Raw genomic sequence first — 57,671 nt, forward strand, 5'->3', positions numbered from 1 at the left:
CCTTTTATATAGTAGCCTACTAATCTTACATTTTAATAAATTACCTTCCTCTTTTTCTATAAGGATATCACTGTTTAAATTTGAACAGATGCATGAGGATCCTGCTTAGATAATTATGGCAAAGGGAAACCTTCCAGACGTTAATAAACTAAGCTTAAGAACCACCAAGGGCGTGCCTCTTGCTGAAATCAACAACAAAGTATTACAGAAACGTCTATAAGTATGTATACATGCATATTAATTGAGCTAGTAATAATGAACATAAGATAATTCTCAAGAATTACCCATGAAAATATAAAAAACATAGAAAAATAATTGACTGAAAGCGTTTTTAGTATTAAGATAGAGTCAGACATAACCAAAAGATAACCAAAATATAATAATCTATAAATAATGACATAAGGTTATCGCTAGATTTACAGGCGGCAATAGGACCTTCACTCATGCTCTTCTCTAGTACAAATTTAATAAAGGAAAACTATTTCAAATTAATCGAAGCAGTAGGAGTGAACTGCATGCTCCACAGAAAACGAGCAGCACCAATGTGAAGGTTGACTTTACTGCTTGCCACAACTACTTAAATAGCAACAATGTTATAAAAATGGCCCTACTTTAGGGGAAATCGCTAAGGAGGAAGTTGAAATGTCTGAAGTAATCACGAGGGTTAAAAAGCTAAAAAACTTTATAAATGGTGATTGGGTAGAAAGTAAAACGACTCAATATGAAGATGTTTACAATCCTGCTACAAATGAAATAATTGCTCAAGTGCCTATTTCAACAAAAGAAGAAGTTGATTATGCGGTAGAAGTTGCTGCAAAGGCATTTAAGGAATGGCGAAATGTTCCAGTTCAAAAACGGGCTAGAATTTTATTTAACTTCCAACAGCTTTTACAAAATAATAAAAAGGAGCTAGCTCGTATTATTACACTTGAAAATGGTAAAAACCTTACGGAAGCATTGGGTGAGGTTGGACGTGGAATTGAGAATGTAGAATTTGCAGCAGGAGCACCAACTCTCATGATGGGGGATTCCTTAACTACAATTGCAACAGATGTTGAGATTACGAATTACCGTTATCCAATCGGAGTTGTTGGGGGTATTACACCTTTTAACTTTCCGATGATGGTACCTTGCTGGATGTTCCCAATGGCGATTGCGGTAGGAAATACATTTGTTCTTAAGCCATCTGAAAGAACTCCTTTGCTAGCTGAAAAATTAGCAGAGCTACTAGAAGAAGCTGGTCTTCCAAAAGGCGTATTCAATATGGTACATGGTGCACATGATGTTGTAAATGGTCTATTGGATCATCCAGAGGTGAAGGCGATTTCATTTGTAGGCTCACAGCCTGTTGGTGAGTATGTATATAAACGAGGAAGTGCAAATTTAAAACGCGTTCAAGCGTTAACTGGGGCAAAGAATCACTCAATTGTTTTACAGGATGCTGATTTAGAGCATGCAACGACAAATGTGATTGCTTCAGCATTTGGTTCAGCTGGTGAGCGCTGTATGGCATGCTCTGTTGTAGCTGTTGAAGATGATATTGCAGATGCGTTTTTACAAAAATTAATAGAGAAAACAAAAGAAGTGCAAATTGGGAATGGGCTTGATGAAGGTGTATTTTTAGGTCCTGTTATACGCGAGCAAAATAAACAACGAACTTTAGAATATATTCAAAAAGGAGCTAATGAAGGTGCTAAATTAGTATGTGATGGCCGTCAGTCTGTACCAGAAGAAGGGTATTTTGTTGGACCAACAATTTTTGATGAGGTAACAACGGATATGAGCATTTGGAAGGACGAAATTTTTGCACCAGTTTTATCAATTATACGTGTGAAAAATTTAAAAGAGGCGGTTGAAATAACAAATAAATCAGAATTCGCAAATGGTGCTTGTATTTATACATCAAATGCTTCTTCCATCCGTTACTTCCGTGAAAATATTGATGCAGGTATGTTGGGAGTTAACTTAGGTGTACCGGCACCAATGGCATTCTTCCCATTCTCTGGCTGGAAATCGTCCTTCTATGGTACTTTACATGCAAATGGTAAGGATAGTGTTGATTTCTATACGCGTAAAAAGGTAGTAACAGCTAATTATAAAGCACCAACTTTTGAATGAAATGAAAACCCTCCGCTATTATCTCTATAGGAGTTTTATAGGATAATAGCAATTCTCATTTTAACTTAAACAAAAGGAGCGCACATACAATGAGTAAATTACTCCGAAAACCAAAAGCAGTTGAAATATCGCCAGGTGTAACACTCATACATGATGTCATGACAGATAGTTCATTATTGGAGTTCGTTGGAATGAAGGTCATTGATTTGAATCCTGGTGCTACATATACAGAAGATTTAGACAAGGTAGAATGTTGTATTGTTGCTTTAACTGGTAAAATTACTGTTTCTGATCAACAAGTAACGTTTGAAAATATCGGGAAAAGAGAGTGTGTATTTGAGAAGAAGCCAACTGATAGTGTGTATGTTTCAAATAATCAGCAATTTCAAATTGAAGCGAATAGTCAGGCAAGAGTAGTTCTCTGTTATTCTCCATCACACCAGCAATTGCCGACAAAGCTAATTAAAGCAGAAGATAATCAAATTGAATATCGCGGAAAATATAGCAATAAACGATTAGTTCATAATATTTTACCTGATTCAAATCCTGCTGCTAATAGCTTGCTCGTTGTTGAAGTATTCACTGATAGTGGCAATTGGTCTAGCTATCCACCACATAAACATGATCAGAATAACCTGCCATATGAATCTTTCTTAGAAGAGACGTATTATCATGAGATGAATCCAAAGCAAGGCTTTGTCTTTCAGCGCGTTTATACAGATGATCGCACATTAGATGAAACAATGGCAGTGGAAAACGGAGATGTTGTCATAGTGCCGAAAGGATATCATCCAGTTGCTGTTCCTGACGGCTATGATTCTTATTACTTAAATATTATGGCCGGTCCTAAACGTATTTGGAAATTCCATAACGAACGTGCGCATGAATGGATCTTAGAGAGAAAATAAAAAGGTAAGGGAGATGTTCATTTTGAAATTGGAGTTTAATCCTAAAGCTGAGTTCGATATGATTGCAATCGGTAGAGCATGTATCGATTTAAATGCAGTGGAGTATAACAGACCGATGGAAGAAACGATGACGTTCAAAAAATATGTTGGCGGTTCTCCGGCAAATATCGCAATTGGTGCATCAAAATTAGGCTTGAAGACAGGATTTATTGGGAAGCTAGCAGATGATCAGCACGGCCGATTTATAAAAAATTACATGGCGGAAGTCGGTGTTGATACATCACAAATGCCTATAGATAATGATGGACATAAAACAGGCTTAGCTTTCACGGAAATTAAAAGCCCTGAGGAATGCAGCATTTTAATGTATCGAGATGAAGTGGCAGATCTTTATTTAAATCCCTCTGAAGTAAGTGAGGAGTATATAAGAAAGGCAAAGGTGCTTCTTGTATCAGGCACAGCCTTAGCGAAAAGTCCTTCTCGTGAGGCTGTACTGAAGGCTGTTCATCTTGCAAAGAAGAATGATGTTCAAGTATTTTTTGAATTGGACTATCGCGGTTATACGTGGGAATCTCAATTAGAAACTTCTATCTATTATACACTTGTTGCTCAGCAATCAGATGTTGTAATTGGTACTCGAGACGAATTTGATGTGCTGGAAAATCGCGAAAATGGAAGTAATGAAGCAACAATTCATGAGTTATTTAAGCATTCTCCAAAGCTAATTGTGATCAAACATGGTGTTGAGGGGTCTTATGCATATGCGAAAACAGGAGAAATATTCAAAGGTAAAGCATATTTAACTAAGGTATTAAAAACATTTGGTGCGGGTGACTCATATGCCTCTGCTTTTCTATATGCACTGATAAATGGAATGGATATTGATACTGCATTGAAATATGGCAGTGCTTCTGCTGCAATTGTCGTTAGTAAGCATAGCTCATCTGAGGCGATGCCTACAGTGAAAGAAATTGAACAGCTAATAGCAGAGAGAGAAGCGGTTTACCAAAATAAGTAAGAGGTGAAAGGGTATGGGGAAAATTAGATTAACCACATCACAAGCTTTAATCAAATTTTTAAATCAGCAGTATATTAATGTAGATGGAGAGGAATTCCCTTTTGTTGAAGGTGTTTTTAATGTGTTTGGCCATGGAAATGTATTAGGGATTGGGCAAGCGCTTGAACAAGATGCAGGTCATTTAAAAGTCATTCAAGGTAAAAATGAACAAGGAATGGCACATGCAGCAATTGCTTATAGTAAACAAATGCTTCGACAAAAAATCTATGCTGTTACAACCTCTGTTGGACCAGGCTCAGCAAATATAGCTGCAGCCGCAGGAACAGCATTAGCTAATAATATACCAGTTTTGCTTTTACCTGGAGATACGTTTGCCACAAGACAGCCAGATCCAGTATTACAGCAAGTAGAGCATGAATATAGTTTAGCTGTCACAACAAATGATGCATTAAAGCCGGTTTCTCGCTACTGGGATCGTATTACTCGCCCCGAGCAGTTAATGTCAAGCTTAATTCGCGCCTTTGAAGTAATGACAGATCCGGGGAAGGCAGGTCCAGCGACCATCTGTATTGCTCAGGATGTTGAAGGAGAGGCATTTGATTATGATGAAAGGTTCTTTGAAAAAAGGGTGCATTATTTAGACCGTAAAGAACCTGTTAAACGTGAGTTAGAAGGGGCAGCAAAATTAATTAAGGACAGTAAAAGACCTGTTATTCTTGTTGGGGGAGGAGCTAAATATTCACAGGCTCGTGATATATTAGTCTCTTTATCTGAAAAACATCACATCCCATTAGTTGAAACACAAGCTGGTAAAGCAACGGTCGAAAGTACGTTTAAAAATAATCTAGGTGGTTTGGGAATTACTGGTACGTTAGCAGCAAATAAGGCTGCCCGTCAAGCTGATTTAATTATTGGAATTGGAACAAGATATACAGATTTTGCAACCTCTTCTAAAACGGCCTTTAATTTTGACAATGCGAAATTTTTAAATATAAACGTTAGCCGTCTTCATGCCTATAAGCTGGATGCGTTCCAAGTAGTTGCAGATGCCAAGGTGACCTTGGAACAATTGGCACCATTATTAGAGGGGTATGTAAGTGAATTCGGGTCAACCATTTTTGAATTGAAAGAAGAGTGGACAGCTGAAAGAGAGCGTCTAAGCAACATTCAATTTAAACGTGAAGGGTTTGAGCCTGAGGTAAAAAATCACTTTTCACAAGAAATATTGAATGAATATGCAGATCAGTTAAATACTGAATTGGCGCAAACGACTGCATTAATCACAGTTAATGATGTCATTGCACCAGACAGTACAATCATTACCGCAGCAGGATCGCTACCTGGTGATGTTCAACGTATTTGGAATCCGACTGTTCCTAATACGTATAATGTTGAGTATGGATATTCCTGTATGGGATATGAGGTATCGGGTGCACTAGGAATTAAATTGGCGGAGCCTGATAAAGAGGTATATTCACTTGTTGGTGATGGAAGCTTTCTCATGCTGCACTCTGAGCTAATAACTGCTATTCAATATAACTACAAAATTAATGTAGTCCTTTTTGATAATTCAGGGTTCGGATGTATTAATAATCTCCAAATGGATCACGGTGGTGGAAGCTACTTCTGTGAATTTAGAACACATGACAATAAAATAATGAATATTGATTATGCAAAGGTTGCAGAAGGGTATGGTGCAAAAACTTATAAGGTTCATACAGTTCAAGAATTGAAGGCAGCCCTTGAGGATGCTAAAAAGCAAAGTGTATCAACATTAATTGATATTAAAGTGCTACCAAAAACAATGACTGACGGCTATGAAAGCTGGTGGAATGTTGGGGTTGCAGAAGTTTCTCAAAAGGAAAGCATTCAAAAGGCGAATGATAGTAGAAAGAAAATGCTACAAACTGCAAAGCAATATTAAATGAGAAAAGCGAGGTGATGAATTTACATGTTAACAACATCTACGAAGCTAGTATCAATGAAAAAGATGCTCACTAAAGCAAGAGAAGGAAAGTATGCGATCGGTCAATTTAATATGAATAGCTTCCAATGGGTGGAGGCTATATTAGAAGCGGCACAGGAAGAGCAGGCACCTGTTATTGTTGCATCATCTGATAGACTTGTAGACTATTTAGGTGGATTTCATCTTATTTCTACCGTTGTTCGTCAACTTGTAGAGAATAAAGGGATTACAGTTCCAGTTGCCTTGCATCTGGATCATGGTACAAGTGTAGAAAGATGTAAGGAAGCAATTGATGCTGGTTATACATCTGTTATGATTGATGGCTCGCACTTTTCAATAGAAGAAAATATTGCTATGACAAAGGAAGTCGTTGAATATGCAAGACCTCGTGGAGTATCTGTTGAAGCAGAGGTTGGCACAGTTGGCGGAAATGAGGATGGAATGATCGGTGGAATTCAATATGCTGATCCGGTTCATTGTAGCCGGATTGTTGAAGAAACAGGAATAGACGCGTTAGCAGCGGCGCTTGGATCCGTCCATGGACCATACCAAGGTGAACCAAAATTAGGCTTTGCAGAAATGAAGGAAATAGCTGATTTAATCAATATACCTTTAGTACTGCACGGTGGATCGGGAATTCCTCTTTACCAAATCCAAAAAACAATCGAGCTTGGTCATGCCAAAATAAATGTAAATACAGAATGCTTACAGGCGTGGACTGCGGCTATACGAAATGTTTTAGAAAATGATCAAGACATATATGATGCTCGTTCAATTATGATACCTGGAAAAGAAGCAGTAAAGGAAACGGTTAAAGCTAAGATTAGGGAATTTGGATCAAATCATAAAGCATAAACTAGATGAGGGTGTTAGCGATTAAGGCATTCACTCTCTTTTTTTGTATGCATCTTGATTGGAAGTGATGACAGGTTGGAAAGAAAACAATCGACTAAATACTTATTTATCATCATCTCTTTTTTATTATGGTTTCCTCATTTTATTTATGTTCCTATTTTATCACCTTATATGGAATCAATTGGAGGGCAATATTCCTTTATTGGAATCGTACTAAGCAGCTATGGATTATTACAACTTTTGTGCAGACTGCCGATTGGAATCATATCAGACCTTGTGAAATATAGAAAGCCTTTTATTATTTTTGGAATGTTTTCGAGCTTTCTTAGTTGTCTAATTTATCTTCTTACTGAAAATCTTTGGATGATCTTTTTAGCGCGTTCTTTAGCAGGATTATCAGCTTCCTCTTGGGTAGTGTTTACCTTCTTATTTCCAACCTTTTATGACGATAAACACGTTCATAAAGCGATGGGGACGATTTCATTTATAGTTGTGCTCGCTCAATTATTAGGAATGAGCTTTAGTGGATATCTTGTAGATGAATGGGGCTGGAGGGCGCCTTTTATAATTGGTAGCATATTTAGTTTAGTCGGTATGATACTTTCCTTTTTCATTACAGAACATAAAAATGCCATAACTATGGAAGCATTCAGTTTAAAGGATGCTATTGCTATTATTAAAGAGCCTTCTTTGTTGAAAGTTTCAGTGCTTTCAATATTGGCACATAGTATGATTTTTTCTACAGTGTTTGGATTTACTTCTAATTATGCGTTGTCAATTGGATTTAGTACAAGTGAAATAACCTGGAATGTCATCGTATTTATGATTCCACATGCTATTGCCACGCTTTTTATGGGGAGAATTCTTATTCCTCGGATAGGAGAATGGCGGGCATTACAGCTGGCATTTCTTTATGCAGCACCTACAACGTTCATCATCCCGTTTATCGAATCGAAGGGGATATTTCTAGTTGTTCAGGGGGTAAATGGATTTTTCCTTGGAATTATTTTTCCGCTATTACTAGGGCTAGCAATTGAAAAAATTGCGAAAGAAAAGAGAGCTACCGCAATGGGTGCTTATCAGGCAATATATGCAATTGGTATTTGTTTAGGGCCGTTATGTACTGGAATTTTCAATTCGCTATTTAGTATGAAAGTAGGGTTTTACTTTGTCGGATGTTTAGGCTTGATCGCCACGTATTTAGTTTGGCAATGGAGTCCAAGCAAGCGGATGGTCTATTCAAAAGAGTTCATATCCTCACGAACAGAATCAAAAAGCTGATGGAATATAACTATTCTCTGAACGTGGAGAATAGTTTTTTGTTTTACATGCAAGAAATAATCTAGTTTGATGAAGATTTGAGAATTGCAATGGTGCTTGTTGAGTAAAAGTTGAGTAATTTTTTTGAACGAATTTCAAAAAAACAATTGACTGAAAGCGTTTTTAATATTATTATTTACACATAGATAACCAATAGTTAACCAACAACTAATAAAATGTTAACTATATTAAACTAAAAATAGGAATGGAGGTATTGAAAAAAATAACGAAAGGAAAAATAGATTAAAAGCTTATTACATAAGATGCTACTTATCTTAAACTTTGAAAAAAATAATTCCACAATTTGAAAGCGCTTATACTAAATCGAAGGGGGAGGTTGCATTGAGTAAACAGAGGATTACATGGGGAATTGCTCCAATTGGCTGGAGAAATGATGATATCCCAGAAATCGGTGCAGGAAATACACTTTCACATTTATTGAGTGACATTGTAGTTGCAGGTTTTGAAGGAACAGAAGTTGGGGGTTTTTTTCCTGAACCTAAAGTTCTTAACAAGGAATTAAAGCTTCGTAACTTAAAAATTGCCGGGAAATGGTTTAGTAGTTTTATTATTCGAGACGGTTTAGTAAGTGTGTCTCAATTGTTCCATGAGCATTGTCAGTATTTAAAAGAGGTTCATGCAAATGTTGCGGTTGTATCAGAGCAAACATACAGTGTTCAAGGGACAGAGCAGAATGTGTTTGCCAACAAGCCTTGTTTTACTGATGAAGAATGGGAACGTCTATGTGAGGGCTTAAATGAATTAGGGAAAATTGCAAATCAGTATGATTTAAAATTAGTTTATCACCATCATATGGGAACAGGAATCCAGACAAAAGAAGAGGTTGATAGACTAATGGAAAATACCGATTCACAGTATGTGCATTTATTGTATGATACTGGTCATATTTTTGTATCTGATGGTGATTATTTAGCAATACTTGATAAGCATATTACACGGATCAAGCACGTCCATTTCAAAGATGTTCGTCAAAATGTAAAAGAACAATGTGAAAAAATTGGGAAGTCATTTCAACAATCCTTTTTGGCTGGAATGTTTACTGTACCTGGAGATGGATGTATTGATTTTACAAAGGTATATAAAAAGCTAATAAATTCAAATTATCATGGCTGGATTGTCGTTGAAGCTGAACAAGACCCACAGATCGCACATCCTTTAGAGTATGCTTTAATGGCCCGGGGATATATTGATGAAAAGTTAATGAGCATCGAGAACAATGCATTAATGAGTAATTAATAAAGTGCTCCTTGGGGGGATAAAGGAATGAATAATCAAATCGGAGTTAATAAAGGAGAACAAAAAAGGGCATTACGTAAAATAACGATTATATCAACATTCGGAGGATTACTTTTTGGATATGATACAGGTGTAATTAATGGTGCATTACCTTTTATGGCACGGCCAGATGAACTGAATCTTACACCTGTAATAGAAGGACTTGTTACAAGTTCATTGCTTTTTGGAGCAGCATTTGGAGCAGTTTTTGGTGGAAGATTATCAGATAGATTTGGTCGCCGTAAAATGATTCTTAATCTTGCGTTACTATTTTTCTTCGCTACGATAGGCTGTGCAATTTCACCTACAGCAACAGTAATGATTATATGCCGCTTTTTACTAGGGTTAGCTGTTGGAGCGGCGTCAGTTATGGTCCCAGCCTTTTTAGCGGAAATGTCACCAGCTGAGAATCGGGGGAGAATGGTTACCCAAAATGAGCTAATGATTGTTACCGGTCAATTGTTAGCATTTACGTTTAATGCGATTCTTGGTAATACAATTGGTCAAGAATCTGCTAATGTTTGGCGTTGGATGCTTGTAATTGCTTCATTACCTGCTGTTTTATTATGGTTTGGAATGAGAATTGTTCCAGAAAGTCCCCGTTGGCTCGCATCAAAGGGGAAAATTGGTGAGGCACTTCGCGTTCTTCAACAAATTCGTCAGGCGGATAAGGCGGAATCTGAGCTTAAAGAAATTCAAGATAATCTTGCACAGGAATCAAATATTTCTCAAGCAACCTTTAAAGATTTAAATATATCGTGGGTCCGAAGAATTTTGTTGATTGGTATCGGAATTGCGATTGTTCAGCAAATAACTGGTGTTAACTCGATAATGTATTACGGTACGCAAATTTTACAAGAGTCAGGTTTTTCAACAGATGCTGCCTTAATAGCGAATATTGCAAATGGGGTCATTTCAGTTTTAGCTACTTTTGTTGGTATTTGGTTACTAGGCAAGGTTGGAAGGCGTCCAATGCTTATTGTAGGCTTGATTGGGACTACTATAGCATTAACACTTATAGGAGTATTCTCATTTGTATTAAATGGTTCGGCAATACTTCCTATTGTCGTATTAAGCTTGACCGTTACATTCCTTACATTTCAACAAGGAGCAATCTCACCTGTTACATGGCTAATGTTATCTGAAATTTTCCCATTAAGGTTAAGAGGGATAGGAATGGGAGTTACGGTTTTCTGTCTTTGGATTACAAACTTTCTCGTGGGGTTTTCATTTCCTATCCTACTTAATGCAGTTGGTCTTTCCACAACATTCTTTATTTTTGCAGTATTTGGTATTGGTGCTATTACTTTTGTATTTAAATGTTTACCAGAGACAAAAGGAAAATCGCTTGAACAGCTCGAACAATACTTTAGAACTTACAAATCGAATAAGCTTAAACCAGCTGTTAATGAACAGGTGGAAAATCCTAACTTATAATAGTAAGCGCTTTATATATTAGGTGATTACAAACATTTGAAATTTAACTTATTAATAGAATTGGAGGAACTTAAGATGACATTACGTTTTGGAGTTGTCGGGACAGGAGCAATTGGGAAAGAGCATATTAATAGAATTACAAATAAATTATCAGGCGGTAAAGTTATTGCAGTAACAGATGTTAATCAGGAATCTGCAAAGCAAGCAGTTGAAGCTTATCAATTAGATGCAGTTATTTATCCTGATGATAAAGCGCTTATCGCAGACCCAAATGTCGATGTTGTGCTTGTCTCAAGTTGGGGACCTGCACATGAAGAAACGGTTGTCGCAGCAGTAGAAGCCGGGAAATATGTATTTTGTGAAAAACCATTAGCAACTACGGCAGCAGGGTGCCTCAGAATTGTAGAAGCTGAAATGAAGCAAGGGAGGAAGCTTGTTCAGGTTGGTTTCATGCGTCGTTATGATAGCGGCTATATACAATTAAAGCAAGCAATTGAAGGCAATGAAATTGGTGAGCCATTAATGATTCGTGCCGCACACCGTAATCCACAAGTTGGTGAGAGCTATACGACAGATATGGCAGTAACAGATACATTAATTCATGAAATTGATGTACTACATTGGTTAATTGATGATGACTATAAATCAGTTCAGGTTCATTTTCCAAGGAAAACAAAATATTCACATGCAAATCTTCAGGACCCTCAATTGTTTACAATAACAACAAACCGTGGAATTGTTATAAGTGTAGAAGTATTTGTTAATTGTCAGTACGGTTATGATATTCAATGTGAAGTAATTGGGGATGAAGGGATTGTGAAGCTACCTGAATTTCAAAGTGTCGTTCTACGGAAAAATCAAAAATTAAGCTCAACGATTTTAAACGATTGGAAATATCGGTTTATGGATGCGTATAATGTGGAAATTCAAGACTTTATTGATTCCATTACAAAGGATGGGAAACCAAATGGACCAACCTCTTGGGATGGTTACATTGCAGCGGTAACGTCAGATGCATGTGTAAAAGCTCAGCAAACAGGTGAAGAAGAGCTCATTCACCTACAGGAAAGACCGGCATTTTATAGTGAAAAAGGACTTCAAATCATCTGATAAATGAGGTTTAAAAAACGGAAATTAGTTTTGAGAAAAAATGGAATTGGGGATGATTGAGATGAAATTATGCTTTAATCAAGCGACTACTTTAGAAAATTCCAACCTTATAAAAGACCTAGAATATTGCGAAAAACATGGATACGATTTTATTGAAATTCGCTCAATGGATAAATTACCTGAATATTTAGAGGAGCATTCTATTGAAGAGCTAGTAACTTACTTTCAAACCCATCACATAAAGCCATTAGCGCTTAATGCCCTTGTATTTTTTAATAATCGCGATGAAGAGGGATATAAGGAAATTATTTCACAATTTACTGAGATGTTGGAATTAGGTAAGAAAATAGGTATTAAATATATAGTTGCGGTTCCACTAGTTACCGAAGAGAAAATTCTTAAAGAGGATATAAAAACCAGTTGTCTAGAGGTTCTTACTGAATTATCAAGCTTAGCAGAGCCGTATGGAATTAAAATTGCTTTAGAATTTGTCGGACACCCAAAATGTACAGTTAATACATTCGCTCAAGCATATGACATCGTAGAAGCGGTAAATCGCGATAACGTAGGTCTTGTTCTTGATTGCTTCCATTTCCATGCAATGGGTTCAAATATAGAGGATTTAAAAAAGGCAGATTCCTCGAAAATCTTTATTTTGCATATTGATGATACGGAAGATTTCCCTATCGGTTTTTTAACAGATGAGGATCGTTTATGGCCAGGGCAAGGTGCTATCGATTTAGATGGCATATTATCAACATTGAAAGAAATAGGCTTTTCAGATGTTGTATCAATCGAATTATTCCGTCCTGAATATTATCAATTAGAAGCTGAAGAAACGATTAAAAAAGCAAAAGAAACAACCCTTAATGTCGTTTCAAAATATTTTGAGATTGGATCAGTTGGAATAAGCCGATAAATACTAAAAGTATGGGTAACTCAAAAAGAGTTTTCCTTTATATTCTTCTTGGTCATTCTATTGTTTAGCTCGTATTAATAATATTTAAAATCTATTAAACTACTTTTCTAATTAGATTTTTCAGAAAATATTGACTGTAAGCGTTTTTGATATTATGATTGAGGTATACATATCACCAAAAGTTAATCAACACATTACATTTTGTTTATAAGAATATATGAAACTATATTTATTAAGAAGGAAGTGAAAATCTAATGCGATTAGCGTACGATCCATCACATTATCGTGATAATACGAATTTAAAAGATACGATTGATGCAGTTGCTCGATTAGGATATGAATGGGTAGAATTATCACCACGAAAAGATTTTATTTGGTTTTATGAATATCCTAAAGTTGATAAACAGCTTATCAAAGATTTAAAAAGATATTGTGCAGATGCTGGTGTTAAGATTTCTTCAGTGCTCCCTGTTCAGCAATGGTCCTCGCCAGATGAAACCGAACGCCAAGCAGCCGTGAAAAATTGGAAACGCTGTATTGAAATTACTTCTGAGTTAGAAGTAGACTTAATGAATACTGAGTTCAGTGGAGACAAAAGCCGTCCAGTCGAAAGTGAAGCTGCCTTCTTAAAATCAATGGATGAGCTTTTGCCGGTTTTTGAAAAGGAAGGGATTAAGCTAAATATTCAATCACATCCAAATGATTTTATTGAATTGAATATCGAAGCAATTAGGATGATTCGTGCGCTTGACAAAGATTGGATTAAGCTCGTCTATTCCGTACCACATGCCTTTTTCTATGATGATGGGATTGGTGATGTAGCAAAGCATATAGATGAAGCAGGTGATTTGCTAGCACATGTTTTAATTGCTGATACGATGAATCATAAAGCTGCATTTGGATTGCGTTATATCGTTAATCCACCAGGAGCTAATGTAACGATCCACCAACATTTAAATCCTGGTGAAGGTGAAATCAATTTTGATGCTTTGTATAGCAAGCTAAGAGAAATCAAGTTTGATGGAATTGTCACTAATGCTGTTTTCGCTTATCCAGATAAACCTGAGTGGTCAAATGAAATAACTTTGAAATCGATAAAAGAAGGACTTCGACTATAACAAACAAAGTTAACTAATTGGGAAGAGCAGTTTATGCTGCCTTCCCTATTTGTGTTAGAGCATGAGGAATAAAGAAGGAATTTTTGTTATAAAGCTTTAGGCGAATGTCTAAAATGACATTCGCCCTTTAATATGGATAAAAAATTAATCTGGGATAATAAGCTTAATGTTATGATTTCTAAGATAATCTAAGTAAATTTGCTCCGGCTTTGCATCTGTAATAAGAAAATTAATTTTATCCAAAGTACAGTAAGTCATAAGCCCATATTTATCAAATTTGTCATGATCAATTAACAAATATGTTTCCAAGCTTCTATTCACAACAGCAGTTTTGAGCTCGCTTTCAAATGGGGATGCATTTGTTACTCCATTTGTTAATGAGATTCCTGTAGAAGCCATAAATGCCTTCTTTATATTATATGCATTTAGCAAATCAATATATTTAATGCTCCCAAAGGAATTTGTTTTTCTTTCAAGAATCCCACCTGTTGAAATAACATTTAAATTTTCATATGGTATGGCATGTACGATAAAATTCAAGCTATTCGTTAAGATCGTTACGCTTTTATTTTTAATAAATTCAATAAGCTCAATTGTTGTCGTTCCCGAGTCAACAAAAATAATATCCCCATCATCTATAAATTGAGCCGCTACTTTTGCTATCAGTTCCTTCTCTTTTTTGTTGCGGACTTGTCTATCTTGGAAGGATTCTAATTTTGCTGATCTATCATCATTTACCGCAACACCCCCATAGACCTTTTTAAAATCACCTCTTTCAACCAGCTCCTGAACATCTCGGCGGATTGTGTTTTTCGAAACGCTAAATACCTCCATTAATTCATCCAAGGATACTGATTTATTTTCTTTTATATACTCTTCAATCTTATTAATTCGAGTTTCCTTAATCATTAAGTCACCAGCCCTGTTACAATATTTACTCATTCATATTTGTACTTATATATTACCAACAATTCATCAAAAATTCATTAAAAATTTACCTTATCAAACAAAGTTACAATAATAATAGTAAAGGTTAGCTATTATAAAGAAACATCTGTATTACTTCTCATTCGTTTTGTGAAATAAGATATGATAAAATATTAGACATATAGTGAAGGAATAGGTGGTGAACGTATGTCATTAAACTTTTATTGGTATCCTAAATGCAGTACGTGTCGAAAGGCAAAGAAATGGTTAGAAGAACATAATATAGAATTTAACGAAATACATATTGTTGAAAATCCACCAACGAAGGAAGAAGTTGCATCCTTTATAAAGAAGAGTGGATTAGAAATTAAAAAGTTTTTTAATACAAGTGGACAAAAATATCGCGAGCTTGGATTAAAGGACAAATTAGCTTCAATGTCAGAGGTAGAAATGATAGAAGTATTGGCCTCAAATGGAATGTTATTGAAGAGACCTATTGCTGTAAGTGAAGATGATGTCACGATTGGCTTTAAAGAAGAACAATATGAGCAAACATGGGCAGCAAAGTAATTGTTCTTGTATACTGTACTACGATTTTGTACAACGAGTATAAATCGTAATTTGCAGTAAATGAAAAAAATTTATTGTAGGAGGTTATAAACATGAGTACACCGAAGGAACTTCGTTATTCTGAGGAACATGAGTGGGTAAAGGTAGAAGGGGACAAAGTCCGTATTGGGATTACTGAATTTGCTCAATCAGAACTTGGTGATATCGTATTCGTTGAATTACCAGAGATTGGTGCTGAGATTAAAGCGAACGAGCCATTTGGAAGTGTAGAGTCTGTCAAAACGGTTTCAGAGCTATATGCACCAATTAGTGGTAAGGTTGTCGAAATAAATGAAGAGTTGGATGATAATCCAGAATTTGTTAATGAATCTCCATATGAAAAAGCTTGGATGGTTGTTATAGAGCCAAGTAACATAGCAGATGTTGACAATTTAATGACTGCTGAGCAATATGAAAAAATGACAAATCAAGACTAATCGCATGATGTCATCTATTTATGGACACCCTACAAATAGGTAAAGGAGGGTGTCCATATGTCTTTTGAGAAGCAGCGTTTGGATATTACAGATCGTGTCGTCGGAAAATTTACCGATGGGCAATTAAATCTTTATCTAGAATCTGAGAAGATTGGTCAAATGGTGTCAGAAAATCAATATAACCTTAAACAAGGATACGAATTTCAAAATAGCCGTTTTTATCAGTATGCTGATGTTCCATCAAAAAGGGACGAAAAATATGTCGATTGTGATGATGAAAACGGCTGGTGCTAAACTAACATGAATAGGGTCTGACCCCAAATAAAGGGGTCTGGCCCTTGTTTTATAAACAATGGGTCGTTTCTTCTTGTTATTTTTAAAATGGGGACAGTCCCCATAAGGAAATAACAAAAAATAAAGGAAACAACCTCAACATATCGAATAGTTTATAGAAAGAACTTTACTATAAAAAACAGGTGATGTTTATGTCATTAGTTGAGGTTGAAAAGGTATTGATTGTAGAAGGGAAATCTGACAAAAAGAAAGTATTGAATGTTATAAATGAGCCAGTTGAAATTATTTGTACAAATGGCACAATTAGTATGGCGAAATTAGATGAATTAATTGATAGGCTATTTTTAAAGGATGTTTATATTTTAGTTGATGCAGATGACGCGGGAGATCGCTTGCGAAAACAATTTAAACGCGAGCTTCCAGAGGCATCACATATTTATATTGATAGAGCATATCGAGAGGTTGCAACAGCACCTGACCATCATGTTGCTTCCGTATTACTAAGTGCTAATATAGATGTGAATGCAAAATATTTATAGAAAGGTAATTAGTTTTTGATATGATTGAATGGAAAGAGAAACAGCTTAACATCCAAAATGAAGGACTTATGTTGTTATATTTATATACTCCAATGTGTGGAACCTGTCAGCTCGCAAAGCGTATGATTCAGGTTGTCGAAGAACTTTTACCAACTCTTCAGATTCAATCGGTAAACTTAAATTTCTACCCGAATGAAGCTGTGGAGCTTGAGATTGAAAGTGTTCCATGCTTGCTCGTTATAAGAGATGGGGAAGTTAAAGATAAGATATATGCATTTCAGTCTGTCGGATTTTTATACGAAACATTAAAGGCTTTCGTGTGAATGCTACAAAATATAGCGATTTTTAGGTTTGTCCAAACGGAATATTGACATATTTCTCGGGAAATATTTAGAAAGCAACAAATGATGAAAAAACAGACAGAAACTGTCGACTTATTTTTAAAGGAATCTTCCAAATTTCAATGAAGTTATACATTAACTTAATTGAGCATTGGGAGGTTTTTTTATGTGTGCAAATACATTTATTGCAAATGTGAATAAAGCAAAATCATTAATAGCGATTTTATTGAAAAAAACGTTGCTAATTGAAATAAAGCCTGTACAACAAACAAGTTTTTATATAGAGCTTTCTTCAAATGGAGCAAGGAAGGTTTATGAACCGATTGGAAATGTTCATTTCGTCTTAGAAGGAAGAATAAACGATATTGAGGAAGTTCTTCTAAATGCCGTAAGCCTTAAACAATCGATCTCCTTTGGGAAAATTCAAATGAAAGGTTCCTACCGTGACTACCTAAGATTAGAGGCGATCATTAAATTAAGTTGAACTGTTTCTATTGAATATTGCATCTGAAATCGTTTACTATTAAAATAGCCGAAATCAATCGAATATTGCGATTATTCTAACATTAGGCTAATAAGCTGACTACTATTTAAAGTTTCTAAGGGGAGGAACGATTTATGACAGAGAAAAAATATCGTCCGGAAACAGTGACGATACACGGTGGTTTAAAAAAGGATGCAACAACTGGTGCAAGGTCAGTACCAATTTATCAATCAAATGCATATGTATTCAATGATACAGAGCATGCTGCAAATCTTTTTGGTTTAAAAGAACAAGGGTATATTTATACAAGAATCCATAATCCTACATCAACTGTTTTTGAAGAAAGAATTGCCGAATTAGAAGGAGGGATTGGCAGCTTAGCAGTTTCAAGTGGTATGGCGGCAATTACTCTTTCGATTTTAAACATTGCAGGTGCAGGAGATGAGATCGTATCAGCTTCGACATTATATGGTGGTACATATAATTTATTCGCAAATACATTGCCTAAGTATGGGATTAAAACGAATTTTGTAGATCCGAAAAATCCGGAAAATTTCCGGGTAGCAATTACAGATAAAACGAAGGCGATTTTCGCAGAGACAATAGGAAATCCTAGCTTAGATATTTTAGATATTGAGGCAGTTGCTAATATTGCGCATGAAGCAGGAATTCCGCTAATCGTTGATAATACGTTTGCAACACCATTTTTATGTAGACCGATAGAGCATGGAGCTGATATCGTTGTTCATTCCGCAACAAAGTGGTTGTTAGGAAATGGGACGACACTTGGTGGAGTTATTGTTGACGGAGGGAAATTTGACTGGAATAGCCCTAAATTCCCTGGTTTTACAACACCAGACCCAAGCTATCATGATTTAGTATATGCTGAAGCTTTAGGTGAACAAGCATTTATTATTAAAGCAAGGGTTCAACTACTAAGAGATTTAGGTCCAGCAATCAGTCCTTATAATTCATTTCAATTTAGTCTAGGTTTAGAAACATTGCATGTTCGAATGAAGGAGCATATTGCGAATACTAGAAAAATGGTGAAATATTTACAGCAACACCCTGCGGTTGAATGGGTATTATATCCGGAATTAGACGATCACCCTGCAAAAGCTTTAGCAGAAAAATATTTACCAAATGGAGCTGGCTCAGTTATTGTGTTTGGTATTAAAGGTGGACGTGAGGCAGGGGCGAAGGTGATTAATAATGTAGAGCTATGGTCACATGTTGCAAATGTCGGAGATGCCAAAAGCTTAATCATCCATCCTGCGAGTACAACTCATCAGCAATTAGGTGCAGAAGATTTAAAAAGCTCTGGTGTGACAGAGGACTTAATTCGATTATCTGTTGGAATAGAGCATATTGAAGATATTATCGATGACCTGGAGCAAGCGATTTATCAAGCGACAGGGTTAAAAAGTAAATAATCTTTATGATAAAAGGATGATTCACAATAAATTGCTGATTATTGGCAACGTGTTGAATCATTCTTTTTTGCTGAAGTTAAAGAAAAAATCAATTGACATAAAGAAAAAATATTGTTAGAATCACAAACATACTATTCGTAATTGAAAAATTGATTTTTTACAATATAATTTTGTTCTCTTATCAAGAGAGGTGGAGGGAAGTGCCCTATGAAGCCCGGCAACCGTCAGTTTTTACTGAAATGGTGCCAATTCACGCAAAGCTTTTTGCTTTGAAAGATGGGAGAAAGGACAATTTACTGTGCCTTTCTGTTCCCATGCAGAAAGGCTTTTTGCTTTATTTGGATACTATAATAAGGATTTATCAAATATTGCAGGGGAAGAAAAAGTTTGGAAGAAGGTGAACAACTTGATTACTTTAGAAAACGTAAATAAGGTTTATCATACAAAATCTGGTGAAGTTAAGGCCGTAAATAATGTCAATTTAGAGATTGAAAAGGGCGAAATTTTTGGTGTCATCGGTTATAGTGGCGCTGGAAAAAGTTCATTGATCCGATTATTGAATGGATTAGAGAAGCCAACGAGTGGAAATATAACCGTTGCTGGAAAGAGAATCGATTCAATCCGTGGAGCAGAACTTCGAAAAGCGCGTTTAGAAATTAGTATGATTTTTCAACACTTCAATTTACTATGGTCGAGAACAGTCCGTGAAAACATCTCATTTCCTTTAGAAATTGCTGGAGTGAAAAAGCTAGAAAGAAAAAGACGTGTTGACGAATTAATTAAGCTTGTTGGTCTTGAAGGTCGTGAAGACTCTTATCCATCTCAGCTAAGTGGTGGACAAAAACAAAGAGTGGGGATTGCAAGAGCGCTAGCGAACAATCCTAAGGTATTACTATGTGATGAGGCTACGTCAGCATTAGACCCACAAACAACGGATTCTATTTTAGATTTACTCGTTGATATCAATAAACGACTTGGGCTGACGATCGTCTTAATTACACATGAAATGCATGTTATAAGAAAGATTTGTAATAGAGTTGCTGTCATTGAAGCTGGTAGCATCGTTGAGCAAGGAGAGGTTCTCGAGCTATTTAAAAATCCGCAGCAGCCGATTACAAAAAGGTTCCTTAACCAGGATAATGAACCAGAGGAAACTATTGAGCAATTATTAGAACATTATCCAGATGGAAAAGTGATTAAGCTATCTTTTATTGGGGATTCAACAGAACAGCCACTTATTACGAATCTTGTCCGTCAATTTGATATAAATGTGAATATTTTACAAGGGAAGATTTCACAAACACAAAATGGCGCATATGGAACATTATTCGTTCAATTACAAGGGGAAGAAGCGATTATCAATCAAGCAATAGCCTTCATTAAGGAAAACAAAATAGGAGTGGAGGTGGTTGAAAATGAATGAATGGTTGGAATTACTTAAGTGGGAAGATTTACTAGCTGCAACGATCGAAACACTTTACATGACGGTTATCTCTGTTTTCATAACGTTTGTGTTAGGTCTTATATTAGGCTTGCTCTTATTTTTAACTGGTAAAGGTAACATGTGGGAAAACCGTTTTATTAACTTAATTATTGCGACATTCGTTAATATATTCCGATCCATCCCATTTATTATTTTAATTGTCCTACTAATTCCTTTCACAAAAGCACTCGTAGGCTCAATGTTAGGTGCGAATGCTGCATTGCCTGCACTTATCATAGGTTCTGCTCCATTCTATGCGAGAATGGTAGAAATTGCTCTAAGAGAAATTGATAAAGGGGTCATTGAAGCCTCTCATTCAATGGGTGCATCTAATTTTGAAATTATCTTTAAGGTGTTAATACCCGAAGCTCTTCCAGCCTTAATTTCGGGTATAACCGTAACAGCGATTGCGTTAGTTAGCTATACCGCAATGGCAGGAGTCATCGGTGCAGGAGGACTAGGGAATTTTGCTTATCTTGAAGGATTCCAAGGAAATAATACGTTATTAACCTTTGTTGCTACTGTTCTGATTTTAATCATTGTATTTATCATTCAAATAATTGGTGATGTATTCACTAAGATAATTGATAAACGATAGAAAAAAACATTTTAGGAGGAAACAATAATGAAAAAGAAATTATCTCTTCTATTAACAGCATTATTATTAGTCGTATTAGCTGCCTGCGGTAATGGGGAAAAAGGAGCTTCCAAAGAAGAATCCAACAAACTAGTTGTCGGTGCATCTGCTGTTCCACATGCGCAAATTCTAGAAAAAGCAAAACCGATTTTAGCTGATGAAGGTATTGAGCTTGAAGTGAAAGTTTTCCAAGATTATATATTACCGAATAAAACGTTAGAAGCTGGTGAGCTTGATGCAAACTACTTCCAAACACCTGGATACTTGGCTTTAGAAATGGAAGAAAAGGGCTATGATTTTGTAAGTGTTGGGGAAATTCATAAAGAACCAATCGGTATTTATTCTAAGAAATACAAGTCATTAGAAGAGCTTCCTGAAGGTGCTGAAATTATTATTAGTACATCTGATAGTGACCAAGGTCGAATTCTGCCTATCTTTGAAAAAGCTGGTTTAATTAAGCTTAAAGAAGGCGTTGGTGAAAATGCAAGAGTTGAGGACATCGTTGAAAATCCTAAAAATCTAGATTTTTCAACACGTATTGAGGCAAAGCTTTTAGCAACTTCATTTGAAAATGGTGAAGGTGACGCTGTCGTTATCAATGCTAACTATGCTCTTGAAGGTGACGTAAATCTTGAAGAAGGTATTGCCTTTGAAGGTAGTGACGTTGTACCAGCGAACTTAATTGTTGTTCGTAAAGAAGATGAAAATAATGAAAACATTAAAAAGCTTGTTGAAGTTTTAAAATCTAAAGAAATTCAAGACTTTATTAAGTCAGAATACAAAGACTCAGTTATTCCTGTAACTGAATAAAACGAAAGTATGTAAAGGACTAAATACGAAAATTTAGCTAAGGACTAATTTTCAAATATAAAACCTGGATCATGTGGTTAACAACAACCTTGGTCCAGGTTTTTATTTTATCTAAAAAGTAAGCCTGTTTTTAGCAAATCTTTTGCATAGCTTTTCTTATTTAAAATCTTCCCTATAACAGGAGCATTTCAGAGTATATTGTCGGAATTCTTTAAAAACTGCATGAGAATCTAACGAAATGCTTCAATATTATATGTGAATAAATGTAATGAAATCTTACAGTCTTTGAGTTATCTTTTTATTCCTGATAAGCTTTTAAATGAGAAAGCAAACGAAGGGATTGATTGTTATTCACTCAAATCAGCTAGACCTCCATTACACAGCTGATATGGAAAAAGCGATGCATCATTCACATGGAATGGGATATGCAGAATACGCATTACACCATGAAAAAAGAATAAGCGTTGAAAAAAATCGTGAAGAGGACTATCGTAAGAGTCAATTAATATATGCCGAAGTGGAAAGAAAAATGAAAAAATAAACCTTAATTATTTGATGTCTTATCCTTTTAAGACATCTTTTTTCTTTATTTTTAATGACATTCTTTTATTTCAATGTGAGAGAATGTTTTTTTTATGGAAGTGAAAACTATTTAGAGTGTGAAAAAAATGAAAAAATAGCTTTACAAAAAAATTTAGAAAAGGTAACCTACTGCTACTGCTTAATCACTTCTCACATAATCAAGAGAAAAGTGGGCATATCCCGACATAAATCGACCATAATCCTTAAAGGTTGTGTTCACTTTTCATTTGTTATAATATTAGAATGAGAATAAAGTGAGAATAGTAAATTTTATATATTATGGAGGTAACATTATGGCAGGTTCTACATTAATCATAAAGGATTTACACGTAGAAATTGATGGGAAAGAAATTTTGAAGGGTGTAAATCTTGAAATAAAAGGCGGAGAGTTCCATGCAATTATGGGACCTAACGGAACAGGAAAATCAACTTTATCATCTGCAATTATGGGACACCCTAAATATGAGGTGACTAAAGGAAGCATTACATTAGATGGTGAAGATGTTCTTGAAATGGAAGTAGACGAGCGTGCACGTGCAGGTCTATTTTTAGCAATGCAATACCCAAGTGAAATTAGCGGGGTAACGAATGCAGAATTCTTACGCTCAGCAATTAACTCTCGCCGTGAAGAAGGCGATGAAATTTCATTAATGAAATTCATTCGTAAAATGGATTCAAACATGGAAGAGCTAGAAATGGATCCAGATATGGCACAACGTTATTTAAACGAAGGTTTCTCTGGCGGAGAGAAAAAGCGTAATGAAATTCTTCAATTAATGATGATTGAACCAAAAATTGCAATTCTTGATGAGATTGACTCAGGTCTAGATATCGATGCGTTAAAAATTGTTGCAAAAGGTATTAACAAAATGAGAAGTGAGGATTTTGGTTGCTTAATGATTACTCACTATCAACGTTTATTAAATTACATTACACCTGATAAAGTTCACGTAATGATGCAAGGTCGTGTTGTGAAATCAGGTGGAGCTGAGCTAGCTCAACGTTTAGAAGCAGAAGGATATGACTGGATTAAACAAGAATTAGGTATTGAAGACGAAACTGTTGAACAAGAAGCTTAAGCGTAAAGGGGAGTAGAGATAGATGGAAACGAAAACTTTCAATCAGGATTATATCACTAGCTTTTCAGCACAGCTTAGTGAACCGGATTGGCTCAAAAATCTACGCTTAGATGCTCTTGCAAAAGCAGAAGATCTTCCGATGCCAAGACCGGATAAAACAAAAATCGATAAATGGAATTTTACAAATTTCAGCCAACATACAGTAACAAGCAACAAAATTCAATCATTAAATGAATTACATGAAGATGTAAAAGCATTGATTGATATTGAATCTGCTACAAATAATTTATATGTTCAAATAAATAACACTGCTGCTTATACTGTTTTATCAGATGAATTAAAAGACAAAGGTGTTATTTTAACTGATATTCATACTGCAGCACGTGAACACTCTGATTTAGTACAAAAATACTTCATGACAGACGGTGTCAAGGTTGACGAGCACCGTTTAACTGCTTTACATGCAGCGTTATTTAATGGTGGAGTATTTGTGTATGTTCCTAAAAATGTGGAAGTTTCTGAACCAATTCATTCAGTATTTGTCCACGATAATCCAGAAACAACATTATTTAACCATGTAATTGTAGTGGCTGAAGATAACAGCTCTGTCATATATGTTGAAAACTATATTTCAACAGTTGAAACAGAAACTGGAGTATTTAATATTATTTCTGAGGTTTTTGCTAATACAAATGCCCGAATTACGTATGGAGCAGTTGATACACTTGCAAAAGGCATTACAACTTATGTAAACCGCCGTGGTGTTGCTGGACGAGATGCTCGAATCGAATGGGCATTAGGATTAATGAATGACGGTGATACGATTTCTGAAAATGTAACAAACTTAATTGGTGACGGTTCTTTCGGTGATACAAAATCAGTTGTCGTTGGTCGTGGAGAGCAAAAGCAAAACTTTACTACAAAGGTTGTCCATTTCGGAAAACACTCAGAAGGATATATTTTAAAACACGGTGTTATGAAGGATAGCGCATCATCTATTTTTAATGGAATTGGAAAAATCGAGCATGGTGCAACAAAATCAAATGCTGAGCAGGAATCTCGTGTGCTAATGTTAAGTGAAAAAGCACGTGGAGATGCTAACCCTATTCTTTTAATTGATGAAGATGATGTAACAGCGGGACATGCTGCTTCAGTTGGTCGTGTTGACCCAATTCAGCTTTATTATTTAATGAGTCGTGGTATTCCGAAATCTGAGGCAGAGCGACTTGTTATTCATGGCTTCTTAGCACCGGTTGTTAATGAACTACCAATCGAAGGTGTGAAAAAGCAGTTGGTTGAGGTTATCGAAAGGAAAGTTCAATAATGGATATCCGTGATATTCGTTCACATTTTCCGATTTTGGACCAACAAGTAAATGGGAAAGACCTTGTTTACTTAGATAGTGCAGCAACCTCTCAAAAGCCACAAGCTGTCATTGAAGCTGTTTCTACCTATTATCGAGAATATAATTCTAATGTTCACCGCGGAGTGCATACATTAGGAACGAGAGCAACAGATGGATATGAAGGTGCTCGTGAAAAGGTAAGAAAGTTCATTGGTGCTAAATCAACACAGGAAATTATCTTTACTCGTGGGGCAACAACTGGATTAAATATTGTTGCCCAAAGCTATGGATTAACGAATGTTAAAGCTGGTGATGAAATTGTCATCACCTACATGGAGCATCATGCGAATGTGATTCCTTGGCAACAGGTTGCAAAAGTAACTGGAGCGACGTTAAAATATATCCCTTTACAGGAAGACGGTACAATTGAATTAAGTGATGTCGAAGCAACGGTTACCGCTAATACTAAAATCGTTTCTGTTATGCACGTTTCAAATGTACTCGGTACGATCAACCCTGTAAAAGAAATTGCTAAAATAGCTCATAAGCATGGGGCAATCATGGTTGTAGACGGTGCGCAAAGCACACCACATATGAAAATTGATGTTCAAGATTTAGACTGTGATTTCTTTGCCTTTTCAGGGCATAAAATGTGTGCGCCAACTGGTATCGGTGTATTGTATGGTAAAAAGGAATTGCTTGAAAAGATGGAACCAATTGAGTTTGGTGGCGAGATGATTGACTTTGTTGGGCTGCAAGAATCCTCTTGGAAAGAGCTACCTTGGAAGTTTGAAGCAGGAACTCCGATCATCGCTGGTGCCATCGGCTTAGCAGCTGCAATTGATTTTCTCGAGCAAATTGGTTTGGAAAACATTGAAGCACATGAGCATAAGCTTGCACAATATGCTTTAGAGCAACTTAGTAAAGTTGATGGACTAACGATTTATGGACCAAAGCATCGTGCTGGTTTAGTTACTTTTAATATAGAGGATGTTCATCCACATGATGTAGCAACTGTATTGGATGCTGAAGGGATTGCAGTCCGTGCGGGACATCATTGTGCACAGCCTCTAATGAAATGGTTAAAGGTATCGGCTACAGCAAGAGCGAGCTTTTACTTGTATAATACTGAGGATGAAGTTGATAAATTAGTTGCAGGGATAATTAAAACAAAGGAGTACTTCGGTAATGTCTAATCAAATTAATCTTGACACCCTCTACCGTCAGGTCATTATGGATCATTACAAGAACCCACGTAATAAAGGTGTTCTTGATGATAGTCTTACAATTGATATGAATAATCCGACTTGTGGAGACCGGATACGCTTAACCCTTGACCTTGATGGTGATGTTGTCAAGGATGCAAAGTTTGAAGGTGAAGGCTGCTCCATTTCAATGTCATCGGCATCAATGATGACTCAAGCAATTAAAGGAAAAACGTTAGAGCAAGCGTTAAAGCTTTCAGAAATCTTTTCTGACATGATGTTAGGTAAAGAGTATGAAGGTGATATTGATTTAGGTGACATTGAAGCATTGCAAGGTGTTACGAAATTTCCGGCTCGCATTAAATGTGCCACTTTAGCTTGGAAGGCTATGGAAAAGGGCGTTAAAAGCAAAGACGAATAAATAAGGGATTGTCCTTAATTCTAACTAGATAGGAGTGAATGTAGATGGCTAAAAAAGCACCAGAAATCGGCGATTACAAATATGGATTTGCTGATAAGGATGTCTCCATCTTCCGTTCTGAACGAGGATTAACGAAAGAAATCGTTGAAGAAATTTCTCGTATGAAATCTGAACCACAATGGATGCTAGATTTCCGTTTAAAATCTTTAGATAATTTTTATAAGATGCCAATGCCTCAATGGGGTGGAGATTTAGCATCATTAAACTTCGATGAAATTACGTACTACGTAAAACCATCGGAAAAATCTGAGCGTTCATGGGATGAAGTTCCTGAGGAAATTAAAGCTACATTTGATAAATTAGGAATTCCAGAGGCTGAACAAAAATATTTAGCAGGTGTATCTGCGCAATATGAATCAGAGGTTGTATACCATAATATGAAGGAAGACCTTGAAGAGCTTGGAATTGTTTTCAAGGATACGGATACAGCATTAAAAGAAAATGAGGATATTTTCCGTGAGCATTTTGGAAAAGTTATCCCACCGACTGATAATAAATTTGCAGCATTAAACTCTGCTGTATGGTCTGGTGGCTCATTTATCTACGTACCAAAAGGTGTAAAGGTTGATACACCATTACAAGCGTACTTCCGGATTAACTCAGAAAATATGGGACAATTTGAGCGTACATTAATCATTGTTGACGAAGGCGCACATGTTCACTATGTTGAAGGTTGTACAGCTCCTGTTTATACAACGAATTCATTACACAGTGCGGTAGTTGAAATTATCGTTAAGGATGGCGGCTATTGCCGTTATACAACGATTCAAAACTGGGCAAACAATGTATTCAATCTAGTGACAAAGCGTGCTGTTTGTGAAGCAAACGCAACAATGGAATGGATTGATGGAAACATTGGTTCAAAATTAACAATGAAATACCCTGCTGTCATCTTAAAAGGTGAAGGTGCACGTGGTATGACGTTATCAATTGCCATTGCTGGTAAAGGTCAACATCAAGATGCTGGTGCTAAGATGATTCACCTAGCTCCTAATACATCTTCAACCATTGTTTCAAAATCAATTTCGAAACAAGGTGGTAAAGTAACATACCGCGGTATCGTTCATTTTGGACGTAAAGCAGATGGTGCAAGATCAAATATTGAATGTGATACACTCATTATGGATAACCAATCAACGTCAGATACAATTCCATACAATGAGATTTTAAACGACAATATTTCTCTTGAGCACGAAGCAAAGGTTTCTAAGGTTTCTGAAGAGCAATTATTCTACCTTATGAGCCGCGGTATTTCAGAAGAAGAAGCAACTGAAATGATCGTAATGGGCTTCATCGAGCCATTTACAAAAGAGCTTCCAATGGAATATGCAGTTGAAATGAACCGTCTAATCAAGTTCGAAATGGAAGGTTCTATCGGTTAATAATAAATGGGCTGACAATCTCTTTTGTCAGCCCATTTATTTTAGTTTATCCCACATTACTTCTTATTTCCTCGACTATTTTATTCTTTCAACAAATCATGGATGAACGATTCAATCTTGCAGACAATAGGTCATAAGGAAGCGCAACAATGTTCTAACTGCTGTTAACGTGGTATAGTATGAATAGAAACAATCTATACATAATGAGGTTGATTTTTACGTGACATCAATACAAATCGGATTAACAGGGTGGGGAGATCATGATTCTCTTTATCCGCTTAAAATGAGTTCAACGAATAAATTAAAAGAATATGCAGCACATTTTCCTACAGTTGAAATTGATACGAGCTTTTATGCGATTCAGCCTGAGCGCAATATTGTGAAGTGGCTGCGGGATACGCCGGATACGTTTCAATTTGTTGTAAAAGCATATCAAGGCATGACAGGGCATTTACGTGGGGATATCCCATTTGCAAATAAACAGGAAATGTTTCATGCATTTATTCAATCGATAAAACCTATTCGAACATCAAATAAATTAGCAATGGTTCTCTTTCAGTTTCCACCATGGTTTGCTTGTACGAAGGAAAATGTTACGTATTTAAAATGGTGTAGAGAACAAATGGGTGATTTTGATGTAGCGCTTGAGTTTCGGAATCGAACTTGGTTTTCAGGGGAGTTTTATGATAAAACATTAGCGTTTATGAAAGCTGAAAACTGGATTCATAGTATTGTTGATGAGCCACAGGCTGGTGAACGATCCATTCCGACTGTTCTTCATCCAACTGATTCTAAGAAAACGTTAATTCGTCTTCATGGACGAAATGTTCATGGATGGAATAAACCTTCCTCTGGTGACAATTGGCGTGATGTGCGTTATTTGTATCGCTATAATGAGGAAGAGTTACTTGAATGGAAACAACATATTCAAAAGCTACAGGAGCAAACAGAAACAATTTATATGTTATTTAATAATAATTCAGGTGGAGATGCAGCAGATAATGCCAAAATGATGCTGAATTTATTAGACATCTCCTATGACGGACTTGCTGAGAAGCAACTAAGTCTGTTTAGTGATATAGAGGAGCGTTAACTTATAAAATGGAATGGATTATTTTATTAATCGTTGGGTTAATAGCAGGAACGATTGGTAGTATTGTTGGTTTAGGTGGAGGAATTATTGTTGTTCCGATGCTATTAACACTCGGTAGTTATTTTTCCGCATTTGATGATGTATCACCACAGGTTGCTGTTGGTACATCATTATTAGTTGTTATTTTCACTGGTCTTTCCTCTACGTTGACCTATATGAAGTATAAAAAAGTTGATTATAAAAGTGGTCTTATCTTCTTTATTGGAAGTGGACCAGGTGGAATTATCGGAGCTTATGTGAATAAGTTTTTCAATACATCCTCATTTTCATTATGGTTTGGCTTGTTTATGATCTTCATATCGATCATTTTAATGGTGAGAGATAAACTGCCAAAAGCAAAGGAAAGACCAGGCAAAAAGGTGGTTCGGACTTATTTGGGAGAGGAAGGAGAAGAGCTTACTTATGCTTATCGACCGATATTGGGTATTGTCATTGCTTTTGTAGTAGGATTTATATCCGGGCTATTTGGCATAGGTGGTGGAGCATTAATGGTTCCTGCAATGGTTTTATTATTTATGTTTCCTCCACATATAGCTGTTGCGACATCGATGTTTATTATTTTCCTATCCTCTGCAACAGGCTCGATTACACATATAGCTTTGGGAAATATTGATTGGTTATTTGCGGCGATATTAGTACCAGGTGCATGGTTTGGAGGGAAATTTGGTGCTCTTATCAATACGAAGCTAAAGGGTAAAACAATTATCACCCTATTAAGAATTGTATTAATTATTGTCGGATTAAAGCTAATTTATGAAGGATTGACTGGCTTAACATGATAATTAGAGGGCTTATTAAGCGTAAACGTTTATTTTCTTTGCGGTTATTTCGCTAAAGAGGGAGGTTTTTAGTGCGTGAGCCAACCATGGAGAATCCTTTTACGTTGGCACTAAACCTATCCACTAAATTACCAATATGCTTGAACATAGCTCATAGATTAAAAAAGTATAAAAGCTTGGACATTGAATCCAATCTGATCGTTTTTCATAAATGCTTTATGGAAAAGGGGAGAGAGACATGCTAGAAACCATTCACCTATATCATACGAATGATTTACATAGTCATTTTGAAAATTGGCCTAAAATTGCTCATTTCTTAAATAAGAAGAGAGACATACATAAGCAAAATAATGAAACGATGCTTCTCTTTGATATCGGAGATCATGCTGATAGATTTCATCCAATAACAGAGGCGACTCATGGGAAGGCAAATGTCGAATTATTAAATCGTCTTCATTATGATGCAGCGACAATAGGCAATAATGAAGGAATTACGTTTGCCCATGATGATTTAGATACATTGTATGATCATGCAACATTTCCTATCGTATTATCGAATCTTTACACTGAGTTAGGGGAGCGGCCGTCATGGGTTGTTCCTTATCAAATGATGAATCTGGAAAATGGTATGAGCATAGCTGTCCTAGGTGTGACGGTTTTTTATGAGAAGTTTTATGAGTTACTTGGCTGGCAAATAAAAGACCCATTTCAGAGCTTATTAGAAACGGTCAATCAAGTAAAGGATCAGGCTGATCTGATCATTCTCCTCTCTCATTTAGGTATTACTGATGACGAAATCATCGCAAAAGAATTTCCAGAAATTGATATTATTATCGGTGGTCATACACATCATGTTTTACAAAAAGGGAAGGAAATGAATGGTACATTACTTGCTGGTGCTGGTAAATACGGACAATATATCGGTCATATCTCATTTACAATCAATCCACACAAAAAAGAGATTGTACAACGTGAGGCTGAAGTCTATCCGATGGAAGAGGAAGTCGAGTATTGCGAAGAAACTGCATCATGGCTGAATAAGGAAATGGTAAAAAGTGAATCAACCTTAACAGAAGTTGTTGCTGTTATCGATAAAGATTTGCCGCTTGATTGGTTTCGAGAGTCCCCTTTCCCACAACTTTTAGTCCAAGCATTATTAGATTGGTGTGATGGTGAAGTGGCTATGGTTAATTCAGGAATGTTACTAGAGCCTTTATTGAAAGGTCCGATAACAAAGAAGGACTTGCATCGAATTTGTCCACACCCAATTAATCCATGTAAGGTTTATTTAAAGGGAGATGTGCTGAAAGAGGTTATTGTTCAAGCTAGAGAGGAAAAAATGGAGCATCTTCAATTAAAAGGGTTAGGATTTAGAGGGAAAGTAATGGGAAGAATGGTTTACGAGGGAATTGATATCCAAACTGATACTTTAGAAGATGGGAAACAGCATGTTACAGAAGTGCTTGTTCATGGAGAACCGATCAATCCCGAAAAAACATATGCAGTGGCAACCGTGGATATGTTTACGTTAGGTCCACTATATCCTGCAATAAGCCATGCGAAGGAAAAAATATTTTATATGCCAGAATTATTGAGAGATTTATTAGCATGGCAATTGGCAAAAAAACCTTAATTTCATAGGCGTTTTATCTACACGGATTACTTATGCACTCATAGAGATATAGTAATGAAAGGAGTGTATGAGCATATGGTAACGATGACGCCAATTGTCATAGACGGGAATCAGTTTACAGCGATTACAATTGCTTTACCAAAAACAAATTTTATGGCGGTAACGAATGAAAAAGGGTATATCATGTGTGGAGCTCTAGACGTCGGTTTATTAAATGAAAAACTAAAGGATCGAGGGATTATTGCTGGAAGAGCTGTCGGTGTTAGAACGATTGAGCAATTGCTTGAAGCACCGTTAGAATCAGTAACATATGAGGCTGAAAAGTACGGAATCGTAGTTGGAATGGCAGGAAAAGATGCATTGCTTAAAATGATATAAATTTGTCCATTTTCACAAAGGTTAAATTAATCACATAAAAAAAGATGCGTACATCCCCCCTTACAAGCATAAACATGTTGTAAGGGGGGATGTATTTTGCCTAAATTTCGCGGTAGAAGTGTGCGCCGCCGTCGAGGGCCATTACCTTTTCGTTATGTTCTCTTATTAACGTTAGTTATTTTTATTATATTAACGGCAGTAAGCTTTTGGATTGTTAATGTTCAGGTGGAAGCTACTTTAATGAGGATAGCAAAGTTTGAAGCAAATAAGGTTGCAACAACTATCATACATAATGCGGTAGAAAAAGAAGTGCTAACAGAGGCCGAACAAGAAAATCTTGTTGATATTACGACAAATAGTAATGGAAATGTCACTTCAGTTAACTTAAACCAGCGTGCAGTTCTCGCAGCAAAAGAAAGAGTTCAGGATAATATTACGGAGAAGCTAAGTCAAATTGAGCGGAATAATTTTCATAGTCCAACCTCAAGTACAGAGTTAGCTGATGGAATTGTGTATGGCATTCCATTAGGAGTAATTACGAATAACTCGTTACTAAGTTCCTTAGGGCCAGAAATACCAATTCAATACTATTTAATTGGCGATGTATTTGTTGATACAAAAAGTGAGACAAAGGAATATGGTATTAATGGTGGTGTACACGAAATATCCTTATACGTAGAGGTAAGTGTTCAAGTAGTCATTCCATTCGCAACTGAAGTGATAAAAGCAACGAATACGATCCCGATCGTAAATTTCTCAGAACGTGGAGATGTTCCGCAATATCATGGCGGTGGTGGCTCTGAAGGAAATCTTCCGGATGTAGACATACCTGGATTAGAGGAGTAATGAGCATGTTGTTCATTGCTCTTTTTTATTATCAAAATTGTTAAACTTTGGACCTTGCGCAGTTATATTGTTTTTTATAGAATAACTTTATGCTGAAAAAAATGATAAAATGTATTAGCTTTCAATAATACTTTTTAGAGTGGGATTGCTTTGTTTCCTTGATTATAAGGAGAGATATTAAAAGGAAAATTATTGTAATTTACTTTCAGAACTATTTAAATTTTCTGAATAAATCATACTAAAATAATATTTTTCGCAAATTTTTGTGGACATAGGCATAATGTCCATTTATAATATGTATAGATTATACTAAATAGTCAGAAAATTAGGTAATTTCAAATTGTTCCGTTATTTGGTTCAAGTTTGAGAAGGGGGAAATTTGTAATGAATAATCGTCCACAGTGGGGATCAAGGGCTGGCTTTATTATGGCAGCTGTTGGTTCTGCAGTAGGCTTAGGAAATATTTGGCGTTTTCCAGCAACAGCATATGAAAATGGAGGAGGAGCGTTCTTCCTACCGTACTTGTTTGCATTATTAACTGCTGGTATTCCGTTGCTTGTAATGGAATTTGCTTTAGGTCATAAGTACCGTGGATCATCACCAGTAACATTTTCAAAAATTAGCAAAGGAAAGGAATGGCTTGGCTGGTGGCAGCTAGCGATCGCATTCGTTATTTCTTGTTATTATCCAGCAATTGTTGCTTGGGCATCATCGTATTCTATTTTTTCATTTAAGCAAACGTGGGGGGATGACCCAGAAGGCTTCCTTTACAATGATTACTTAAAGCTTGCTGAAACTCCTGGAGATTTCGGTGGCTTAGTGCCAGGCGTCTTAATTCCAATCATTATCGTTTGGGTTATTACATTAGGCGTTATGTTTGCCGGTGTTAAAAAAGGAATTGAAGCAGCTAATAAAATCTTCATTCCATTGCTCGTTGTAATGTTTACAATTATCGTTATTCGTGCTATTACGCTTGATGGAGCTTTACAAGGCTTGGATGCATTTTTTAAACCAGATTGGAGCAAAGTCCTTGATGGAAAGGTATGGGTAGCAGCATACGGACAAATTTTCTTTAGTTTATCAATTGGTTTTGCAATTATGATTACTTATTCTAGTTATCTGCCGAAAAAATCAGATCTTACTAACAATGCGTTTATTACTGGGTTTGGAAACTCAGCGTTTGAGGTTCTTGCCGGCATTGGTGTATTTAGTGCCTTAGGCTTTATGGCAACACAACAAGGTGTTCCAGTATCCGAAGTTGTTTCTTCAGGGGTAGGTCTTGCATTCGTTGTCTTCCCGCAAATTATTAATGAATTTCCGGCGTTTAACGGACTTTTTGGCTTCTTATTCTTTGGTTCATTAATTTTAGCTGGTATGACTTCGTTAATCTCAATTATTGAAACATATGTAGCAGGTATCCAAGAGAAATTCAATGTTTCTCGTACAAAGGCAGTTGCATATGGCGGAGGCCTAGCGTTTGTTGCATCTCTATTATTTGCAACAAAAGGCGGACTTTACTTCTTAGATTCTGTTGATTACTTTATTAACACATTTGGAATTACTTTAGCTGGATTCATTGAAGTTGTTGCGATTGCTTGGTTTGCAAAAGAATTGAAAAACCTTCAAAAGCATGCTGATGATTTATCAGATATTAAGCTTGGTGCTTGGTGGAGAATTTGTTTATCAGTTATTACACCAGTCGTTTTAGGATATATGATGTTTGATAATTTAAAAACGAATTTAACTAGCGAATATGGTGATTATCCTCGTGAATTCTTATTTAATTGGGGATGGACAGTTGCGTTAGGTGCCATTTTTGTTGGGGTGCTATTCTCAATTAGTAAAAAAAAGAATAATGCACTAGCAGCTTCTGCAAATAAGGAGGTATCACGATGAGTGTATCTGCTATTACAATGATGGTAGTTGGTATTGTCGTAATCTGGGGAGGCTTAGTTGCTAGTATTGTAAATGCAGTAGTTAAGGCGAAACAGAGTAAATAAATATAATTGAACGTTAAAGGCTGACATGATTGTGTCAGCCCTTTATACTGCGCGTCTTTAACGATTATTTCTTGTTACGTTCTGCTCGTTCCCATGCTTTTAAATGTGGATATGGGTCAAAGGACCATTCTGTTCTTCCGTTGTCCTTATATAGTCCATAGTGAAGATGTGGTGGGAACTTTCCTGATGTACCGGGTGGACCGTAGCCTGAGCTTCCAACTGAGCCGATTAATTGACCTGGTTCAACAACCTGTCCTACCTTTAATCCATCAGCAAAGCCGTTTAAATGTGCGAAATAGTGGTACGTATTATCAATATCACGGATTCCAACTCTCCACCCACCGTATCGATTCCAACCCTTCATTTCTATAACACCAAAGCAGGTTGAACGAACAGGGACACCGTAATTCGCAAAAATATCTGTCCCTTCATGAATTCTTCTTCCTCCCCAGCCGCGGGCATCCCCCCATGTATTATGGTAGGTGAAATTATATTGGCGAGGAATTGGAAAAGCATGTCCTTCTAAATCAAGACGGCCGTATTTTTGAAATAATTTCATATGCCCTAATATGAGTCCTACAGCTTTATCACGATGGTAATATTCCCACAACCCAATCTTGATGTTATCAAGATCTGAACCGTAAGATTGCAGGTAATTGGCAATTGTGTAGAGTACATCTTCATCATTAGTAGGCTCAGCTTTTTTATCGCCATTTCCGTCTACACCAATTCCGCCAAATAAGCCAATCGTTCTCGGATCGGTATCCTTTTGGTTTGGATTGAGTGGTCCAGCCCATACCTCAGGTTTAATATAAATTTCAATTAACCCCGGTGCTTTTGGAATATCTCTTCGCGAGTGCCTTACATTTCTTTCATATTGGTCGATTGCCGCAAAAACATACCACGGAATAGTCGTGAGCGTTTCTACCTTTTTATATAAGCTCATTAGCTTTTGGTTATCTTCATTTTTATTCGTTTCTGCACCATAAGTCTTTGGATGACTAGAGAAACATAGCACCATCAAACATAAGGTGAAACAGAGAATTTTCTTACGCACAGTAATGAGCTCCTTTCAGTCATTATCATTTAGTAGCTACACCATCACCCCTGTAACGAAAGCTAAGCGATGGGGCAGAATATTTTAGTAAAACAAAAAAGAGGTTATATCTTATAAAAAGACAATGGTGATATGCGCGGATGGAAAAGCGGAAATCAACCAATCCTTTTATGTGCGAGCCTTAATGTTCACATTTCTGTTATTTATAATTGGAAGAGTCTTTTTATAGTTTGGTTTGCATTTGTTTTTTCATAAATAGAAAATGTTAGAAATTGCAAAACTGCCTTTTTCTTGTCCCGCATTCTCTCATATGTTAAAGTGAATACGGAAATAAAAATCGGAAGTTCGTTTTTTTTAATCAACAATACATATTGGAGATGAATCAGATGGCGAAAAAGGAAGAATATTTACGGAAGCCAGAATGGTTGAAGATAAAATTAAATACAAACGAAAACTATACAGATTTAAAGAAAATGATGCGCGAAAAAAACCTTCATACTGTATGTGAAGAAGCGAAATGTCCAAATATTCATGAATGCTGGGCTGTTCGTAGAACCGCAACATTTATGATTTTAGGATCAGTTTGTACACGTGCTTGCAGATTTTGTGCTGTTAAGACAGGTTTGCCAACAGAGCTTGATCTTGCAGAACCAGAAAGAGTAGCAGATTCAGTTGCGTTAATGAATTTAAAGCATGCTGTTATTACGATGGTAGCTCGTGATGATTTAAAGGATGGCGGTGCTAAAGTATTAGCAGAAACTGTCCGTGCGATTCGTCGTAAAAGCCCGTTTACTACTGTTGAAGTATTACCTTCAGATTTAAGTGGTGAATATGACAACTTAAAAATCTTGATGGATGCAAAACCAGACATTTTGAATCATAATATTGAAACTGTTCGTGAGCTTACACCAAGAGTTCGCGCACGTGCAACATATGAGAGATCGTTACAATTTTTAAAACGAGCAAAAGAGATGCAACCAAACATCCCAACTAAATCAAGTCTAATGATTGGTCTTGGAGAAACAAAGGAACAAATCATTGAGACAATGGATGATTTACGAGCAAATGATGTAGATATTATTACGATTGGCCAATATTTACAACCAACAAAAAAACATTTAAAGGTGCAAAAATATTATCATCCTGATGAGTTTAATGAATTGCGTGAAATTGCTTTAAGCAAAGGATTTAGCCATTGTGAAGCAGGACCGCTTGTACGCTCTTCATATCATGCGGATGAACAAGTTAATGCAGCGGCTAAGCAAAGACAGGCACAAGCGTAAACAATAGAGGGTGACTCAAAACCATGGTTCAAACCCCTCCAACACAATAATCAATATATAGATTAATGATAAGGTTAAGCTTACTATATATCAGTGTTTGTTGGAGGGGTCAGTCCCTTTTGAGTCACCTTTATTTATTATTTTTATATCTAGTTTGCTGATAATTATCTTTCATATCGTCATCTAATTCTTCATTCATTTCACCGTAGCCTTCACCGTTAGGGTTTTCCCCTTTATTTAGAGCTCTACCTTGTGGTGACTTTAGCATTTCTTTTATCGTATTTGTTAAAATTTGGTCGATATCGCGGTTCGTCGTTTCAAGCGGACTATAGGATTGAATTTGACGAATCATTGCTGGCTTATCTGAAACGTAAACATGATAGTATCTAGGAACAAAGGAAATAGCTGTCTTTTTTACTTGGTCGGCTGCTTCGAATCGATCCTTTGCCGTTGTTTCATAAGCAACTAGTACTTCTTCATCTGTTACCAATGTAGCAACATCTTCTATATTTGGAAGCTGAATAACTAGGCTGCTTATTGATTTTGCGGTTTTATCTCGATCCATCACAGGTGTTTTAATGAAATTAGCATCCTGTGTAACACCCTTTTTTTGTAATCGTGTATATCCAAAATTGGCCGATTGATCCTCTCTTGAATTCCCCTCTTGGTTGAATTGCTCGTTTCGATTTAGTACATTAAGTGTAGAGCCAGTACCGGTTTCATCTTTTCTATAGGTCGGATCACCTTCTGCGCCATATTGACATGCAGTTAGTAATGACAAACCAATTGCACCAACCATTAGTTTTGTTTTTAACAATTGTAGCACCTCCTAACAGTAGGATGACCAAAATGAGGAGATTTCTTCTTAGTAATTGATGGTTGAGTACAATTAGATTATGATAAGAAAAAGGAATACGTGGGGTGATTGTCAAGATGATTTGTGTTCAAAATCAATGTTTTGAATTAATAAAAGAAGAAAGAAATGGATTTAATGAAGAGGTATTTAAAGAACGATATAGCGATATATTAAATAAATATGACTTTATAGTAGGGGATTGGGGATATAATCAATTGAGATTACGTGGCTTTTTTGATGACCAAAACCAGAAAGCATCATACGATACAAAAATTAGCACGTTAGATGAGTATATTTATGAATACTGTAATTTTGGATGTGCATATTTTGTGTTAAAAAAAATAAAAAAATAAGAAATATTAATTGAAAAGCCAATCAACGACTAGTGAAGGATTGGCTTATTTTTTTGCAATGTTATTAGAGCATCCTGCGGGAGAAACGGGTCAAGGGATCCCCACAGGCCTGCCGAGTCTTCAAGAACAACTTAGATAAACAAAGCTTATTTTTCAAATGACTTCTGACAAAAAACTGCGCAATTCCGTCGCATCTTCCTCTGTTAATTTAAATGCATATTCTAGATAACCAGGTTCCTCTAAATCATCTGTACCAATAATTGCAAATCGATTACTTTGGATATCAAGGACAATTTGCTTACCAAAAAATCGGTCAGTTTGAATAATTGCTAAATCAAATCGCTGGTTATTTCCCATAAAACTAACATATCTTATATTCGTCTCAACTGATTCATCATATAAATAAAACCGATCTGACATTTAATTCTCTCCATTCAATCTATTTCAATAATTATTAAAAGTGTACCATAATCATCTGTAAAGATCGTTTAGACCCACTAATAAAAAATCCTTCAAAATTCGTCGAAAATTCTGGAAATGTGGTAAAATAATAATATGTAAACGGTGCTAACCAGAAGGGTTGAAACAGATGCAGAGTGACTTTTGGAATACACAATTTAGAAGATTAAAAAAGTGGAACAAGCTTTTTTTACCACAGCATAAATTAAAGTATTATCCTCCAAAATTCGTACTTAGAGACCCTGTATTAGAGGGAGTATACCGTGCAATTGCCGGTGGAATGCAAGTTGCAGTTGTCGTAATTTCTGTTTCAAACCTACGTGAGTTTTCACAACAGCTCGAACAAAATCAATTAGAAGAGTTTAAACAAGAGCTTAAAGTAGGATTTAAAAACATCATTGAAAACTCTAATTATAAAAATGACTTACTCGTTGTCCATGATTATTATAGCGAGGGACTAACCTTTTTTTTGAAAATAAACGATGAAAAACAAAGCGTTATTCATATTGAAAAAATGCTTAGAACGATTATGCCATTGCTAGAAAGCAAGGTAGCAGCAAATCATCCATATTTTCAACATACATTTGATATTGGTTACATGTTTATCGAAAGAAATAATAATACAACAGCTCAGGCACTACATACAGCACAGCAGCATGCCGTTGCGATGGCAGAAAAACGAGTTCATACTCGATACATAGAAACATTAATTGAAATTCGTGAAATTATTCAAAAGCAAGATATAACACTATTAGCACAACCGATTGTCGATTTAGCAACAAAGCAAATAAAGGCATGGGAGTTTTTAACACGAGGTCCAAATGGAACTGGATTAGAAAAGCCACTACAGCTATTTTCCCTTGCAAGGCAGTCTAATTTAATTTACGATTTAGAATTATTAGTATTAGAGAAGGCGTTTCAGCTCATCAGCCGTGTTGGATGTACAGATGACGTGTTTTTAAACTTTACACCAATTACGCTAGGAAATAAACGTTTTTTACCAGCTCTCGAATCATTATTATTCAAGTATTCAGAAATTGAGCCGAATAAAATAATTTTTGAAGTAACAGAACGTGACTCAATCGAAGGACTTACCTTTTTTCATGATAATATTAAACAATTGCGGAAAAAAAGCTTTCGAATTGCTGTCGACGATACAGGTGCAGGTTATTCTAGTCTCCACACGATTAGTGAATTAATGCCAGACATTATTAAAATTGACCGTTCTGTGATACAGGATATAGATACAAATCGTGTAAAGGAATCGATGTTAAAAGGTCTTTTATTAATTGCAAAGGAAACAAAATCATTAGTTGTTGCTGAGGGAATAGAAAAGAAGGAGGAAGCAGAGGTTTTGATTAAAAATGATGTTGATTTAGCTCAAGGGTATTTATTTGCAAAGCCTGGCACATTAGAAAAGGATCGAGTTGTTTTTAAATAAACTTCTAAAGGTACTTTCATAATCTAACAGTAAGATTGCTAAGAAAACATCACATACATAAAAGGCTAAAAGAAAATTTATTACTGAGCTTCTGCTATTCTAAAGGATGGTGTTCATAAATGTATTTTGTTGATAGAGAAAAGATTGAAAATAGACTAGCTTATTTAGAAAAACAATTAGACATTTTTCGCTCAAAGGAATCGTGGAATCACGATATTGAAAAATTAGCGTTGGAAAGATTATGTCATCTTAGTATTGAAATCATTTTAGATGTAGGCAATGCGATGATCGACGGCTTTATTATGAGGGATCCGGGAAGCTATGATGATATTATAGATATACTATTAGACGAAAAAGTGATTCTTCCAGAAGAGGGAGAGGGATTAAAGGAAGTCATTGCTTTAAGAAAAGTACTAGTACAAGATTATTTAGAAGTGGACGAGCAGCAATTGCTTCAAAGCTTTACAAAGCATCTTAATGTGATCGCTGCTTTTCCGTTACGAGTTCGGACATATATCAAAAAAGAATTAGGGCCAGTTACAGCGTTTAAGCCGATCGGATAATGAAAAAAGTGGATGACCAATTTTGTCATCCTATTTTTTTGAAATGATTCAAGATGAAAAGAAAGAGTGATTTGGATGAAAACATATAAAGGATATTTAATAGATCTTGATGGAACAATGTATCGTGGAACTGAACAGATTGAAGCAGCTAGTGAGTTTGTAGATACGCTTGTCAAAAATAACATTCCTTATTTATTTGTAACGAATAATTCCTCACAAACACCAGAAAAGGTCGCAAAAAAATTAATGGACTTTCAAATTCAAGCAACAAAAGAAACTGTGTTTACGACAAGTCAAGCGACAGCCAATTATATTTACGAAAAAAAGAAAGATGCAAAGGTTTATGTAATTGGAGAAGAAGGTTTAAAGGAAGCGATAAAAAATAGAGGGCTAACCTTTGTTGAGGAAAATCCTGACTTTGTTGTCACTGGCATTGACCGCGAGATAACTTATGAAAAGCTTGCAAAGGCATGCATCGCTGTAAGAAATGGGGCAACTTTTATTTCGACAAATGCGGATATCGCACTTCCAACAGAACGGGGGCTGCTTCCAGGGAATGGTGCACTTACATCGGTTGTAACTGTATCAACAAATACCCAACCAATTTTTATCGGTAAACCAGAGGCAATTATTGTCGAGCAAGCATTACAAGTATTAGGGACAGAAAAAAGTGAAACATTAATGGTTGGGGATAATTATGATACAGATATTAAAGCAGGAATTAATTGCGGCTTAGATACTTTGCTAGTACATACCGGAGTGACGACAAAGCAGCATTTAAAAAATTATTCTATCCAGCCTACATATACGGTTGACTCGTTAGCTGAATATATCCAACGTGGATTTAACAGTTAGTCCTATAGTAAAAACGCCGCTTCTAAACATCTAGTTCTGCTTAGAAGCGGTGTTTTAAAAAATATTTCATAAACATTCAGATAGCGATATACGCAGCAGACGAGGTCCTTCCGCATTTTGGAGATGTCTAGCTACAAGTGCCTAGCCCTCGAGGTCACAAGCCAATTATGCCAAAAAGGTAAAGACCACCTTTATGTTTTAATCGTCTTGTGCTTGTCTGGGCAGAGCAAGACCCTTCCGCATTTCGAAGATGTCTAGCTGTGTCCTAGCCCCTCGAGGTCATAAGCTAATTAAGAATTGAAGGCAAAGAGCACCTTCTATTCTTAATCATCTTATGCTTGTCGGGGCTAAGCAAGGCCCTTCCGCATTTCTGATTACTCTACATCTTTAGCTCGGTGGGCGAGGCGGCTTGACGCTGCGGCGGCGATTGCTCCGACGATGTCATCTAGGAATGTGTGGCATTTACCTGTAGACTTGTCGTTTAAGTATTGGAGGATTCCAGGTTTTAGCTTGTCAATATAGCCGTAATTAGTGAAACCGATTGATCCATATATATTTACGATTGAGAAGGCTAGAATTTCATCAACACCGTATAGGCTTTCATCTGTTTTAATAATGGTTTGAAGTGGTTCTTCTAGCTGTCCTTTTTCTGCAAGAATATCAAATTGAATTCCTGTAATAACGGCATTTTGAACCTCTCGCTTTGTTAGTACTCGATCAACATTTTCTAAACAAACATCCATCGTTAAATCAGGATGATATTTTTCTTGTAAAAAGTAAACGAGCTCAGCGATATCCTCTAATTTAACACCGCGTTTTACCATCCAATCTCTTGCTGTTTTTTCAACTACATCCATTTTTTCTTCACTTTTCATAATGATCACCCAATTCTATTGTTTTTGCGCATTTATTTAGTGTATGGCGATTAGAACTAACATATTCGCTAGCAATTAAGAGGATTACACCATTCTATAATCTTCTCCATATTTTCTGTTGTCCCTGCATCAATTAATCATAAATCGAGAAAATGCCGCTTACGATAGTATATGGAGTTTTATCATGGAGGGATAACGATGAAAAGTACAATAAATGAACAATATGGGATAAATGTCCAAGAAATAACGAAAATGGGCGGTTTCGATTCATTTCGAATGCATCGCACACAATTTCTCATCGTTCCAATACCCCATTTAGATGATGAAGAGCTTTATGAGGTATTTTATTTCAGTCAATTTATGATAGAGAATCGGGAGCCTTATATTGCTAGTATGGTGTTAACAAAGCAAAATCATTTATCAGTTGAGAAAGATTCAATGAAATATGTTCTTTTAAAATACTCAAATGTTTCGAAACGGAAGGGGATTCAGCATGGTAGAGATTTAGCTAGATTTCATCAAAAAGCAAGAGCCTTTCCATACCAGGTGACAAAGACCAATCGAATTGGACAGTGGAAAAATCTTTGGGAAAAGCGTCTTGACCAGTTAGAGTCATTTTGGCATGGAAAGGTTCATAGTCAGCCCTTAAATCGTTTTGAGAAAATATTTGTTGAATCCTTTCCATATTATTTAGGATTGGCTGAAAATGCAATTCAGTATTTAGTCGATACAGAAATAGATGGAGAGCCGCTACCGATTGATTCAGGAACGATATGTCATCATAGGTTTTTCTATCGAACATGGAACGATGAATTAAATGTAAAGCTTCCAACAGAATGGGTATTTGATCATGGAAGTAGAGACATTGCGGAATATATGAGAGATTTATTTTTTGAAAAGCAAAGTGATGCTCATTCATTAAGCTATCGTTTTTTGGAGGAGTATAATCGCATCACACCACTATCACCGTTTTCATACCGTTTAATTTATAGTCGGTTACTGTTTCCCCTTCATTATTTTGAATGTATTGAAAATTACTATTTAGCAGCTGCTGAAGATATGAAGCAAAGTTATGAGAAAAGATTACTGCAAATATTGGAGCGTTCTGGACAATATGAGAAGTTTTTAAAAAGCTATACGAATATGCTTGCAATGAATACAAACCGAATTGTTTTGCCAACGGTCGAATGGCTGAAATAGTTGAACAAGAAGTATTTTATTACTTAGTCTCGTTATTGTTTAGCTCGAAAAAACCTTCCCTGAAAATAACGAGACTTATGGTAAAATAGTAAATATTAAGCTTTCATCATATGAGGAGGGATGCAAATTGACAAAACCATACATATTCGTAACGAGGAAATGCTCAGAGCAGCAGCTAAAGCCACTTTATGAATTAGCGGATGTAGAAATGTGGCCAGAAGAAGAAACTCCCTGTCCTCGCGAGCTTTTATTGAATAAGGCAGAGCGGGCTGACGCACTATTAACGATGCTTTCTGACGTCATTGATAAGGAGTTAATCGAAAAAGCAAAGAACTTGAAAGTAGTAGCTAATCTAGCTGTCGGTTATGACAATATTGATGTTTCTTTTGCAAAAAGTAAAGGAGTCATTGTTTGCAACACTCCCGATATATTAACTGATACAACAGCGGACTTAACATTTGGTTTACTCCTTGCAACTGCTCGACGAATGACAGAGGCAGCTGAATATGTGAAGGAGAATAAATGGAAAAGCTGGGGACCTCTTTTATTAGCAGGACAGGATGTACATCACAAAACAATAGGAATTGTTGGAATGGGAAAAATCGGACAAGCCGTAGCTAAACGTGCCACAGGCTTTGACATGAATATTCTCTATCATAATCGGCGGAGAAATATAGAAGCTGAAAAGGATCTTGGAGCACAGCATGTATCATTTGATGAATTATTAGCTTCTTCAGATTACGTTGTCTGCCTAACCCCATTAACAGACGAAACTAGAGAAAGGTTTAATAAGGATGCTTTTAAAAAAATGAAGAAAACAGCAATCTTTATTAATGCCAGTCGAGGAGCTATCGTAAATGAGGCCGATCTTTATAAAGCGCTCGTTTCAGGAGAAATTTCTGGTGCTGGTTTAGATGTCTTTTTGCATGAGCCGATAGCATCTGATCATCCGCTTATTCAGCTGAAAAACGTTGTCGCACTCCCACATATAGGAAGTGCAAGTAGTGAAACGAGGCATGCGATGATGAAGCTATGTGCGGAAAATATCGCAAATGTTCTTAATGGGAATGAACCGAAAACAATCGTAAAATAATTAATTTCAATTGTGTAAAATGAGTGTTTTAAAAATAGGTGAAATTTTCGTCTTAATAATATCAAGGTATGAAACGCTTACATCTAAAAAACTGAAAATTCGCCCTTGTAAAACTGTTCTATACATTTTATAATGACAAGTATATTATCAGTGTCTTTTAAGAGGGTACAATTGTACTTTCTAGATGAACATAAAGGAGTGTAACGATTGGAAGCAATACATGTTGGCCTTTTAGGTCTTGGTACGGTTGGTAGCGGTGTTGTGAAAATTATCGAGGATCACCAAGATAAATTAATGCACCAAGTTGGCTGTCCAGTAAAAGTCAAGAAAGTCCTTGTAAATAATCTCGACAAAGAGCGCCAAGTAACGATTGATCGGTCAATGTTAACAACAAATGTTGACGATGTAATCAAAAGCCCTGATATCGATGTTGTTATCGAAGTAATGGGTGGAGTGGAAGAAACGCGTAAATATCTAATCGAAGCACTTCAATCTAAAAAGCATGTTGTGACCGCAAATAAAGATTTAATGGCATTGTACGGTACGGAATTGCTATCAATTGCAACTGAAAATGGTTGTGATTTATTTTATGAAGCTAGTGTTGCAGGGGGAATTCCTATTCTTCGCAGCTTAGTTGATGGCTTAGCATCTGATCGAATTACGAAAATGATGGGAATTGTGAACGGAACAACGAATTTTATCTTAACAAAAATGTCTAAATTCGGAAGTGCATATGAAGAGGTTCTTAAGGAAGCACAGGATTTGGGCTATGCTGAAGCGGATCCTACATCTGATGTTGAAGGATTAGATGCTGCAAGAAAAATGGCGATTCTCGCTCGGTTAGGTTTTTCAATGCATGTAGATTTAGACGATGTTAAGGTAAAGGGAATTTCCTCTGTTACAGATGATGACATTAGCTACAGTAAGCGTCTTGGCTATACGATGAAGCTAATTGGAATCGCGGAAAGGGAAAACGGGAAAATTGAAGTAGCGGTAGAGCCTACTTTATTGCCTGAGTCACATCCATTAGCAGCTGTAAATGATGAATATAATGCAGTTTATGTGTATGGTGAAGCGGTAGGAGAAACAATGTTTTATGGCCCGGGCGCAGGCAGCCTCCCAACAGCAACCTCAGTTGTATCAGATTTAGTTGCTGTCGTTAAAAATATGAGATTAAATGTGAATGGGCAAAGTGCCATTGCACCACAATATGAGAAGCAATTAAAAGGCTCAGAGCATATTTTTGCTCAGCACTTTTTAAGAATTACAGCAAAAGATCAAGTAGGAGCATTCTCGAATATTACATCACTGTTCTCTGATCGTGGCGTAAGTTTTGAAAAGATTCTCCAACTTCCAATTAAAAATAGTAATCTAGCAGAAATTGTCATTGTCACACATAAAGCAGCAGAAAGTGACTTTGAAGAGATTCTTCAACAATTAAATGACTTAGATGTGGTTCATGAAGTAAAAAGTACTTATCGCGTAGAAGGGAACGGTTCATTATGATGTGGAAAGGTCTTATCCAAGAATTTGCAGAATTTTTACCAGTAACAGATAAAACACCTAGATTAACTCTTCAAGAGGGAAACACTCCTCTTATCCATCTACCAAAGCTATCTGAAAAGCTTGGTGTTGAGTTATACGTAAAAACGGAAGGAACGAACCCGACAGGCTCATTTAAGGATCGTGGAATGGTTATGGCGGTTGCAAAGGCAAAGGAAGAAGGTAGTGACACAGTTATTTGTGCATCTACAGGAAATACTTCAGCTGCAGCTGCTGCCTATGCAGCAAGAGCTAATATGAAATGTATTGTTCTCATTCCAGACGGAAAAATCGCATTCGGTAAGCTTGCCCAAGCGGTTATGTACGGTGCAGAAATTTATGCAATTAAAGGGAATTTTGACCATGCTTTAACAATGGTTCGTAATATTAGTAAGAAGCTCCCAATTACATTAGTAAATTCAGTGAATCCTTATCGTATCGAAGGTCAAAAAACAGCTGCTTTTGAAGTATGTGAGCAATTAGGCAGTGCTCCTGACTATCTTGCAATTCCAGTAGGGAATGCTGGAAATATCACTGCATACTGGAAGGGCTTTAAAGAGTATCATGAAAAGAAGCAAACTGGTCTTCCGAAAATTCATGGCTTTGAAGCAGAAGGTGCAGCTGCTATCGTACGCGGCGAGCCGATTGAAAATCCAGAAACAGTTGCAACAGCAATTCGAATCGGAAATCCTGCAAGCTGGGAAACTGCTGTTAAAGCAAAAGAAGAATCAAATGGTCGAATTGATTCAGTAACAGATGAGGAGATTTTAGAGGCATACCAATTAATCGCCCGTGAGGAAGGTGTGTTTGCTGAGCCTGGCTCATGTGCATCGATTGCAGGTTTAATCAAGCACCGTAAGCTAGGTCTTATTAAGGAAGGCAGTAAAGTTGTTGCAGTATTAACTGGTAACGGATTAAAAGATCCAAACACAGCTATCGATGTTTCAGAAATTAAACCAGTTGTTCTACCAAACGATGAAGAAGTTTTCCTTCAGCAATTAAATGGAGTTACAGTTCAATGAAAGAAGGAGACATGTTAAAAATAACGGTACCAGGTAGTACAGCCAATTTAGGACCTGGATTTGATTCGATTGGCCTTGCCCTAGGAAAATATTTAACATTGGAAATTAAGCTCTCTAATGAATTTCGATTTGAACCAATGACAGAGCATGTCAAAGACCTTCCAACAAATGAAAATAACTTAATTGCAAAAGTAGCCATTGAGGTAGCATCAATGTATAATAAACAGCTTCCACCTTGTGAAGTAAAGGTGTGGAGCGAAATTCCGATGGCGAGAGGAATTGGCAGCAGTGCAGCGGCAATTGTTGCCGGGATTGAATTAGCGAATCAGCTCTGCCATCTCCAATTATCAAATGAAGAGAAATTAAGAATTGCTAGCTTAGAAGAGGGGCATCCAGATAATGTTGGGGCATCCCTTTACGGAGGCCTTGTCGTTGGATTGCATCAGGATGAGCAAACCGAGCTCGTCCATATCGATCATGTGGATGTAGATGCGGTAGTCGTCATCCCAAAATATGAAGTTTTTACAAGTGATGCAAGAAATGTTTTACCTTCATCTCTTGACTATAAAACAGCTGTAGAGGCAAGTGCAATAAGCAATATGCTAGTTGCTGGGCTACTAACGAATAATTGGAAGCTTGTTGGGCAAATGATGGCGAAGGATTTATTCCATCAGCCATACCGCAGCAGCCTTATCCCGGAAATTAAGACAGTTCAAGAGCGAGTTCTTGAATTAGGCGCATATGGGTCTGCATTAAGTGGAGCAGGTCCGACTGTTATTTCCTTTACTGAGAAGGGAAAGGGTGACGAGTTAGCTGAAAAACTTTCTCATGAGTTTTCAGCATATGCTGTAGAACGTCTTGAGATTGACGTAGAAGGCTGCAAGGTCGAACAAGTAGAAAAAGTGAAAAACCGATAAAAAAAGGACTGACATTATGTCAGTCCTTTTTAATGTATTTTTAGAAAACTTGTTCTACTTCAACAATTCCTGGTACCTCTTCTAAAAGTGCACGCTCTATACCAGCCTTTAGTGTAATTGTTGAGCTAGGGCAGCTCCCACAAGCACCTAAAAGTCGAAGTTTAACAATACCATCTTCTACATCAACTAATTCACAGTCTCCCCCGTCACGGAGTAAGAATGGACGCAGTTTATCTAATACTTCTTGAACTTGTTCGAATAAAGCTGTTTCAGTCATTCAAATCGACTCCTTTCCTTATTCCCTATTATATTTGAAACATCAAGAAAAATCTAATCGAAAGATTGGAAATAGAAAAACTTAATGAGCTTATTTTAACATATTTTTTATTATTAAAAAATGGTACTTCTAGCTAAAGTGCAAATCAAGCAACATATTTCAGTTTCAGAAACGAAAAAAGTATGGGTTAACGAAAAAAAGGTTAACCCATACTTGTAAGTATTAACCGTTATGGTATTTATACATCCATAACACACCTGATTTTAAAAGTCGTGGAACACGGCCAATTAAAGGGCGATCATTAACAAGTCCAAAGCCTTGTTTCTTCCCTAGTGATCCGAGTACACCTTTCAGCTTAAATGGTGGAAATGATTCTGGTAAAGGTTCATTATTCCACTTTTTTTGCAAGACTTGAACAATTTGCTCTGCTTGTGCCTCGGCAAGCTGTGCGCTTGGTGCATGAGGCAGACTAGCGCAATCGCCAACAACGAAGGCATCCTCGTAATTTGGAATCGAATGCTGATTTGTTAAAAGAACCCTTCCTTGTTTATCCTTTTCTACTGGAAGGTCTCGAACAATTTTGTTTGGTTGGATACCTGCTGTCCAAACAATTGCATCGAATTCTATTGGCTCATCATGATTGTATACTGTATTTTGTTCAACTTTTGTAATGGTAGCATTATTAACAATGTCTACACCGTGCTCTGTAAACCACTTTTCAACATAATTACTTAAACGTTCCGGAAAGCTTGATAAAATATGCTTTCCACGATCAAATAATTTGATGTGTAAATCCTTCCGACTTTCCCGTAGCTCACTGGCAAGCTCAACACCACTTAATCCAGCACCAACAATCGCTACTTTTGCACCAGCTTTTAAATTATTTAGCGTTTGATATGTTTCTCGGCATTGGTCAATAGATTGGATGCTATGCGTAAATTCCTTTGCGCCTGGAATGTTATGATATTTATCCTCACAGCCTAAGCCGATAATTAAATCATTATAAGGAATAGTTGTACCATTTTTTAATAGTACATTTTTTTCGTCTAGCTGAATGGCTGTCACTTCCCCGAATGTTGAATGAAGCCGTGGGTGTTCTGGGAAGGAAACTCGAATATGTTGGTCTGATATCGTACCAGCTGCTAATGCGTAATATTCTGTTTTTAAGCAGTGGTAAGGGTTTTTATCAATTAGAGTAATTTGTACATCATCTGGCAAATGATTTGGCAAAAGTCTATGTAGAATTCGCATTCCACCATATCCCCCACCAAGGATGACAAGGTTTTTCATATTAAATACCTCTTTCCCCAATGTTTTTATAAAGGTATGTTTATATGTGATTAAATTAACGCAATTGACTTAAATAGACCTGACCTCCGAACTAGTATGGAGTTCGTCTACGAGCACGAACTAGGGCAGTAACAATTAAGGACAAAAGTTTATATTTTACTAAAACTTAATTGTCACTCTAAACCTGTAAAAAATTGATAAATTTTCATAAAAAGTATAACGAATTAACTACTAAATCACAACACAATACCTAAAAAAAACGTTTTCTTAAATAATTTATGATGCAAAAATAAACTAGTACATCATCATTATGAATGAAATTTTTTTCGTTTACAATCTTTTCTGCTACTTATTTAAAAAGCATATTTAAAAAAGAATTCACTTTCATTTTCGTTTGACGTTCTTTCTATAACCCTATAGGATAGGAAGAAATAGAGAGGTGTTACGATGAAGCCGATGATTGAGTTTTGTATAAGTAATTTAGCTAATGGCTCTCAGGCAGCATTGGAGAAGCTCGCAAAGGATCCGAATTTAGACATTATTGAATACGGTTGTTTAAGTTATTGTGGGAAATGCTACCAATCCTTCTATGCTTTAGTAAATGGAAAAGCAGTGACAGGATCCGATTATGATGAGCTTGTTGAAAATATCTATCAATTTCTTGAAGAAAATTCGCTCTATTAATAGGTTATAGACGAGGCTGATGACTATGAAGAAAAACTTTACAAATGAAGACTTAAAAAGAGTAATTGAAACAAAACCAGTAGGCGATTTTTACCCTTTTAATCTAGGAGACTACAATGACCAGGCGATCGATGACTATCTTGCTAAAATTGTCGGTGAGTTGGCGATGATAGAAAATATTAAATTTGAGGCAGATTTTGATAGTTATGGTAGTGGATTTGCATCATATGTAGATGTATTTTGCTGGAAAGGTGACGGAAGTTCTACAAAGGAGCATGATAAGGTGCAATCGATTGATGGACTAAGACTATATTTATGCCGTCTTACACCTGTAGCCGTGATTGGGGCAAGTCAAGTGACGAAACATGAAACGGGAGGTGTTGAAGAATTTCTTAATAGTGAAAAAGTCGACAGCATACCACCTGGAGACTGGAAAGAACAGATTGAAGGGATAAAGAATGTATTAAAAAGATATCGTTATAAAGTGTTAGAACGTACATATGTTAGCGAATTACTACCTTTTGATGCAAAAATACCGACAATTGTTGCTGATCCACCGTATAAATTATTTGATGCCTTTTTTTATTGGGAAGATTAAGCATATGAATAAACTTGAACAAAAAAACTAGGAGCTTTAAATGCTATCAGCACTCCTAGTTTTGTCATATCATATTAACTAAGCTTCGTTTCTTCTCTTATTTTCATCCATCGTTCCTTTGCCATTTCAATAATCCCTTTTTCGATAGTTTCCGTTTGCATCCCAATTACGAGAGAAAAATATTTTGTAGCTTGTTCTCGTAAATCGTTTCGAAGGCTTAAGTCCCCGATAATATAGAGAAGCTTTACCTCTGATAAATGTGTTTCATTGAAATCTCCAGTCTGATAAGAATGAATATATTCATTTAATGCTAATCGTAAAAAACGATGCTCTTCCTCTACATTTATTTTTTCAGTACGATACAACCATGCTAGGCGTAAATATAGTCCGGCCAATGCAACATGCTTTTCCTTTTTAAGGGTTGCAGAGTAAATGGCTAATTTATATGAAATGATTGCTTGATCAACGGTACGCTCCTTACAATAGTTCGCTTTATTCCAATTGCTCGTTATTTTTTCCTTGATTGCCGTTAATGTCGCTGGTAAAAAGTAAGTAGAAAATTCCTCAGAAGAAGAAAATCCACAGTCTGGACATACTTGTACATAATAGAGGAGTGGATTTTTTTTTGTGGATGAATAGTATGAACAAAAGTCAGTATCATGCTTTTCGATCCGAATGTATTTTGATAAAACCTTTTTAGATGTATAATTTCCCTGACATGCTGGACATTGAACTGCCTTGTCATATAGATACTCTTGTTCCATATTCATGTTTTACTCCCCTTATTGATAGAATAAATGTCTCTAGCTTAAGCATTTATCCTAAGTGCTTTTACGATTGTTATAATAAGTAGAGTATAACAAATTCATAAGTAAAAAGAACTAGTTAATGAGGTTTAAATTTAAGGGGGATTTTACCACATGGTGCAAAATAAAAGCCCCTATAAAGGTTAGGGACTTTTACTCTATAAAACGGGGGATATTTATATTGTGATCATATTTCCAACATTTTATACTAGTAAAAACAGATACAATTGGAGGCTAACATGAATTCATTTCAATTTACAAAAATGCACGGGCTTGGTAACAATTATGTTTATGTAAATATGTTTCAAGAACAATTACAAGAGGAGCAATTGTCTGATATCGCTAAAAAGGTTGCAAATGTTCATACAGGAATTGGTTCTGATGGTTTAATCCTTATTTGCCCCTCTGAAAATGCACCTGTAAAAATGAGAATCTTCAATAACGATGGGTCAGAGGGGAAAAACTGTGGAAATGGATTACGTTGTGTTGCAAAATATGCGTACGAGCATAAGATAGTAACAGACACAGAATTTAAAATTGAAACATTATCAGGACTTGTCGATGCCAAGGTCCATGTAGATAATGATACTGTCACTCTTGTTACAGTCGATATGGGAGAACCAAAACTATTAAAATCACAAATCCCAATGGAAGGGAAACCAGATTCGAAAACAATTAACGAGCGGATCGAGTTTAATGGACAGCAATATGAGGTGACGACGGTATCAATGGGAAATCCTCATATTATTTTTTATGTTGATGATATCGAGACGGCACCTGTTACAACATTAGGACCAATAGTTGAAAAGGACCCGCGCTTTCCAGAAGGTGTGAATGTTGAATTTGTCCAAGTTGTTTCTGACGATGAAATTCATTTTCGAGTATGGGAAAGAGGATCAGGTGTGACACAAGCGTGTGGAACGGGAGCATGTGCTGCCGTTGTCTCATCTGTTTTAAATGATTTAACTAAGGCTGGGAAGGATACGACCGTTCATCTTGCCGGTGGAGATTTAACGATTAATTGGACAACTGAAGGAAGAGTATTAATGACAGGACCTGCAGAAGTTATTTGTACTGGAGAATATTTCCTCTCGTAACAAATTCATCATCTCAGACTGATTAGTTGAGAGTATGTGAAAGAATCGGTATACTAAAATTAAGTAAGACTTACTCTTTCATACTGTTTAAGGAGGGATTACAGATGAATGATGTTATTGAATTAACGGAAGCAGCTGCTTTTCAAATAAAAGATATGATGAAAGAAAATGAAGAAGAAGGGGCATTCCTTCGTGTAGGAGTTAAAGGCGGCGGCTGTAGCGGTCTTTCATACGGTATGGGCTTTGAACATGAAATCAGCGATGATGACCAAGTTCTTAAGCAGCATGATTTAACAATTCTTATTAAAAAAGAGGATGCAGCGATTTTGAACGGCACTAAAATTGATTATAAGCAATCAATGATGGGCGGCGGCTTTACAATCGACAATCCAAATGCAATTGCGTCTTGCGGCTGTGGATCATCTTTTAGAACGGCTACGAATGTTGGGACGCCTGAGGAATGCTAAGGTATTAGAATTAAAGTGAGGGGTTACAGATAATATCATGATGTTGAGCGTATATAAGCCTCAAAAGATGTGTTAACCAACCCTGAACATGATAAAGCAAGATTTTAAATTACGGGCCTTCTCGATAGTTAATGTTGAAAAACATAGCGATTCGAGGAGGTGTTTTTTATAGGTGAAAAAAGCATTCCTGTTTTTTATTAAGGTTTTGTGTTTATCTCTAGCGACTAACCCTGTTGTTAGAGCTGTCACACAAGGTCCTTCCACTTTTGTTCTTACAAGCAAATAAATATGGAAAATGTCTAATCAAAAAGGATAATCCAAAAGTTAGAAATGGGACAAAGCATTTGACCTTGTTGTTGTAGGTGAAAGTGCAGGAAAGGCATGGAATCAATCCGCCAACATCCATATAAAAGGAGATAACACCCATTATCTCCTTTAGCTTAAAAACTTAAGGTTTAGCATTTAATATAATAGGTAAACGTTTTAGTCCGCGAATGATGATACTCTGTCTCCATTCTAGCTCTGATTGATCGCATGCTAGTGCAATGTGGGGGAAAGCTTCTAATAATACTCGTAAGGCAATTTCTCCTTCCAGCCTTGCTAATGGTGCCCCTAAACAATAATGAACGCCTTTTCCAAACGCAAGATGTGGGCTTTTTTCCCTCATAATATCAAATTCTTCTGGTTTAGAAAAAATGGCTGGATCATGGTCAGCTGAAGCTAAGGAAACGATGACGTGATCTCCCTTTGAAACCTTTTGACCCATAAAGGTAAACGATTCGCTCGCCCAGCGGTCCGTGCTAAATTCAACAGGTCCATTATAGCGTAAGAATTCTTCAATAGCTTGTGGCATTAAATGTGGCTGTTCTTTCAAAAGTGATAGTTGGTCAGGGTGAGTAAGTAAAGCGAGTAAACCATTTGCAATAAGGTTAACAGTCGTTTCATGTCCAGCTACAATTAAAAGCATAATCACACCGTATAGTTCATTTTTGGATAACGTATCACCATTTTCCTCTGCCCTTATCAATTCAGACAGTAAATCATTTTGTGGTGTATTTTTCTTTTGCTCGATTAATTTTTCTAAGTACTCTAGAAATTCTCCCATTGCTTCTTCATATTCTGAAGGCTCATTGATATCAACCATTACATGTGACCAACGTTGAAAATCCATTTGATCTTCCTGTGGTACGCCGAGTAGTTCACATATGACCCTGATTGGTATAGGGAAAGCATACTCTTCGATAAATTCAACGAAGTCCTTATTTTTCATTAACTCAATTTGTTCTCTAGCAATTTCCTCAATTCTCACATCTAACTCTTTGATTTTCTTAGGTGTAAACCCATATTGAACAAGATTACGTAAACGCTTATGGTCAGGTGGATCAACGAAAAGCATACTTTGGGTAATAGGCTGCGTATTCTCATCTGTTATGTTTTCGGGATATAATTTCTTCATATCTTTAATAAATCTAGTATCCTTTAAGACTGCCTCCGCCGCCTCGTAAGTAAAAGCCATCCATGTTACCAAGCCATCCATCAGCTTAACTTTAGCAAACGGTTGATGTGAACGAATTTCCTTATAATATTCGTAAGGATTTTGGTGGAACTCCTTTGAAAAAATCTCGTCTGTTTTAACTTTCATTCAAGTACCTCCCCTATTAATAAGTGAATAATAGAACTATTCTATTTTATAAAGGTAATTCCTTTATTCTAAAAAGTGACTTCATTGAATTTTATGTGCACATATCATGATAAAATCTATGTACAAGCTAACAATTGGGAAATACAGTAGGTAGACTAGATGGTATGAGTTTCTCAGGTGACATTTGATGCATCTGTAGATATGGAAAGAGACTTTTTAGTCTATAGAATTTATGAATGGCATGGCATAAGAGTCGCATCCATTTAAATATGCAACACTATTTTTGATGAAGTAAAAAGAGTAAAAAAATCAATGACTAAAAGAGAACTCTTGAGCGCATAACTTAGAATGGTGAGATGAAGCTTGGAGATTTACAAAGACTGTTTCCATTTTTGCACTAACGCGTATCAAACTTATCTTAATATCTAAACCCCAATCTTTAAGAGGTCTTTCCTAGTAATAGCTGTTAATGCCATAATATCCTAAAAAAGGGTAAAATTAATTCTTGTGTAATACACGGAAATGGGTATTTTTGTTATGAAAACGTTTCAGTTGTAAAAAAACGAAAGGCTAATAATTATAAATGATTTTTTGAAAAAAATATACTCTTATGTTATGAAAAATCACTTGAAAAATTCATTGCATAGGGATATTATGAATGTTAGACATAATTATATATTATTTATTTGTTTTAGGTAAGAAAGAATTACTTTCATGTGCATTAATAAGTGAATAATTTCACAAAGTTTTATTATCTAAATTAATAAAATGTTGTGTTTGAGTGGATTATAAACAGTAGAAATAGTTCACGTAAATGTACAACAATTTTAGAGTAAAGGTGGATGTTTTCTTTGAGAAAGCCAAAAGTTGTCGTTTTAGGTGCAGGATACGGTGGGTTAATTACAGTTACAAGATTACAAAAGCAAATCGGTGCTAATGAAGCTGAAATTACGTTAGTGAATAAAAATGATTATCACTACGAAACAACATGGTTACATGAGGCTTCAGCAGGAACTTTACATCATGACCGCGCTCGTTATCAAATTAAAAACATTATTGATAGCCGTGTAAATTTTGTAAAAGATACAGTTGTTTCTATCGATAAAGAAGCAAAAAAAGTTGTTTTGAAAAATGGCGAAATCGAATATGATTACTTAGTTATTTCTTTAGGTGCACATCCTGAAACATTCGGTATTAAAGGATTAAAAGAATATGCATTTGGTATTACAAGCATTGATTCTGCTCGTCAGCTTCGTGAGCATATTGAATACCAATTTGCAACATATAACACAGAAGAAGAGAAGAAAGATGAGCGTTTAACAATCGTAGTTGGTGGAGCTGGATTTACTGGTATTGAATTCCTTGGTGAATTAGGTAACCGAGTTCCTGAGCTTTGCAAAGAGTATGATGTTGATTTCAACAAAGTACGTATTATCTGTGTTGAAGCAGCGCCAACTGCACTTCCAGGTTTTGATCCGGAATTAGTTGATTATGCGGTAAATCACTTACAGAAAAAAGGCGTTGAATTCAAAATCGGTACTGCGATTAAAGAATGTATCGAAGATGGTATCATCGTTGCTAAAGGTGATGAAACAGAAACAATTAAAGCTGGTACAGTAGTTTGGGCTGCTGGTGTTCGTGGTAACAGCGTTGTTGAGGAAGCTGGGTTTGAAAACATGCGTGGCCGTGTGAAAGTTGATGAGTATTTACGTGTACCTGGTCATGATGAAGTATTTATTATCGGTGACTGCTCACTAATCATCAATGAAGAAATTAATCGTCCATACCCTCCTACAGCGCAAATTGCAATGCAACAAGGTGAAACTTGTGCGAAAAACGTAGCAGTTGCTGTTCGTGGAAGCGGAGAAATGGAAAAATTCACTTTTGATAATAAAGGTTCAGTTGCATCATTAGGTGAAAACGATGCAGTTGGTGTTGTATTTGGTAAAAAAATAGTTGGTACTAAAGCATCATTCATGAAAAAAGTCATTGATAACCGTGCATTATACATGGTTGGTGGACCTTCATTAGTATTGAAAAAAGGAAAATTCAAATTCCTATAAGAAACTCAAAGGACAGAGGCGAAAGCTTTTGTCCTTTTTTACTTGTTTGAGGAGAAATGATGTGTGTTCGTGGTTACTGCGTATCTCCAGTCCATACGCAGCTGAACAGGCGCTTCCGCTTTTCTGAATTGTCTAGCTCCAGCGCCTAGCCCCTCGAGGTCACAAGCCAATTATGCCAAAAAGGTAAAGATCACCTTTATGGCATAATCGTCTTGTGCTTGTCGGGGCTGAACAAGGCGCTTTCGCTTTTCTGATTGACTGTCCATCATTAGTTCAGTACACTAAAAGAGGTATAATGGAGGTGATGGG

Annotated in this window: 58 protein-coding genes and 1 riboswitch; of the genes, 49 read left to right on the forward strand and 9 right to left on the reverse strand. The window is 36.3% G+C overall.

The genetic code is table 11. The features are described from left to right. Positions 1-642: 642 nt before the first annotated feature. The 11 genes from ACTJJ9_RS04715 to ACTJJ9_RS04765 all read left to right on the forward strand — a co-directional run bounded on the left by ACTJJ9_RS04715 (position 643) and on the right by ACTJJ9_RS04765 (position 14,065). Complete coding sequence (locus ACTJJ9_RS04715) at positions 643-2,118, forward strand: CoA-acylating methylmalonate-semialdehyde dehydrogenase (RefSeq protein WP_440768485.1); 1,476 nt, start codon at positions 643-645, stop codon at positions 2,116-2,118. 89 nt (positions 2,119-2,207) lie between these two features. Next, entirely contained in the window at positions 2,208-3,026 is an 819-nt protein-coding gene (gene iolB / locus ACTJJ9_RS04720; protein WP_145581392.1) for a 5-deoxy-glucuronate isomerase, read from the forward strand. Positions 3,027-3,048: 22 nt separating this feature from the next. Then, complete coding sequence (iolC, locus tag ACTJJ9_RS04725; protein WP_095297426.1) at positions 3,049-4,044, forward strand: 5-dehydro-2-deoxygluconokinase; 996 nt, start codon at positions 3,049-3,051, stop codon at positions 4,042-4,044. 13 nt (positions 4,045-4,057) lie between these two features. Further along, positions 4,058-5,968: a 3D-(3,5/4)-trihydroxycyclohexane-1,2-dione acylhydrolase (decyclizing) gene (gene iolD, locus ACTJJ9_RS04730; RefSeq protein ID WP_145581393.1), complete on the forward strand. Its 1,911-nt coding sequence runs from the start codon at positions 4,058-4,060 to the stop codon at positions 5,966-5,968. A 27-nt stretch (positions 5,969-5,995) separates the two neighbouring features. Beyond that, complete coding sequence (gene fba, locus ACTJJ9_RS04735; RefSeq protein WP_095297430.1) at positions 5,996-6,865, forward strand: class II fructose-1,6-bisphosphate aldolase; 870 nt, start codon at positions 5,996-5,998, stop codon at positions 6,863-6,865. Positions 6,866-6,940: 75 nt separating this feature from the next. Beyond that, complete coding sequence (locus tag ACTJJ9_RS04740) at positions 6,941-8,146, forward strand: MFS transporter (RefSeq protein WP_145581394.1); 1,206 nt, start codon at positions 6,941-6,943, stop codon at positions 8,144-8,146. Between the two features lie 381 nt (positions 8,147-8,527). Then, positions 8,528-9,442 carry a myo-inosose-2 dehydratase gene (gene iolE, locus ACTJJ9_RS04745; protein WP_145581395.1) on the forward strand — a complete coding sequence of 305 codons (915 nt, stop codon included), beginning with the start codon at positions 8,528-8,530 and terminating at the stop codon, positions 9,440-9,442. 27 nt (positions 9,443-9,469) lie between these two features. After that, on the forward strand, positions 9,470-10,918 hold the full coding sequence (locus ACTJJ9_RS04750; RefSeq protein WP_095297436.1) for a sugar porter family MFS transporter: 1,449 nt from the start codon (positions 9,470-9,472) through the stop codon (positions 10,916-10,918). 75 nt (positions 10,919-10,993) lie between these two features. Continuing rightward, positions 10,994-12,028 (forward strand): Gfo/Idh/MocA family protein, encoded by a 1,035-nt coding sequence (locus tag ACTJJ9_RS04755; protein WP_145581396.1) that lies wholly within the window; start codon positions 10,994-10,996, stop codon positions 12,026-12,028. 61 nt (positions 12,029-12,089) lie between these two features. Next, positions 12,090-12,947 carry a 2-keto-myo-inositol isomerase gene (gene iolI / locus ACTJJ9_RS04760; RefSeq protein WP_145581397.1) on the forward strand — a complete coding sequence of 286 codons (858 nt, stop codon included), beginning with the start codon at positions 12,090-12,092 and terminating at the stop codon, positions 12,945-12,947. Positions 12,948-13,201: 254 nt separating this feature from the next. Further along, a complete protein-coding gene (locus ACTJJ9_RS04765; RefSeq protein WP_095297442.1) occupies positions 13,202-14,065 on the forward strand; it encodes a sugar phosphate isomerase/epimerase family protein in 864 nt (287 codons plus the stop codon). Positions 14,066-14,209: 144 nt separating this feature from the next. Here ACTJJ9_RS04765 and ACTJJ9_RS04770 read toward each other — a convergent pair whose 3' ends face one another. Beyond that, positions 14,210-14,974: a DeoR/GlpR family DNA-binding transcription regulator gene (locus ACTJJ9_RS04770; protein WP_145581398.1), complete on the reverse strand. Its 765-nt coding sequence runs from the start codon at positions 14,972-14,974 to the stop codon at positions 14,210-14,212. 225 nt (positions 14,975-15,199) lie between these two features. On the opposite strand from ACTJJ9_RS04770, the gene ACTJJ9_RS04775 reads away from it, so the two are divergent. The 23 genes from ACTJJ9_RS04775 to ACTJJ9_RS04885 all read left to right on the forward strand — a co-directional run bounded on the left by ACTJJ9_RS04775 (position 15,200) and on the right by ACTJJ9_RS04885 (position 34,922). Further along, positions 15,200-15,562, forward strand: coding sequence for an arsenate reductase family protein (locus ACTJJ9_RS04775; protein WP_145581399.1), 363 nt, complete (start codon positions 15,200-15,202; stop codon positions 15,560-15,562). A gap of 92 nt (positions 15,563-15,654) precedes the next feature. Beyond that, positions 15,655-16,038, forward strand: coding sequence for a glycine cleavage system protein GcvH (gene gcvH / locus ACTJJ9_RS04780; RefSeq protein ID WP_095297447.1), 384 nt, complete (start codon positions 15,655-15,657; stop codon positions 16,036-16,038). A 57-nt stretch (positions 16,039-16,095) separates the two neighbouring features. Then, positions 16,096-16,332, forward strand: coding sequence for a YusG family protein (locus ACTJJ9_RS04785; RefSeq protein ID WP_095297450.1), 237 nt, complete (start codon positions 16,096-16,098; stop codon positions 16,330-16,332). A gap of 191 nt (positions 16,333-16,523) precedes the next feature. After that, positions 16,524-16,871 carry a toprim domain-containing protein gene (locus tag ACTJJ9_RS04790; protein ID WP_095297453.1) on the forward strand — a complete coding sequence of 116 codons (348 nt, stop codon included), beginning with the start codon at positions 16,524-16,526 and terminating at the stop codon, positions 16,869-16,871. A 20-nt stretch (positions 16,872-16,891) separates the two neighbouring features. Further along, positions 16,892-17,194, forward strand: a complete 303-nt coding sequence (locus ACTJJ9_RS04795; protein ID WP_145581400.1) for a thioredoxin family protein — start codon at positions 16,892-16,894, stop codon at positions 17,192-17,194. Positions 17,195-17,378: 184 nt separating this feature from the next. Further along, entirely contained in the window at positions 17,379-17,696 is a 318-nt protein-coding gene (locus ACTJJ9_RS04800) for an SCP2 sterol-binding domain-containing protein (protein ID WP_095297459.1), read from the forward strand. 134 nt (positions 17,697-17,830) lie between these two features. After that, a complete protein-coding gene (locus ACTJJ9_RS04805; protein ID WP_145581401.1) occupies positions 17,831-19,129 on the forward strand; it encodes an O-acetylhomoserine aminocarboxypropyltransferase/cysteine synthase family protein in 1,299 nt (432 codons plus the stop codon). A 175-nt stretch (positions 19,130-19,304) separates the two neighbouring features. Further along, positions 19,305-19,412, forward strand: a riboswitch (SAM riboswitch). 123 nt (positions 19,413-19,535) lie between these two features. Continuing rightward, a complete protein-coding gene (locus tag ACTJJ9_RS04810) occupies positions 19,536-20,552 on the forward strand; it encodes a methionine ABC transporter ATP-binding protein (RefSeq protein WP_145581402.1) in 1,017 nt (338 codons plus the stop codon). Then, positions 20,545-21,210 carry a methionine ABC transporter permease gene (locus tag ACTJJ9_RS04815; protein ID WP_095297462.1) on the forward strand — a complete coding sequence of 222 codons (666 nt, stop codon included), beginning with the start codon at positions 20,545-20,547 and terminating at the stop codon, positions 21,208-21,210. The genes ACTJJ9_RS04810 and ACTJJ9_RS04815 overlap by 8 nt, the downstream gene beginning before the upstream one ends. 27 nt (positions 21,211-21,237) lie before the next feature. Next, entirely contained in the window at positions 21,238-22,059 is an 822-nt protein-coding gene (locus tag ACTJJ9_RS04820; protein ID WP_095297463.1) for a MetQ/NlpA family ABC transporter substrate-binding protein, read from the forward strand. Between the two features lie 319 nt (positions 22,060-22,378). Next, positions 22,379-22,600 (forward strand): hypothetical protein, encoded by a 222-nt coding sequence (locus ACTJJ9_RS04825; RefSeq protein WP_095297465.1) that lies wholly within the window; start codon positions 22,379-22,381, stop codon positions 22,598-22,600. A gap of 334 nt (positions 22,601-22,934) precedes the next feature. Then, complete coding sequence (gene sufC, locus ACTJJ9_RS04830) at positions 22,935-23,720, forward strand: Fe-S cluster assembly ATPase SufC (protein ID WP_095297467.1); 786 nt, start codon at positions 22,935-22,937, stop codon at positions 23,718-23,720. A 22-nt stretch (positions 23,721-23,742) separates the two neighbouring features. After that, positions 23,743-25,044 (forward strand): Fe-S cluster assembly protein SufD, encoded by a 1,302-nt coding sequence (gene sufD / locus ACTJJ9_RS04835; RefSeq protein WP_145584404.1) that lies wholly within the window; start codon positions 23,743-23,745, stop codon positions 25,042-25,044. Then, the gene (locus tag ACTJJ9_RS04840) at positions 25,044-26,261 is read left to right on the forward strand and encodes a cysteine desulfurase (protein WP_145584402.1); all 1,218 of its coding nucleotides are present in this window, start codon (positions 25,044-25,046) and stop codon (positions 26,259-26,261) included. Before sufD ends, ACTJJ9_RS04840 begins: the two co-directional genes overlap by 1 nt. Next, positions 26,254-26,691 (forward strand): Fe-S cluster assembly sulfur transfer protein SufU, encoded by a 438-nt coding sequence (sufU, locus tag ACTJJ9_RS04845; protein WP_095297473.1) that lies wholly within the window; start codon positions 26,254-26,256, stop codon positions 26,689-26,691. Before ACTJJ9_RS04840 ends, sufU begins: the two co-directional genes overlap by 8 nt. A 44-nt stretch (positions 26,692-26,735) precedes the next feature. Continuing rightward, a complete protein-coding gene (gene sufB / locus ACTJJ9_RS04850) occupies positions 26,736-28,133 on the forward strand; it encodes a Fe-S cluster assembly protein SufB (RefSeq protein WP_095297475.1) in 1,398 nt (465 codons plus the stop codon). 283 nt (positions 28,134-28,416) lie between these two features. Next, positions 28,417-29,226 (forward strand): DUF72 domain-containing protein, encoded by an 810-nt coding sequence (locus ACTJJ9_RS04855; RefSeq protein ID WP_145584409.1) that lies wholly within the window; start codon positions 28,417-28,419, stop codon positions 29,224-29,226. Between the two features lie 8 nt (positions 29,227-29,234). Further along, the gene (locus tag ACTJJ9_RS04860; RefSeq protein WP_145584400.1) at positions 29,235-30,065 is read left to right on the forward strand and encodes a sulfite exporter TauE/SafE family protein; all 831 of its coding nucleotides are present in this window, start codon (positions 29,235-29,237) and stop codon (positions 30,063-30,065) included. A 238-nt stretch (positions 30,066-30,303) separates the two neighbouring features. Beyond that, positions 30,304-31,698, forward strand: a complete 1,395-nt coding sequence (locus ACTJJ9_RS04865) for a bifunctional metallophosphatase/5'-nucleotidase (RefSeq protein WP_145584398.1) — start codon at positions 30,304-30,306, stop codon at positions 31,696-31,698. Positions 31,699-31,773: 75 nt separating this feature from the next. Continuing rightward, positions 31,774-32,076 (forward strand): DUF1805 domain-containing protein, encoded by a 303-nt coding sequence (locus tag ACTJJ9_RS04870; RefSeq protein WP_145584407.1) that lies wholly within the window; start codon positions 31,774-31,776, stop codon positions 32,074-32,076. Between the two features lie 96 nt (positions 32,077-32,172). Further along, a complete protein-coding gene (yunB, locus tag ACTJJ9_RS04875; protein WP_186324294.1) occupies positions 32,173-32,922 on the forward strand; it encodes a sporulation protein YunB in 750 nt (249 codons plus the stop codon). A gap of 384 nt (positions 32,923-33,306) precedes the next feature. Continuing rightward, on the forward strand, positions 33,307-34,818 hold the full coding sequence (locus tag ACTJJ9_RS04880; protein ID WP_095297487.1) for a sodium-dependent transporter: 1,512 nt from the start codon (positions 33,307-33,309) through the stop codon (positions 34,816-34,818). Continuing rightward, the gene (locus tag ACTJJ9_RS04885; RefSeq protein WP_095297489.1) at positions 34,815-34,922 is read left to right on the forward strand and encodes a methionine/alanine import family NSS transporter small subunit; all 108 of its coding nucleotides are present in this window, start codon (positions 34,815-34,817) and stop codon (positions 34,920-34,922) included. The genes ACTJJ9_RS04880 and ACTJJ9_RS04885 overlap by 4 nt, the downstream gene beginning before the upstream one ends. Positions 34,923-34,986: 64 nt before the next feature. On the opposite strand, the gene ACTJJ9_RS04890 is transcribed toward ACTJJ9_RS04885, so the two are convergent. Beyond that, on the reverse strand, positions 34,987-35,943 hold the full coding sequence (locus ACTJJ9_RS04890) for a M23 family metallopeptidase (RefSeq protein WP_095297511.1): 957 nt from the start codon (positions 35,941-35,943) through the stop codon (positions 34,987-34,989). 413 nt (positions 35,944-36,356) lie between these two features. On the opposite strand from ACTJJ9_RS04890, the gene lipA reads away from it, so the two are divergent. Next, a complete protein-coding gene (gene lipA, locus ACTJJ9_RS04895) occupies positions 36,357-37,262 on the forward strand; it encodes a lipoyl synthase (protein WP_255452005.1) in 906 nt (301 codons plus the stop codon). Between the two features lie 130 nt (positions 37,263-37,392). Here lipA and ACTJJ9_RS04900 read toward each other — a convergent pair whose 3' ends face one another. Next, complete coding sequence (locus ACTJJ9_RS04900; protein WP_095297493.1) at positions 37,393-38,079, reverse strand: YhcN/YlaJ family sporulation lipoprotein; 687 nt, start codon at positions 38,077-38,079, stop codon at positions 37,393-37,395. Positions 38,080-38,195: 116 nt separating this feature from the next. On the opposite strand from ACTJJ9_RS04900, the gene ACTJJ9_RS04905 reads away from it, so the two are divergent. Further along, positions 38,196-38,471 carry a YutD family protein gene (locus ACTJJ9_RS04905; protein WP_095297495.1) on the forward strand — a complete coding sequence of 92 codons (276 nt, stop codon included), beginning with the start codon at positions 38,196-38,198 and terminating at the stop codon, positions 38,469-38,471. Between the two features lie 153 nt (positions 38,472-38,624). Here ACTJJ9_RS04905 and ACTJJ9_RS04910 read toward each other — a convergent pair whose 3' ends face one another. After that, a complete protein-coding gene (locus ACTJJ9_RS04910) occupies positions 38,625-38,891 on the reverse strand; it encodes a DUF3055 domain-containing protein (protein ID WP_095297497.1) in 267 nt (88 codons plus the stop codon). 169 nt (positions 38,892-39,060) lie between these two features. On the opposite strand from ACTJJ9_RS04910, the gene ACTJJ9_RS04915 reads away from it, so the two are divergent. The 3 genes from ACTJJ9_RS04915 (at position 39,061) to ACTJJ9_RS04925 (ending at position 41,789) form a co-directional block, all read left to right on the forward strand. Further along, a complete protein-coding gene (locus ACTJJ9_RS04915) occupies positions 39,061-40,371 on the forward strand; it encodes an EAL domain-containing protein (protein ID WP_145584395.1) in 1,311 nt (436 codons plus the stop codon). 119 nt (positions 40,372-40,490) lie between these two features. Beyond that, positions 40,491-40,934, forward strand: a complete 444-nt coding sequence (locus tag ACTJJ9_RS04920) for a DUF86 domain-containing protein (protein ID WP_095297501.1) — start codon at positions 40,491-40,493, stop codon at positions 40,932-40,934. 75 nt (positions 40,935-41,009) lie between these two features. After that, positions 41,010-41,789: a TIGR01457 family HAD-type hydrolase gene (locus ACTJJ9_RS04925; protein ID WP_145584393.1), complete on the forward strand. Its 780-nt coding sequence runs from the start codon at positions 41,010-41,012 to the stop codon at positions 41,787-41,789. Positions 41,790-42,163: 374 nt separating this feature from the next. Here ACTJJ9_RS04925 and ACTJJ9_RS04930 read toward each other — a convergent pair whose 3' ends face one another. Further along, positions 42,164-42,664 (reverse strand): phosphatidylglycerophosphatase A family protein, encoded by a 501-nt coding sequence (locus ACTJJ9_RS04930; RefSeq protein ID WP_095297505.1) that lies wholly within the window; start codon positions 42,662-42,664, stop codon positions 42,164-42,166. 198 nt (positions 42,665-42,862) lie between these two features. On the opposite strand from ACTJJ9_RS04930, the gene yutH reads away from it, so the two are divergent. The 5 genes from yutH to thrB all read left to right on the forward strand — a co-directional run bounded on the left by yutH (position 42,863) and on the right by thrB (position 48,438). Beyond that, positions 42,863-43,864, forward strand: coding sequence for a spore coat putative kinase YutH (gene yutH, locus ACTJJ9_RS04935; protein WP_186324293.1), 1,002 nt, complete (start codon positions 42,863-42,865; stop codon positions 43,862-43,864). Positions 43,865-43,991: 127 nt separating this feature from the next. Then, a complete protein-coding gene (locus ACTJJ9_RS04940) occupies positions 43,992-44,957 on the forward strand; it encodes a 2-hydroxyacid dehydrogenase (protein WP_145584389.1) in 966 nt (321 codons plus the stop codon). Positions 44,958-45,164: 207 nt separating this feature from the next. Further along, entirely contained in the window at positions 45,165-46,463 is a 1,299-nt protein-coding gene (locus tag ACTJJ9_RS04945; RefSeq protein WP_145584387.1) for a homoserine dehydrogenase, read from the forward strand. Further along, positions 46,463-47,521, forward strand: coding sequence for a threonine synthase (gene thrC / locus ACTJJ9_RS04950; RefSeq protein ID WP_095297538.1), 1,059 nt, complete (start codon positions 46,463-46,465; stop codon positions 47,519-47,521). The genes ACTJJ9_RS04945 and thrC overlap by 1 nt, the downstream gene beginning before the upstream one ends. Next, complete coding sequence (gene thrB, locus ACTJJ9_RS04955) at positions 47,518-48,438, forward strand: homoserine kinase (RefSeq protein WP_095297520.1); 921 nt, start codon at positions 47,518-47,520, stop codon at positions 48,436-48,438. The genes thrC and thrB overlap by 4 nt, the downstream gene beginning before the upstream one ends. A gap of 40 nt (positions 48,439-48,478) precedes the next feature. On the opposite strand, the gene ACTJJ9_RS04960 is transcribed toward thrB, so the two are convergent. Beyond that, positions 48,479-48,715: a NifU family protein gene (locus ACTJJ9_RS04960; protein WP_095297522.1), complete on the reverse strand. Its 237-nt coding sequence runs from the start codon at positions 48,713-48,715 to the stop codon at positions 48,479-48,481. A 222-nt stretch (positions 48,716-48,937) separates the two neighbouring features. Further along, positions 48,938-50,005 (reverse strand): NAD(P)/FAD-dependent oxidoreductase, encoded by a 1,068-nt coding sequence (locus ACTJJ9_RS04965; protein ID WP_095297524.1) that lies wholly within the window; start codon positions 50,003-50,005, stop codon positions 48,938-48,940. Positions 50,006-50,452: 447 nt separating this feature from the next. Between ACTJJ9_RS04965 and ACTJJ9_RS04970 the strand changes: the two genes are divergently transcribed. Together ACTJJ9_RS04970 and ACTJJ9_RS04975 are read left to right on the forward strand one after the other, a co-directional pair. Further along, a complete protein-coding gene (locus tag ACTJJ9_RS04970) occupies positions 50,453-50,689 on the forward strand; it encodes a YuzB family protein (protein WP_145584742.1) in 237 nt (78 codons plus the stop codon). Positions 50,690-50,714: 25 nt separating this feature from the next. Continuing rightward, complete coding sequence (locus tag ACTJJ9_RS04975) at positions 50,715-51,287, forward strand: hypothetical protein (RefSeq protein WP_145584744.1); 573 nt, start codon at positions 50,715-50,717, stop codon at positions 51,285-51,287. Between the two features lie 74 nt (positions 51,288-51,361). Here the strand turns inward: ACTJJ9_RS04975 and ACTJJ9_RS04980 are convergent, their stop codons facing one another. After that, positions 51,362-52,057 carry a DUF2225 domain-containing protein gene (locus ACTJJ9_RS04980; RefSeq protein ID WP_255452015.1) on the reverse strand — a complete coding sequence of 232 codons (696 nt, stop codon included), beginning with the start codon at positions 52,055-52,057 and terminating at the stop codon, positions 51,362-51,364. Between the two features lie 275 nt (positions 52,058-52,332). Between ACTJJ9_RS04980 and dapF the strand changes: the two genes are divergently transcribed. Together dapF and ACTJJ9_RS04990 are read left to right on the forward strand one after the other, a co-directional pair. Continuing rightward, the gene (gene dapF, locus ACTJJ9_RS04985) at positions 52,333-53,190 is read left to right on the forward strand and encodes a diaminopimelate epimerase (protein WP_145584746.1); all 858 of its coding nucleotides are present in this window, start codon (positions 52,333-52,335) and stop codon (positions 53,188-53,190) included. Positions 53,191-53,294: 104 nt separating this feature from the next. Then, positions 53,295-53,657: a HesB/IscA family protein gene (locus ACTJJ9_RS04990; RefSeq protein WP_145584748.1), complete on the forward strand. Its 363-nt coding sequence runs from the start codon at positions 53,295-53,297 to the stop codon at positions 53,655-53,657. Positions 53,658-54,105: 448 nt separating this feature from the next. Here ACTJJ9_RS04990 and ACTJJ9_RS04995 read toward each other — a convergent pair whose 3' ends face one another. Then, positions 54,106-55,299 (reverse strand): cytochrome P450 family protein, encoded by a 1,194-nt coding sequence (locus ACTJJ9_RS04995; RefSeq protein WP_145584750.1) that lies wholly within the window; start codon positions 55,297-55,299, stop codon positions 54,106-54,108. Positions 55,300-56,150: 851 nt separating this feature from the next. Here ACTJJ9_RS04995 and ACTJJ9_RS05000 point away from each other — a divergent pair. Continuing rightward, positions 56,151-57,362 carry an NAD(P)/FAD-dependent oxidoreductase gene (locus tag ACTJJ9_RS05000; protein WP_095297536.1) on the forward strand — a complete coding sequence of 404 codons (1,212 nt, stop codon included), beginning with the start codon at positions 56,151-56,153 and terminating at the stop codon, positions 57,360-57,362. Positions 57,363-57,671: the final 309 nt, after the last annotated feature.

Origin of the sequence: Metabacillus sp. 22489 (assembly GCF_052044855.1) — a bacterium.
GTDB lineage: Bacteria > Bacillota > Bacilli > Bacillales > Bacillaceae > Metabacillus > Metabacillus niabensis.

Excerpts from the sequence above, each read along its gene's own strand:
- ACTJJ9_RS04715 (WP_440768485.1), top strand. The coding sequence starts at position 643 with ATGTCTGAAGTAATCACGAGGGTTAAAAAGCTAAAAAACTTTATAAAT.
- iolB (WP_145581392.1), top strand. The coding sequence starts at position 2,208 with ATGAGTAAATTACTCCGAAAACCAAAAGCAGTTGAAATATCGCCAGGT.
- iolD (WP_145581393.1), top strand. The coding sequence starts at position 4,058 with ATGGGGAAAATTAGATTAACCACATCACAAGCTTTAATCAAATTTTTA.
- fba (WP_095297430.1), top strand. The coding sequence starts at position 5,996 with ATGTTAACAACATCTACGAAGCTAGTATCAATGAAAAAGATGCTCACT.
- ACTJJ9_RS04750 (WP_095297436.1), top strand. The coding sequence starts at position 9,470 with ATGAATAATCAAATCGGAGTTAATAAAGGAGAACAAAAAAGGGCATTA.
- ACTJJ9_RS04755 (WP_145581396.1), top strand. The coding sequence starts at position 10,994 with ATGACATTACGTTTTGGAGTTGTCGGGACAGGAGCAATTGGGAAAGAG.
- iolI (WP_145581397.1), top strand. The coding sequence starts at position 12,090 with ATGAAATTATGCTTTAATCAAGCGACTACTTTAGAAAATTCCAACCTT.
- ACTJJ9_RS04765 (WP_095297442.1), top strand. The coding sequence starts at position 13,202 with ATGCGATTAGCGTACGATCCATCACATTATCGTGATAATACGAATTTA.
- ACTJJ9_RS04770 (WP_145581398.1), bottom strand. The coding sequence starts at position 14,974 with ATGATTAAGGAAACTCGAATTAATAAGATTGAAGAGTATATAAAAGAA.
- ACTJJ9_RS04775 (WP_145581399.1), top strand. The coding sequence starts at position 15,200 with ATGTCATTAAACTTTTATTGGTATCCTAAATGCAGTACGTGTCGAAAG.
- gcvH (WP_095297447.1), top strand. The coding sequence starts at position 15,655 with ATGAGTACACCGAAGGAACTTCGTTATTCTGAGGAACATGAGTGGGTA.
- ACTJJ9_RS04785 (WP_095297450.1), top strand. The coding sequence starts at position 16,096 with ATGTCTTTTGAGAAGCAGCGTTTGGATATTACAGATCGTGTCGTCGGA.
- ACTJJ9_RS04790 (WP_095297453.1), top strand. The coding sequence starts at position 16,524 with ATGTCATTAGTTGAGGTTGAAAAGGTATTGATTGTAGAAGGGAAATCT.
- ACTJJ9_RS04795 (WP_145581400.1), top strand. The coding sequence starts at position 16,892 with ATGATTGAATGGAAAGAGAAACAGCTTAACATCCAAAATGAAGGACTT.
- ACTJJ9_RS04800 (WP_095297459.1), top strand. The coding sequence starts at position 17,379 with ATGTGTGCAAATACATTTATTGCAAATGTGAATAAAGCAAAATCATTA.
- ACTJJ9_RS04805 (WP_145581401.1), top strand. The coding sequence starts at position 17,831 with ATGACAGAGAAAAAATATCGTCCGGAAACAGTGACGATACACGGTGGT.
- ACTJJ9_RS04815 (WP_095297462.1), top strand. The coding sequence starts at position 20,545 with ATGAATGAATGGTTGGAATTACTTAAGTGGGAAGATTTACTAGCTGCA.
- ACTJJ9_RS04820 (WP_095297463.1), top strand. The coding sequence starts at position 21,238 with ATGAAAAAGAAATTATCTCTTCTATTAACAGCATTATTATTAGTCGTA.
- ACTJJ9_RS04825 (WP_095297465.1), top strand. The coding sequence starts at position 22,379 with ATGAGAAAGCAAACGAAGGGATTGATTGTTATTCACTCAAATCAGCTA.
- sufC (WP_095297467.1), top strand. The coding sequence starts at position 22,935 with ATGGCAGGTTCTACATTAATCATAAAGGATTTACACGTAGAAATTGAT.
- sufD (WP_145584404.1), top strand. The coding sequence starts at position 23,743 with ATGGAAACGAAAACTTTCAATCAGGATTATATCACTAGCTTTTCAGCA.
- ACTJJ9_RS04840 (WP_145584402.1), top strand. The coding sequence starts at position 25,044 with ATGGATATCCGTGATATTCGTTCACATTTTCCGATTTTGGACCAACAA.
- sufU (WP_095297473.1), top strand. The coding sequence starts at position 26,254 with ATGTCTAATCAAATTAATCTTGACACCCTCTACCGTCAGGTCATTATG.
- sufB (WP_095297475.1), top strand. The coding sequence starts at position 26,736 with ATGGCTAAAAAAGCACCAGAAATCGGCGATTACAAATATGGATTTGCT.
- ACTJJ9_RS04855 (WP_145584409.1), top strand. The coding sequence starts at position 28,417 with ATGAGTTCAACGAATAAATTAAAAGAATATGCAGCACATTTTCCTACA.
- ACTJJ9_RS04860 (WP_145584400.1), top strand. The coding sequence starts at position 29,235 with ATGGAATGGATTATTTTATTAATCGTTGGGTTAATAGCAGGAACGATT.
- ACTJJ9_RS04865 (WP_145584398.1), top strand. The coding sequence starts at position 30,304 with ATGCTAGAAACCATTCACCTATATCATACGAATGATTTACATAGTCAT.
- ACTJJ9_RS04870 (WP_145584407.1), top strand. The coding sequence starts at position 31,774 with ATGGTAACGATGACGCCAATTGTCATAGACGGGAATCAGTTTACAGCG.
- ACTJJ9_RS04880 (WP_095297487.1), top strand. The coding sequence starts at position 33,307 with ATGAATAATCGTCCACAGTGGGGATCAAGGGCTGGCTTTATTATGGCA.
- ACTJJ9_RS04885 (WP_095297489.1), top strand. The coding sequence starts at position 34,815 with ATGAGTGTATCTGCTATTACAATGATGGTAGTTGGTATTGTCGTAATC.
- ACTJJ9_RS04890 (WP_095297511.1), bottom strand. The coding sequence starts at position 35,943 with ATGGTGCTATGTTTCTCTAGTCATCCAAAGACTTATGGTGCAGAAACG.
- lipA (WP_255452005.1), top strand. The coding sequence starts at position 36,357 with ATGAATCAGATGGCGAAAAAGGAAGAATATTTACGGAAGCCAGAATGG.
- ACTJJ9_RS04905 (WP_095297495.1), top strand. The coding sequence starts at position 38,196 with ATGATTTGTGTTCAAAATCAATGTTTTGAATTAATAAAAGAAGAAAGA.
- ACTJJ9_RS04910 (WP_095297497.1), bottom strand. The coding sequence starts at position 38,891 with ATGTCAGATCGGTTTTATTTATATGATGAATCAGTTGAGACGAATATA.
- ACTJJ9_RS04915 (WP_145584395.1), top strand. The coding sequence starts at position 39,061 with ATGCAGAGTGACTTTTGGAATACACAATTTAGAAGATTAAAAAAGTGG.
- ACTJJ9_RS04920 (WP_095297501.1), top strand. The coding sequence starts at position 40,491 with ATGTATTTTGTTGATAGAGAAAAGATTGAAAATAGACTAGCTTATTTA.
- ACTJJ9_RS04925 (WP_145584393.1), top strand. The coding sequence starts at position 41,010 with ATGAAAACATATAAAGGATATTTAATAGATCTTGATGGAACAATGTAT.
- ACTJJ9_RS04930 (WP_095297505.1), bottom strand. The coding sequence starts at position 42,664 with ATGAAAAGTGAAGAAAAAATGGATGTAGTTGAAAAAACAGCAAGAGAT.
- yutH (WP_186324293.1), top strand. The coding sequence starts at position 42,863 with ATGAAAAGTACAATAAATGAACAATATGGGATAAATGTCCAAGAAATA.
- thrC (WP_095297538.1), top strand. The coding sequence starts at position 46,463 with ATGTGGAAAGGTCTTATCCAAGAATTTGCAGAATTTTTACCAGTAACA.
- thrB (WP_095297520.1), top strand. The coding sequence starts at position 47,518 with ATGAAAGAAGGAGACATGTTAAAAATAACGGTACCAGGTAGTACAGCC.
- ACTJJ9_RS04960 (WP_095297522.1), bottom strand. The coding sequence starts at position 48,715 with ATGACTGAAACAGCTTTATTCGAACAAGTTCAAGAAGTATTAGATAAA.
- ACTJJ9_RS04965 (WP_095297524.1), bottom strand. The coding sequence starts at position 50,005 with ATGAAAAACCTTGTCATCCTTGGTGGGGGATATGGTGGAATGCGAATT.
- ACTJJ9_RS04970 (WP_145584742.1), top strand. The coding sequence starts at position 50,453 with ATGAAGCCGATGATTGAGTTTTGTATAAGTAATTTAGCTAATGGCTCT.
- ACTJJ9_RS04975 (WP_145584744.1), top strand. The coding sequence starts at position 50,715 with ATGAAGAAAAACTTTACAAATGAAGACTTAAAAAGAGTAATTGAAACA.
- ACTJJ9_RS04980 (WP_255452015.1), bottom strand. The coding sequence starts at position 52,057 with ATGAATATGGAACAAGAGTATCTATATGACAAGGCAGTTCAATGTCCA.
- dapF (WP_145584746.1), top strand. The coding sequence starts at position 52,333 with ATGAATTCATTTCAATTTACAAAAATGCACGGGCTTGGTAACAATTAT.
- ACTJJ9_RS04990 (WP_145584748.1), top strand. The coding sequence starts at position 53,295 with ATGAATGATGTTATTGAATTAACGGAAGCAGCTGCTTTTCAAATAAAA.
- ACTJJ9_RS04995 (WP_145584750.1), bottom strand. The coding sequence starts at position 55,299 with ATGAAAGTTAAAACAGACGAGATTTTTTCAAAGGAGTTCCACCAAAAT.